The organism is Paenibacillus sp. 3LSP (assembly GCF_032465655.1).
GTDB lineage: Bacteria > Bacillota > Bacilli > Paenibacillales > Paenibacillaceae > Fontibacillus > Fontibacillus barengoltzii.
Genome location: NZ_JAWDJI010000098.1, coordinates 57672 through 113654, shown reverse-complemented (window position 1 = coordinate 113654; position 55983 = coordinate 57672). Strand labels below are relative to the sequence as shown.

Below are 55983 nucleotides of genomic sequence, written 5' to 3'. Positions count from 1 at the left end.
GGCACGTACGGCGCCGCGCCAAGCTCGGCCAAGCCGCAAGGCAGGCTTGGCCAACCTAACGCCGCCACCTATGGGGGTGGCGAGCGGCTGCAAGAGATGCCGGAAGCGTTGTACGGCTCGCCTGCGGCGGCGCCGGAGCTTCCGGCGTTTCCTGAGCTGTCCTTGATCGGACAGCATCATGGGACCTACCTGATCGCCCAGAACGATCAGGGACTTTACATCATTGACCAGCATGCCGCCCATGAACGCGTAAATTACGAGTACTATTACGAGAAGTTTGGGCGGCCGGCCGATGCTTCACAAGAGCTGCTTATTCCGATTACGTTGGAATTTACCCCATCGGACAGCGCGAAGCTGCAGGAGCGGCTGCACTGGTTCGAACAGGTGGGGGTTGTACTTGAGCATTTCGGAGGCGGTACCTTCCGCGTGGTGGCGCATCCGTACTGGTTCCCGCAAGGAGAAGAAGCAAGCATTATTGAAGAAATGGCCGAATGGGTGCTGAACGAACGGGCCATTGACCTGGCCAAGCTGCGTGAAGCTTCATCTACGATGGTCTCGTGTAAAGCTTCGATCAAGGCGAACCAGAAGCTGACGCCGGAAGAGGCAAACACGCTGCTTCGCCGACTGGCTGCCTGCAAACAGCCATATACCTGCCCGCACGGGCGGCCGATCATCGTTTCCTTCTCTACGTACGATTTGGAGAAGCTGTTCAAGCGGGTCATGTAACGAACGCAAACGGAGGAATTCATCATGTTAATTACCACAGGAGACCATGAATCACCCGCTGCCGTACGCCGCGCACAAGAACTGGCCCAGCTGGCCCGCGTTCCGTATATCCCGCGCAGCGGGACCTCACTGGCTCGGTTGGCCGAACGCCATGGCGACAGCGATATTCTGGTGGTCCTGGAGCAAGGCGCCCGTCTGCATCGAACTGGCCGAGAGACGATGACGTTTCACCCCAGCATGGCGTTTGTACGGGCCAAACGGCTGTTTAAAGGAGAAAACGATGCGATGCTGGATGCGGCCGGTGTGGTACCGGGCGATGTCATCATCGATGGTACGGCAGGACTTGGGGCAGATGCGATGATCTTTTCGATTGCCGCAGGGGCTGACGGTAAAGTGCTGGCCTTGGAGGATTCCTTGCCGCTTTGGGCCTTGCTGTACGAGGGGCTGAAGCACTACGTCTCCGGTCTGCCGGCTTTTGACGAAGCGTTGCGGCGGATCGAACCGATACATACGAACCACTTGGACGCGCTTCGGGCGATGCCCGACAAGAGCGCAGATATCGTCTACTTCGACCCGATGTTTCGCGATCCGATCACGGAATCGTCGTCCATTTCACCGCTGCGAGCGTTTGCGAATCCAAATCAACTTGATCCGGAGGCGGTGAAGGAGGCTTGCCGGGTTGCTCGAAAAGCGGTAGTGCTGAAAGAGAAGCGCGGGAGCAGCGAATTTGATCGACTGGGGTTTCAGGCGATCAACCGCTCCCACACCAAAATTGCCTATGGAGTGATTTCGCTTGACCCGAAACGATAAACCGAAACTGCTTGTGCTGCTCGGCCCAACGGCGGTCGGCAAAACGAAGCTTAGTATCGAGCTGGCGCGGGACCTGTCTTGCGAAATTATTTCCGGCGATTCCATGCAGGTCTACCGGGGAATGGACATCGGCACCGCTAAAATCACCAAGGAAGAAATGGGCGGCATTCCGCATCATCTCATCGATGTGCTGGATCCCGACGAACCGTTCTCCGTCGCATTATTTCAGGAGTGGTGCCGCAAGCTGATCCCAGAGATTACCGAACGCGGGCATTTGCCCTTTATCGTTGGCGGGACGGGGCTCTACATTGAATCGGTCTGTTATGAGTTTCAATTTACGGAAGCGGGGGCAGATGAAGAATTTCGTGCTCAGCAGCAAGCGTTCGCTGAAACTCACGGGGTCGAAGCGTTGCACGCCAAATTGGCGGAGGTCGATCCCAAATCTGCAGAACGTCTGCATCCGAATGATGTGCGTCGGGTGATCCGGGCGTTGGAGATTTTTCATATCACGGGGGAGACCTTATCGTCCCAGCTGGAGAAACAGCAGAAGCAATCCCCTTACGAGCTTTGCCTCATCGGTTTGACAATGGACCGCCAAATGCTTTATAACCGTATTGAACGGCGAATTGACGAGATGCTGCGGCTTGGCCTTGTGGATGAAGTTCGCGGACTCCTGCAGAAAGGATACAGCCGCGATTCCGTTTCGATGCAAGGTCTGGGGTATAAAGAAATTGTTGAACATCTGGTGGACGGCGTTCCGTTGGATGCTGCGGTCGAGAAGTTGAAACGGGATACGCGCCGCTTTGCCAAGAGACAGCTTTCCTGGTTCCGCCATATGAAGGATATCCAATGGATTGACGTCGGCGACGGCGAAAATTTTTCCGAGATTTTGGCGTCAGCGCATGCTATAATAGCAGGAAAGTTTCCCGCTGATCTTGAATATAATTCTAAACACTAATTGATTCCTATTGGGGGTACGGCTATGAATAAGACCATTAACATCCAGGATACATTTTTGAACCAATTACGGAAAGAGAGCATCCCGGTCACCGTATTTTTGACGAACGGCTTCCAGATCAGAGGGACGATTAAAGCATTTGACAACTTCACGATCGTCATTGACAGCGATGGCCGCCAGCAAATGGTGTACAAGCACGCGATCTCGACGTTCCAGCCGCAGCGGAATGTATCGCTCATGCAGGAATCGCAAAACGAGGATTAACTCAGGCTGAAACTTTTTGAACTTCAATACGTTAAGAGTATAGGATGAAGATGGAGCAACCTGAACCAAGGTTGTTCTTTTCTTTCCAGGCACTTTTAAGCCAGAAGCTTAGGGTCTGCCGAAATTGTTGTTCGGTCAGGTGATGTTCAAAAATCACTCGGATATCATCGATTCCGTCATCGAACGAACGCTTGAGCGGTGATATGATAGGTTCAAAGTGGAAGGGGCTGCACCTTACGCCACTGAACACTGCTCGTGGTTGGGAATTTCCATTCACGCACAGGATAGAGAGAACAAACCGCAAAGGCCGATCTTTGAACATCGACTTAAGTGAAATGGCAGGAAGGGAGTCAGAACAAACCATGTCTAGCCAAAGGCCATCAAGACTGCAACGAAGCGGTAAGCCGGACAAAAAGAACAAAGCGCCGAAAGCTCATAAAAAGAAAAGGCTGACGGCCAAACGCGTGTTGTGGACTTCATTTTTTACGATTGCTTTTGCGGTCTTCTGCGCAATTGCAGGCTATATGTACATTACGGTCAGCGGTGAGAAGATCCTGATGGAAAATGGGGACAAGCTGACGGTTTATGAAACAACGAAGGTGTATGACCGCAAAGGGGTACTGATGGGCGAATTGTCCATCGATAAGAGTGAACCCGTGGAATCGGACGAGATTCCGAAGCTGTTGAAGCAAGCGTTCGTGGCAACGGAAGACCGCCGTTTCTTCGATCATAAGGGTGTGGATTTATGGTCGATCGGCCGTGCGGCTGTGAAAGATATCGTCGCCCGCTCGTTGGTTGAAGGCGGCAGTACGATCACCCAGCAGTTAGCCAAGAACATTTTCCTAAGCTCGGACAAAACCTTCTTCCGGAAGGCAACGGAAATGTCGATTGCCTTGGCCTTGGAACGCCGCAGAACGAAGGATGAAATCCTAACCTTATATTTGAACCGAATCAACTTCGGGGGGACGGTCTATGGAATCAAGGCCGCCTCGATCCGGTATTTCGGCAAAAGCGATTTGAATGAACTTGACTTGTGGGAAATGGCTACACTAGCGGCGATGCCAAAGGGGCCGTCTCGATACAATCCGCTAAAAAACCCTGAGCTTTCTAAAGAACGCCGTGCCGTGGTACTCGAGCTGATGTATCAGGAAGGTTATATTACAGCGGAGCAACGGGATGAAGCGAAGGCGGTGGATTACAACTACGAGCCGCCGGCTACCAATCAAAGCTATCTCGCATTTAAAGACTATGTCGTGGAAGAAGCCGAGGAGAAATTTGGGCTAACCGAGGACGAGTTGAACCGCGGCGGATATAAGATCTACACGACGATGGATGCACAAGCGCAGAAAGCGTTGGAGAAAGCTTTCGCGAACGACGATTTTTTTGAGAAGAGCAAAGATGACCAGCCAGTTCAGGCATCGATGGTTATCATGAACCATCAAAATGGGAGTCTCGTCGCCTTGCTGGGCGGCCGGGATTATCAGCGCAAAGGGTTCAGCCGACTGGACAGTCGCCGTCAACCGGGCTCGGCGTTCAAGCCGATCGTATCGTACGCACCGGCTCTGGAATCCGGCAAATTTACGCCAAACTCGCAGATCAGCAATGAGAAGCAGTGTTTTGGCGATTATTGCCCAACGAACCTGCATGGGTATTCGAAGACGATTAATATGACGGACGCGTTGACGAAGTCCGAGAATATCCCAGCCGTCTGGTTGCTGAATGAAATTGGCGTAAGCACCGGGGTCAAATATGCCGAGGCGATGGGCATAAAAATGGACAAAAATGACCGCAACTTGGCCATCGCATTGGGCGGTTTAACCTACGGCACAAACACGTTGGAAATGGCCGGCGCTTACAGCGTTTTCGCTAATGGCGGCTTGTATAATCCGCCTTATTCGATCAAATCAATCGTTGACCATAATGGCGTGGAGAAATATAAATACAATGCGCCTAAGCCAAAACGGGTCATCAGTGAGCAAACGGCTTATTACATGACGACCATGATGCAAAACGTCGTTAATGACGGTACCGGGAAACGCGCGAAGTTAGACCGTCCGGTGGCCGGTAAGACTGGGACTACGCAGCACGGGATTCCTGGGCTGAAGAGCAGCAAAAACCGCGATGTCTGGTTTGTGGGCTATACCCCAGAATGGACCGGAGCAGTATGGATGGGATACGATAAGCCGGACAAAAATCATTTGCTGAACGGAAGCAGCGGCCAGACCGCAGCCTTGTTCGCCGCCGTTATGAAGGAGGCATTGAAGGGCGAGCCGGTGAAGCAGTTCCCGGTTCCGCAGAACTTGCAGCCGGATAAGCCTGATGAGCCGGAAATCGCCGCTCCAACTGGTTTAAATGCCGTCTATAATCCGGATACCGGTGCGGTATCCCTCAGCTGGACTGGCGTTGAAACTCCGGACACGGTATATCATATTTACCGCCGGGAGGCATCTGAAACGACCTTCACTCATATTTTGGATTCCGTGGCGACGGACGTTGAAGATATCAGCGTCACACCGGGTACTGGGTATGTGTATTACGTCACGGCGTATGATCCGGTGAATGCGGTAGAGAGCGAACCTTCGAACACTGCGCAAGTGCTGATCGACGGCGTGGAACCGCCAACCGACGACGAAACGCCTGTGGGTCCGGATCCGAATAATCCACTAGATCCCAATCTGCCTGATGGCGGAGGTGGAGATCAAGGGTTCCCGCCAAGCAACGGTCCAGGGAATGGTCCAGGGAATGGAAGTGGCCATCACAATGGCGGAAATGGCAATGGGAACGGAAATGGTGGTCCGAATGGGAACAACGGTAACGGCCAAGGCAACGGGGGAGACAACACCGGAAACCCAATGGATGATTTGCCTATGGATGATGATGACGGAGGTGTGATCGTTCCACCGGCCGATGGCGGGGACGGAACCGGCAACACGGATATTCCAGCAGGAACTACGGATGGAACCGTAGGGGCTGGTGGATAACGGCTAGTCATCCCATGTTTATGTTCAAGCCAAACAACCCTCAGCTCTCGCATAGGCGTGACTGGGGGTTGTTTTTTCTGTTAAATCAAGAAACACTTCTGCAAAACACGATTAGTCTACCTTGGATATACGTTGACAGGCGTTCTTTTCATGGGAAAATGGCTTTTGTGACTCTCTTTCAAATATGGTAAGCTGTTATTACATTGTGTTGAAAGGGATCTTATTTATGAAGCGAAAATTCGGAGACCGTGCGAATTGGCGCCGTGTGACTCATCGTCAATTCAAATCCAAGTATGTGGAGAGCGATGAGTTTACGGGATATGTCACGCTGTACAGTATTTTCGCCTTGCGTGATCCGTTATGGAAAACCTACGGGGGACATACTTTTCGGATCGCTGACAAGGGCTATACTTGGCTGCAGTACTATCCCAAAGGTGCCCATTTCGTTGTGACGGCGATGTTTGATGATCAAGGTGAGATCGTGGAGTGGTACATCGATGTTTGTAAGACCCAAGGCGTGACCGATCAGGGAGTGCCCTGGTTTGATGATTTGTACCTGGATATCGTCGTACTCAAAAATCGTGAAGTGTTTCTTTTGGATGAAGACGAGCTGGATGAAGCTTTAACGAAAGGACTTATATCGGTAAAAGACTATGATCTGGCAACGGAAACGGCTCAGCGATTACTTCATGACATTAAGGAGCGGCGTTTTCCCTATTTCCGCCTGTCTCTAGATCATTATCAGAGCGGATTTATGACTTCGGAACCGAATCAATCGGGGGGATAAACCATGCGTAATGCCAAACCTAACGAAATGATGCGGATGTCGCTGCGGCCCAACCAGCGCAAAGGGCGTGTGAGGAAACGGATCTTCCGCTGGGGGCTGGTCGTGATTTCGCTGGGGATCGGATGGATGTTGTACGTACTAGCTCAGATCGGCAGCATCGAGCGGAATCCGGCGGCGAATTCTGATTTATCCGAACCGGCAGAGGTGGGCATTGTCTTGGGAGCCGCGCTTTGGGGGGACGAGCCGAGTCCAGGTCTTCGGGAGCGGCTGGATCAAAGCCTGAGGGATTACAAGGCGGGCAAATTTCAATGGTTTCTGCTGACCGGTGGGTTGGATACGGCAACCTCCAACTATACCGAAGCAGAAGGGATGGCAAATTACTTGGAGCAGCAGGGAGTTCCGCGGGAGAAGATGCTGCTTGAGAACAAGGCGACCAGTACCTATGAGAATCTGAAATTTAGCCAGGAGATCCTAGAAGAACGGGGGTTTACATCCGTTCTGATCGTGACCCACACGTTTCATGGAAACCGTGCTTATGAAATCGCGCAAGCGCTAAATTACGAGCAACCTCGCCTGTCGCTGATTTCTTCTAAGGTGCTGAAGCCGCTTCCCAACACGTTCCGGGAGATTTTGGCGTATACGAAATGGAAGCTCGATCAAATAGGATTAGCCATCGGTCTGATCTCATGACAAAACTTCTAATAACGGACAGGGAGAGAGAATACATTTAGATGTGTGTTCCGTAGATTGGGATTTATTCTTCCTCTCAGCCCTACCCTTATAAAGAGGTGATTACCTATGTCCGGGCGTGTCATGGCCAGAAACGGCTCTTCCGATGAGAGACCGTCGCGTCAGATCAACGTGATTCTCCGCAATACCGAGCCGCCTGTCGTCTCGCAGGCCATTGCCGATAGCGAACCTCAGGTGTCAGCCAAAGGTTTGCCGCAGCAAGGGATATTTGCCGAAATCCAGAAGGAACTGGATCACCTGGTCGGTTTAGATCATATTAAAGAGCTCATGTACGAGATCTATGCGCTTCTGCAAATCGCCTCGATGCGTTCGGAAGCGGGATTGTTGTCGAGTTCCCAAGTATACCATATGGTGTTTAAAGGGAATCCGGGTACCGGAAAAACGACAGTAGCACGTATTGTCGCGAAAATGTTTCAACGGATGGGCGTGCTGAGTAAAGGGCATCTGATTGAAGTTGAGCGTGCCGATCTGGTCGGCGAATATATCGGCCATACGGCTCAGAAAACGCGCGACTTAGTCAAAAAAGCGCTGGGCGGCATTTTGTTCATCGATGAGGCGTACAGTTTGGCGCGCGGTGGAGAGAAGGACTTCGGCAAAGAAGCCATCGATACGTTGGTCAAAGCGATGGAGGATCATAAAAACCAATTTATCTTAATTCTTGCCGGATATTCCGATGAAATGGACTTTTTCCTGTCCACCAATCCGGGACTGCCGTCTCGATTCCCGATTCAGATGGATTTTCCGGATTATACAATCGACCAGCTGATTCAAATTGCCGAGGGGATGGCGAAAGAGCGGGATTATATTTTGATGCCGCAGGCGATACTCAAATTAAAGCAACATTTATTGCGTGAAAAATGTGAAAGTGATCAGGTGTTCAGCAATGCTCGTTATGTTCGCAACATCATTGAACGGTCTGTCCGGCAGCAGGCGGTGCGGTTGCTGAATCAATATGGCGGTGGTTCACCAGGTAAGCTGGAGCTGATGACTATTCGAACCGAAGACTTGAAGCTGGATGTGAAGAAAACTTAATGGAAGTATCGCTTGGGATCCCTTTGAAGGAGCAGTGATCATGTCGAAGATGCAATTGCATGAAACGACGACCCACCAACCAGATGTAGCTATCTTAGTTAGCTTGGTTACATCGGAGACGAAGCAAAATGGAATAAATTCGGACTACTCCCTGGCCGAACTGGTACAGCTGGCCGAAACAGCCGGGGTTGAGGTCGCAGGAACGGTCGTCCAACATCGGGAGAAGCCCGATCCCCGCTGGTTGATTGGGAAAGGGAAAGTGTTGGAGCTTCGTGACCTTATCACGCAGCATGGGGCGAATACGGCGATATTTGACCAAGAGCTGTCCGGAGCGCAGGTGCGCAATCTGGAAGGGATGCTGGACGTGAAGATTATCGACCGTACTCAGCTGATTTTGGATATTTTTGCGCAACGGGCAAAAACGCGGGAGGGGATCATTCAGGTCGAGTTAGCGCAGTTCACCTACCTGCTCCCGCGTTTGTCTGGGCATGGCAAGAATCTGTCCCGTCTCGGCGGCGGGATTGGTACGCGGGGCCCCGGGGAAAGCCAGCTGGAAACGGATCGCCGCCATATCCGCCGGCGGATCGGTGAATTAAAACGTCAGCTGGAGGAAGTCACAAGACATCGGCAACTGCATCGAGCGCGCCGGAAGGAGAGCGGTGTAGTGCAAATTGCCCTGGTAGGTTACACCAACGCGGGAAAGTCTACACTGCTTAAGGCGTTAACCTCAGCGGATGTCTTCGTGGAAAACCGGCTGTTCGCAACGCTGGATCCGACCACCCGGTTGTTCCCGTTGCCGGGTCGCAAAGAAGTGGTGCTGACCGATACGGTCGGATTTATTCAAAATCTGCCGCACGACCTAGTTGCTGCCTTTCGTGCCACTCTGGAAGAGGTGAACGAAGCGGACCTGATTCTCCACGTCGTGGATGCCTCATCCCCGATGCGTGAGGAGCAAATCGAGGTCGTGGATCGGATTTTAAATGATTTGGGAGCTGGGGGAAAGCCGCAAATCATGTTGTTTAATAAGAAAGATCTTTGTCCACCGGAGCAGCTGGAGATGCTGCCGGCGGGCGAGGGTTATTTAAAGATATCCGCGTTTGATGAACGCGACTTGGCTGCGGTTCGCGAAGCCGTACAGCGCAAGCTGTCCGGCGGCACCAAGTCGTATCGGATTCCTGCAGAACGCGGGGATCTCGCTTCTGTGTTATACCGAATTGGCGAAGTAGTGGACAAGCAGATCGACGACGAAGACCTCATTTACGAAATTGATGTGAATCAAGCCGATTTCGAGAAGTACGGTTATCGTTTAGCTCCTTTTCTCATTCCACAGCAAGAAGCCCCTGAGGATAACACGACAAACGATGGAATAGATTAAGGGAGAGATTACGTAACAATGGCAGTATTTTCGGAAGAAATCGTACATTGGCTGGAAGCCGCTGAACGTCAGGTGGAAAGCCGGTTCCGGGAGGTCGACCGGATCGTCGATCACAACCAATGGAAGGTTATCGAAGCTTTTCAACGTCATCAAGTCAGCGATTTTCACTTTGCCGGTTCCACCGGTTATGCTTATAATGATCGGGGTCGTGAAGTTTTGGACCTGGTTTATGCGGACGTTTTTGGAGCGGAGGCCGCACTGGTAAGGCCGCATTTCGCTTCCGGCACGCATACAATCGCTACAGCGTTGTTCGGGGTCTTGCGTCCCGGGGACGAACTGCTCTATATTACGGGGCGTCCATATGATACACTACATAAAGTGATTGGAACGCCGGGTGACGGCAGCGGCTCGTTGCAGGACTATGGTATCCGGTATCACGAAGCTGCATTGCTGGCTGACGGCACAGTCGACTGGGACACCGTGAAGACCAAAATTTCCAATAAGACCAAAGTCATTGGGATTCAGCGCTCGCGCGGCTACGATTGGAGGGATTCCTTTTCCGTTGAGCAGATCGGTGAGATGGTTGCCCAAGTGAAAGCAATCAAGCCGGATCTGATCGTCTTTGTAGACAACTGTTATGGTGAATTTACCGAGGAACAGGAACCAACACAGGTTGGTGTCGATTTGATGGCTGGTTCGCTGATTAAAAATCCGGGAGGCGGCTTGGCAGAAACCGGTGGATACATTTGCGGAAGGCAGGATCTGGTCACTCTCGCATCTTACCGGTTAACTGCACCGGGCATTGGCAGCGAGGTGGGAGCGATGCTGGGAACGACGCGAGGCATTTATCAAGGTTTGTTTCTGGCTCCAACGATCGTCGGACAAGCCGTTAAAGGCTCTATCCTGGCTGCAGCATTGTTTGAGCGGGCAGGATTCCGAAGCCGGCCGGCTTGGCAGGATCGGCGTACCGATCTCATCCAGGCGATTGCCTTTGACGCCCCAGAGCAATTAATAGCATTTGTTCAGGGGATTCAACGGGCAGCTGCTGTGGACGGCCACGTAGTGCCCGAACCTTGGGATATGCCGGGCTATGACCACCCGGTGATCATGGCGGCCGGGACATTTATCCAGGGAGGGAGCCTGGAATTGTCTGCCGATGCTCCGATCCGTGCGCCATATATCGCGTATATGCAAGGTGGTTTAACGTATTCCCATGTTAAATTTGGCCTGCTCACCGCACTTCAGACGATGAAAGACCGCAACTTGTTGTAAGTTATCCTAACATATCTATTGACATGTTAGGATAACTAACATATGATAAGGTCATGATAATCTAACTGGAAGGTTGATAGCGATGAGTGAGGAAATTCGCAGAAATATGGCCTTGTTTCCTATTGGTATCGTCATGAAACTTACGGATTTAACGGCAAGACAAATAAGATATTACGAGCAACATGAATTAATCGTACCCGCACGTACCTCGGGAAATCAGCGGATGTTTTCTCTGAATGACGTCGAGCGGTTACTGGAAATCAAGAGTCTCATCGACAAAGGTGTCAATATCGCGGGAATCAAGCAGGTTATGAATCCGATGTCTCGGGAGTCCCAGGATGCGACAGTCATCACGAAGGACACGGAAGAGAAGCGAAAGGAAATGACAGATTCCCAGATCTACCGGATGTTGAAGCAGCAACTGGTGTCAGGGAGCAAACCGGGACAAGTTTCTTTGCTCCAAGGTGAGTTGTCTCGGTTTTTCAAAAAATAATCTAAACGTTGGGAGAGGTTAGGGTGAGTAACAAGCAATACACCAAAGAAGATATTTTGCGAATTGCTAAGGAAGAAAATGTACGCTTTATCCGTTTGCAATTCACGGACTTGCTGGGAACGATCAAGAATGTAGAAATCCCAGTCAGCCAGTTGGAGAAAGCATTGGATAACAAAATGATGTTTGACGGCTCTTCCATTGAAGGGTATGTCCGCATCGAGGAATCCGATATGTATCTCTACCCGGATCTGGACACTTGGGTGATCTTCCCTTGGGTGACCGAGGATCGCGTTGCACGTTTGATTTGTGATGTATACATGCCTGACGGCACTCCGTTTGCCGGCGATCCACGCGCGATTCTGAAACGTGCGCTCAAGGAAGCTGAGGAAATGGGGTACACTTCAATGAACGTTGGTCCAGAACCGGAATTCTTCCTGTTCAAAACCGATGATAAAGGCAACCCTACAACCGAATTGAACGACCAAGGCGGATACTTCGACTTGGCTCCTACGGATTTGGGCGAGAACTGCCGCCGCGAAATCGTATTGACCCTGGAGGAAATGGGCTTTGAAATCGAAGCTTCTCACCACGAAGTGGCACCAGGTCAGCATGAAATCGACTTTAAATATGCTGATGCAATCAAAGCAGCTGACCAAATCCAAACGTTCAAGCTGGTCGTTAAGACGATTGCTCGTCAACATGGGCTCCATGCAACGTTTATGCCGAAGCCGCTGTTTGGCGTAAATGGCTCCGGGATGCACTGTCACCAATCGCTGTTCAAAGGCAATGTCAATGCTTTCTATGACGAAAGTGATGAATTGGGCTTGAGCAAAGAAGCACGTCATTATATGGCCGGTATTCTGAAGCATGCCCGCGCATTTGCAGCGATCACGAATCCAACCGTAAACTCCTACAAACGTCTCGTACCTGGGTATGAAGCTCCTTGCTATGTGGCTTGGTCTTCGAGCAACCGCAGCCCAATGATTCGGATTCCGGCTTCCCGTGGTCTCAGCACACGGATCGAAGTGCGTAACCCGGACCCAGCTGCTAACCCATACTTGGCTCTGGCTGTGATGTTGAAAGCCGGACTGGATGGAATTAAGAAAGAGCTTCCGTTGGTTGATCCGGTTGATCGCAACATCTATGTGATGTCTGAAGAAGAGCGGGTAGAGGAAGGCATCCCAAGTCTTCCATCCGACTTGAAGGAAGCGCTCGGCGAATTGCTCCGCAGCGAAATCATCAGCGAAGCGCTGGGAGATCACGCATTAACTCACTTCTACGAATTGAAAGAGATCGAATGGGATATTTTCCGGACCCAAGTTCACCAATGGGAACGCGATCAATATATGACGCTGTATTAATCAGGGTTCACAGCCAAGCCAGCTCCCGGCATTTCAAGCAGGGGCTGGCTTTTTCTTATGGTGAAGACGAATGAATTACAGCTTTTGGATTTCGAAACAATGCCATGATTTCACTCGAATTGGGACAACTTATAGATATAAGGAGGTTCATGCAGATGACAGTAACCGAACTAAAAAGATACCAACGTCGTCGCTATCGGTTAAAGCAGTGGTGGATCACAGAGCGTTCGGGGCTAGGGTGGGGTACGCGCGGGCGCCGGGAGAAGAACGGCTATAATCCCATGAGCTTCTTAGACCTCGAATGGGAGTAAGAGGGGAAGTCATCAAGTTCCCCATAAAGTAAACAGGACGAAGCGGAAGTCACTGCATCGCTTCGTCCTGTTCGGTTTCCTTATCTTATGTGGCCTACGAAAGGGAAGATTTCAAATTAGTGCAGGTCGCGGAACAAGCCGATGACCTTGCCCAAAATGGTTACATGCTTCAAACGAAGCGGTTCCATCGTTGAATTCTCCGGCTGTAGGCGAATATGGTCACTTTCTTTATAGAACGTCTTAACCGTTGCTTCGTCATCCTCCGTCATGGCCACAACGATATCTCCGTTGTTCGCCGTCTGCTGCTGGCGGACGATCACATAATCCCCGTTATGTATTCCAGCTTCGATCATGCTGTCGCCAACCACGGAAAGCATAAAGACATCCCCTTCCGCTGCGTAGTGCTCTGGCAACGGAAAATAATCTTCAATATTCTCTGTCGCTGTGATCGGCACGCCCGCGGTAACCTTCCCAACAATCGGAACGCGGGTCACGCTGTGTGCAAATAAATTGTAATTCTCCGATTCCTCTTGACCCAGCAATTCAATGGCGCGCGGTTTCGTTGGGTCGCGGCGGATAAATCCTTTCTTCTCCAGACGGTCTAAATGGCCGTGAACAGTAGAACTGGAAGCCAATCCGACGGCTTCACCGATCTCCCGGACCGAAGGAGGATATCCCTTAGCGCGTACTTCGTTGCGAATAAACTCAAGAATAGCCTGTTGCCGGCTCGATACCTTTGACATTTACGGATCAACCCCATTTAGTAACGTTTGGAAAAATTATAACATAGAACTTCCGTTCGTACAAACATTAGTTCTAAATAGTTTGGGAGAAGAGAACTACTTTAAAAAAAACAAGAACAACTGTTCGAAAAAACTATTGAATCAAACAAATGTTCGTGTTATATTGAATACATGTAAAACAGAACACTTGTTTGGAGTGATGGTGAAATGTTGAAATATAGTTCTTATCAAAGCATCTATGAACAACCTTCTTTTCGTCGTCCGGTGAAGAGAAGTCTACATATGAATGTCTTCCTTAAGAGTAGATTGTCCAAAATCGTCCTGCTTTTAATCATCCTCAGCATCACATGTACTGGAATGGTACAAGCCTTTGCTGCTTCCACAGACAACGCTGACGGAACGTATCGGCCGGAATATGTCGTGGTTATGCCAGGAGATACGTTGTGGGAAATTGCTGTAGCACATAAGCCACAAGGACTGGACACAAGGGTCTATGTTCAGAAGCTGATCCGGACTAACGGGTTGAGCAGCAGTGCGATTCAAGCTGGCGATACGTTGATGTTGCCCAGTAGATAATTCATACGTTAAAAAATAATTCACAGGTTTATCAATGTATTCGAACAGAGCTTGTCTTAAGGTATTACGGCAGGGGTTGCCGCGCCTTGACAAGCTCTTTTTCTCATGTCAAAGTAAGAATTAATGCCCTGTGAGACATCATGGGTAGCATAGTATATCAAAGAAGCAGGTGGATTTATGGATATTGATGCTTTGGTTAAGCGGATTAACGAGCTGGCTCGAAAAGCGAAACAAGAAGGGTTAACGCAAGACGAACTCTTGGAAAGAGCCCAGCTTCGGGAAACGTATCTGCAAAACGTTCGCAGAAATTTTCGGCAACAGCTCGAGTCGATCGAGATTGTAGATAAATAGGGAGGAACAGGTATGGGGTCGTTTGACCGAAAAGTAGAACGCAATCAACGAAGAATGTACAAGAAAGGCAAAGGTTCCAATGTCGGACAAGGGACGCGCAACCCTCGTACTTCACTTGGAGCAAATGGGGAAGGCGACGTATTTAAAGGGCGGAACTTCATTTTGCCTACCGCCTTGGTTCTGTTAGCGCTGCTGTATGCCGTGGTCGGGTTGATCGGGAATACCGAGGAAGTGAATTCGGTATTGTTCTGGGCAACGATCTTTTTGTATTTCGTGCTGGCTCTGGTGATTTTCCTGCGCAAGCCTTATTTGCGCGTGAATAAGAGCTCGTTGTACACTTCGAAGTTCAACCGCGATCGGATGTTGGATGCGGGTAACATCAGCAAGATCAAAGTGAGCCGGAGCAAAATCGTCATTGAACCGAAGACGCGGGAACCGAAGTGGGTGTTCTACCGCACCCGTAACCGGTTTGACACGGAAGCAATGGCTGCACGCCTGCAGTTGTATGCTGATACCCATCATGTGAAGCTGGTGAAGGAATAAACCTTATACAATACACTTGTGATAGGAATGGAGAGGTTGGGGCGAATGGCAATCAAGGCGGTATGTTTTGACCTGGATGACACGCTGCTCTGGGATGAGCGAAGCGTAAAGGAAGCTTTTGCTGCAACGTGTGAACGCGCTGCGGCGAAAATTGATGGATTAAACCCCGATCAATTGGAAGAAGCCGTACGCCGGGAAGCGCGGGGGTTGTATGAATCCTATGAAACGTATCCTTTCACAACGATGATTGGAATCAATCCGTTTGAAGGGTTATGGGCGACATTCTCTGCTGGAGAACAACCGGAATTCCGCCAGTTGGAGCAGTTAGCTCCAACCTATCGTAAGGAATCCTGGCGGCGCGGTCTGCTTGCGCTTGGCGTTGATGACGAGGAGCTGGCCGGCGAACTGGCGGAACAGTTTGGCCGCGAACGGCGTGCCCGTCCTCATGTATACGAGGAGACTTTTCAAGTGTTGAAGGAATTGCAAGGCAAGGTGAAACTGCTGTTACTTACGAACGGATGTCCAGCCTTACAGCAGGAGAAGCTGGATGGCGTGCCTGAGCTGGCGCCTTTTTTCGATGAGATTGTGATCTCCGGAAACTTCGGTAAGGGCAAACCCGATCCATCCATTTTCCGCCACGCCTTAGAACGGTTAGGGATCGAACCGAATGAAGGAATCATGGTTGGTGATAAGCTGACGACGGATATCAAAGGTGCGCTAAGTGTTGGTATGACCGCCGTTTGGATTAATCGAGACGGCAAAACACTTACCGGTGAGATCGTACCGGATTATGAGATCAAGCATTTGTCCGAACTTCATGACCTCTTAGCGAAGTTGGCATAACTCAAGTTGGCTTGTAGTGAATCAGAAGTAAGGTATTCTTAGGCGGTGGAAGGGGGAAATCTGAATGAGAATCAAGGGAAAAACGGGGCTGCTTGTTGCCATCGTTCTTGCGCTCATTGTTGTCGCTGGATGCAGCCGTAGTGAATCATCGTCTGCTTCAGCGGAAGAAGCGGCACTGCAGCCGATTCAAGTTGAGCTGGACGTAACACCAGCTGCAGCTAAGGCCGGTGAACCGGTGACGTTTACAGCCAAAGTAACCCACAACGGCGAGAACGTGGATGATGCGAAGGAAGTTATGTTCGAATTTTGGAATACAAATGACGATAACGCAAAGCACAATCAAGTCCAAGTGAAGAGTGCCGGCAACGGAACCTATGTGCTGGAGCATACTTTTAAGGAACCTGGAACCTATGAAGTGATTTCCCATGTTACGGCTCGCGATCAGCACTCCATGCCTTCGAAGCAATTCACGGTGGAATAAGCTGACAACTGAATCGGTGCTTTTGTTAAAGGAGCTGCTGTTCTCCATTTGGAGAAGGCGGCTTTTCTATTAAATTGATCCTCCTAATAAGGCGAATTTCCGAACTTTAAAAGAAAAGATTTGTAGCGTTGTTCGGATTTTAATTCAGGGATGACCGATAGGATAACAAGATCTTGAATGAAGTGTTTCACTTGGAGATTTCACGGAACTCTCTTTTCTTCAACGCTTTATTCTGTTAAACTATATTTTAACGTTTTACGGGAGGGACATGACATGAGTAAACCAAGCCTGCTCGACAGAATGAAAGAACGAATATTGATCCTCGATGGCGCCATGGGCACCATGATTCAGCAGGAAAACCTGACTCCAGCCGACTTCGGCGGTGAAGAGCTGGACGGCTGTAACGAAATGCTCGTGCTCACCCGTCCGGATGTGATCCGTGGCATCCACGAGAAGTATCTCGCGGCAGGTGCTGATTTGATAGAAACGAATACGTTCGGTGCGACATCTGTCGTGCTGGCTGAATATGATATTCCGCATAAGGCACGTGAAATCAACTTGGCTGCGGCCAAGCTGGCGATTGAAGCAGCGGAAAAATATAGTACTCCGGATCATCCACGCTACGTGGTAGGCATCCTGGGACCCACAACCAAGACCTTATCCGTTACTGGCGGTGTGACGTTCGATGAGTTGACGGCCAGCTATGCGGAACAAGCTACGGCGTTAATCGAAGCTGGTGTTGATGCGCTGATGCTGGAAACTTCACAGGATACACTGAACGTAAAAGCCGGGAGTATCGGAATTAAACGGGCTTTTACCGAGACTGGAACCACGTTGCCTCTGATGATCTCCGGCACCATCGAGCCGATGGGGACAACGCTGGCGGGTCAAAATATCGAAGCCTTCTATATCTCGCTTGAACATCTGAATCCGATCTCCATTGGACTTAACTGCGCAACGGGACCAGAGTTCATGCGTGACCATATCCGCACTTTGTCTGGACTAGCGAAAGCAGCGGTAAGCTGTCACCCTAATGCCGGTTTGCCGGACGAAAACGGCACTTACCATGAGTCCCCGGATTCGCTTGCCCAGAAGATGTCTGCTTTTGCCGAGCAAGGTTGGCTGAATATTGCCGGCGGGTGCTGCGGTACGACGCCTGCTCATATCGCTGCATTAGCGAACACGCTGAAGGATTACCGGCCGCGTGAGCTGAACGGCAGCCATTTGCCGGCACTTTCCGGTATTGAGCCGGTTTATATCGAATCAGCAAACCGACCTTACTTGGTCGGAGAGCGAACAAACGTTTTGGGATCACGCAAGTTTAAACGGCTGATCGTGGAGGGCAAATACGAAGAAGCATCGGAAATCGCTCGGGCGCAAGTGAAGAACGGAGCACAGGTTGTCGACGTGTGCGTCCAGGATCCGGACCGGGATGAAGCGGAGGATATCAAGAAGTTCCTGGAATTGGTGGTCAAGAAAGTCAAAGTCCCGCTTATGATTGACACGACCGATCCGAAGGTGCTGGATATTGCTCTACAATATTGTCAGGGCAAATCGATTATTAACTCGATTAACTTAGAGGACGGCGAAGAGAAGTTCGAGCGCGTCACGCCGTTGATTCATAAATACGGTGCGGCTGTGGTCGTAGGTACGATTGATGAACGCGGGCAAGCGATCACGCGGGAGGATAAGCTTGAGGTTGCTAAGCGTTCCTATGATCTGCTCGTAAACAAATATGGTCTGCAACCGGAAGATATCATCTTCGATCCGCTCGTATTCCCTGTAGGGACAGGGGATGAGCAGTACATTGGTTCGGCCAAGGAGACGATCGAAGGGATCCGCCTGATCAAAGAGGCATTACCAAAAGTTCATACGGTGTTGGGCATCAGTAACGTCTCGTTTGGTTTGCCTGAAGCCGGCCGCGAGGTTTTGAACTCTGTTTTCCTGTATGAATGCACCAAAGCAGGACTGGATTATGCGATCGTGAATACGGAGAAGCTGGAGCGCTATGCAAAAATTCCGGAAGAGGAGCGTCGTCTGGCGGAAGAACTGATCTATAATACGAATGATGAAACGCTGGCCGCCTTCGTAGCAGCTTTCCGGAACAAGAAGGTAGAGAAGGCCGTAACTACCACTCAGCTCACGCTGGAGGAACGGTTGGCTTCCTATGTTGTAGAAGGAACCAAGGAAGGGTTAATTCCTGATCTTGATGAGGCGCTTAAAAAGTATACCGCCCTGGAAATTATTAATGGCCCGCTGATGGCAGGGATGGAAGAGGTGGGTCGGTTATTTAATAACAATGAATTGATCGTTGCCGAGGTATTGCAAAGTGCCGAAGTAATGAAGGCATCGGTAGCGTACCTGGAACCGTTTATGGAGAAGAATGAAACCAGCGTAAAAGGGAAAATTCTGTTGGCAACGGTGAAGGGCGATGTTCATGATATCGGCAAAAACCTGGTTGAGATCATTCTGTCCAATAACGGTTACCAAATTGTGAATTTGGGCATAAAAGTACCACCGGAACGCATTATCGAAGCGTATCGGGAGGAGAAAGCGGATGCGATCGGACTCTCCGGTCTGCTGGTGAAATCGGCTCAGCAAATGGTCACAACGGCACAGGATTTGCGGAATGCCGGCATCGACGTCCCGATCCTTGTAGGCGGAGCGGCGCTCACCCGCAAATTTACCAAAACGCGGATTCGGCCAGAGTACGACGGCTTGGTCTTGTATGCCAAAGACGCAATGGATGGTCTCGATTTGGCCAACAAGCTGATGGATCCGGTCGCTCGGGAGCAAATTCGCCTGGAAGTAGAAGCGGAGAAAGAAGCGGATAGCGCTGTAGCCGTTGCTGAGCCGCTGCCGGAGCTTACACGAGTGGAGCGTTCCAAGATTTCTACCGATGCGCCGGTATTTACTCCACCGGATCTGGAGCGTCACGTCCTGCGTGATTATCCGATTGGTCACATTACGCCTTATATCAACATGCAGATGCTGTTAGGTCATCACCTAGGACTCCGCGGTTCTGTGGAGCAGCAGCTGGCGGCAGGTGAGACAAAGGCAGTTCAACTGAAGGAGACGGTGGATCAAATCCTGCTCGAAGCGGTCACAGACGGCATCATCCGCACGCAGGCGATGTATCGGTTCTTCCCGGCACAATCATCCGGTAACGATATTCTGATCTATGATCCGGCTGAACCTGGCAAGGTGCTCAAGCGATTCAGCTTCCCTCGCCAGAAGGTCGAGCCTTACCTGTGTTTGGCGGATTTCCTGAAGTCCGTGGACAGCGGGCAAATGGATTACGTTGGTTTCCTGGTTGTAACGGCAGGGCAAGGCGTTCGAGAATTGTCCGAGAAATGGAAGAATGAAGGCGAGTATCTGCGCTCCCATGTGCTGCAGGCGGTAGCGCTGGAGCTGGCTGAAGCGCTGGCGGAGCGGGTTCACCATATTATGCGGGATACTTGGGGCTTCCCGGATCCGGCGAATATGACGATGAAACAGCGGCATGGAGCGCGTTATCAAGGGATTCGCGTCTCGTTTGGTTATCCGGCCTGCCCGGACCTCGAAGATCAGCAGCTGCTGTTTGACTTGATGCATCCGGAAGACATTGGTGTCACGTTGACGGAGGGCTTCATGATGGAGCCGGAGGCATCCGTCTCAGCGATGGTCTTTGCACACCCTGAAGCGCAATATTTCAATGTGGACAAAGCCGGGAACTAAGCCCGTCATGCAACCTTTGCAAAACCCTCCGAGATTCGGAGGGTTTTGGCAATCTGTACGTGTATCGATGTATCATTCTAGCGTAAAGGACGAAATGGCATGGAACTTTACTTTTTAGGGACGAATGCAGGGGTACCGTCCTTGGAACGGAACGTGACTTCAGTGGCGTTGCGTCTGCTGGAGGAACGCCGTTCGCTCTGGCTGTTCGATTGCGGTGAAGGCACTCAGCATCAGATCCTGCGTTCACCGCTGAAATTAAGCAAGTTGGAATATATTTTCATCACCCATTTGCATGGTGATCATTTGTTTGGCTTGCCTGGGCTCATTTCGAGCCGTGCCTATCAGGGCGGGGATACACCTCTCGTCATATACGGTCCCAAAGGCCTGAAAAAATTCGTTGAAACGACGCTGTCGCTTAGCGAATCGCGGATTAACTATAAGCTCGAGCTGGTGGAGCACCAGGGCGGTGTCCTGTTCGAGGACGATTCGTTCCGGGTTGAAGCGGCGCTGCTAGAGCACCGGATTGACAGTTACGGGTATCGAGTAATCGAAAAAGATTTGCCTGGTAAGCTGGACTCCGCTGTGCTGGAGCGTTGCGGCATTCGTCCAGGCCCGCTTTACGGCAAGCTCAAACGCGGGGAAAGTGTGGTTGCGCCAAATGGCGAGACGGTCCATGCCAAGGATGTGCTGGGGATGCCGAAGGCTGGCCGGATTGTCACTATCCTAGGCGATACGCGGCCGTGTGATTCTGTGTTAACTTTGGCTCAAAACGCGGATATGTTGGTTCATGAGGCAACTTTCTTGCATGAACTAGCGAAGACGGCCCACGACTATCACCACAGTACGGCGAAGCAAGCGGCGACTGCTGCGAAGGAAGCCGGGGTGCAGCAGCTGCTGCTGACTCATTTTAGCTCGCGTTATAAATCAGACGATCAGTTGCAGCGATTAGAAGAAGAGGCGCGTTCCGTCTTTCCAAACTCGCACCTAGCCCGGGAACATGTCCTCTATCCAGTGGCACGCCGCTGCGGGCGGAAATAATTATTTTCCGGGAAAGCGCAGGAACTGACAGGGCATTTCAAAGTTTGTCAAGAGGAACAAGACCGATTTATGTCACTGTTCGCGATCGTTCGACGCCAAACGGCGGACTCAAACTTTGAAATGACATTTCCCCTAAATTGAACGGAAAAATTTGCCTGACCCCTAGGTTCCTAGGTACAATAAATAGAGACACGGTCGTATCGAAAGGATGAGGATTTTGCCAAAGGGTTGGAAGGCCTATCTCATTGATTTAGACGGCACGTTATATCATGGGCCTCAAATGATTCCCGGTGCGGACGAGCTGATCTCCGCCTTACGCGCGCAGCGAATCCCTTTTCTGTTCGTGACGAACAATTCTTCGCGGACACCGGAGGAGGTCGCTGCACATTTGAAAGCGATGGGCATATCGGCTCAGGCCGAAGAAGTCTGTACCTCGGCCGTAGCTGCAGCCAAGTATATTGCCGAAGAACAGCCTGGCTGTAAAGTCGCAGCCATTGGTGAGACTGGTCTGATAAAGGCGTTGGAGGATGCCGGATTACAAATAGTCTTGGAACATCCGGACGTAGTGGTGCAAGGCATCGACCGCCAATTTACATACGAAACATTAACCCGGGCTGCCCGTTGGATCCGAAGTGGGGCGCGTTATATCCTAACCAATCCAGACTTGCTGCTGCCCTCCCAAGACGGCTTAATGCCCGGAGCGGGAACGATTTCCGCCGCGATTCAAGCTGCGTCGGGCGTTAAGCCGACGGTGATTGGCAAGCCGGCTGCGCCGCTGATGGATTTTGCCATCGCTCAGCTGGGGCTGGAAGCTTCGGAAGTGGCGGTAATCGGCGATAATCTCAATACCGACATCGCTGCAGGGAAGCATGCCGGCTGCGGGACCATTCTAACCCTAACCGGCGTCACCACAGCGGATAACCTGCCGGATTATGTGAAATCTTCCGGTGTAGAGGCGGATGTAGTGTGCCGCGATCTTGCGGAAGTCCGTGAACGAATTTGCGGAAATCGTGGATGATCCTGTTTTATTTAATGAGATGAACTAATGATCGAACTTACGAACTTATACGGATGAAGGGAAAGATGTACCATGCCGGAATTGCCGGAGATGGAAAATTATCGAATCCAGCTGTCTCAGCATATTTTGGATCTCCCCATTACGGGAGTGAACATCGGCCGGGAGAAATCCGTGAATTTGCCGGTCGCAGACTTTACACGGGAACTGATGGGTAGACAGGTGATCTTCATTGAACGTCGAGGCAAGAACCTGTTGTTCCATCTGGATAATGGGCGAAGATTGATGCTCCACCTGATGCTGGGTGGGTTACTGTACCTCGGCTCCAAGGAGGATCGTCCCGACCGGAACACGCAGGTGGAAATCACCTTTGGTGAGAAGCTAGTCCTGTACTTCATCGGGTTGCGTCTCGGTCATTTGCACTTGCACAGTGCCAAGGAGGCTGAGGAGCTGCTTTCGCACTTAGGCCCGGAGCTGCTGGATCGGCGGATGAACGAAGAACGGTTTACCGCACTGCTGCGCAAGCGGCGGGGAAGTCTGAAGACGACCCTCGTCAACCAGGACGTCATAGCCGGCATTGGCAACTGTTACGCGGATGAAATTGCGTTTGCGGCCCAGTTGCTGCCGATGGCGAAGCTGCAAAATTTCAGCGATGAAGATTTTTCACGATTGTATCAAGCGGTTCGGGATGTGCTCATCGAGGCAACCGAGGCTGGTGGTTATATGGAGATGCCGTTAACCCGGGACGATCAGTTGACCGGTGGGGCCAACGAGATCTGCAGGGTGTACGACCGGGAGGGAGAGACCTGTCCCCGCTGCGGAGATACCATCGTCAAAGCGGAAATGAACGGGCGTAAAGTATTTTACAGCCCGGGCTGTCAGCATGACCGATAAGGTGAAGGTTGGGGGACACCTTAGCATTCGAAGCGGTTATCTTGGGGCTGCCAAAGCTGCGCTGCAGATGGGGGCCGGCGCTTTTCAGTATTTTCCAAAAAATCCACGGAGCCTTGCAGTCAAAAGCTTTGATCCGCGGGATGCGGAACAATGCCGAACATTTTGCGAACAACACGGCTTGGTCTCCATTGCGCATACCCCTTATCCCAGCAACCTCGCGATCAGCAAGGAGACTGACGGCGAAGCATATGGCCGAGTTGTACAGTCGTTGCGAAATGATATGGAAATCGCTGAAGCGTGCGGATCGATTGGGATTGTGGTACATTTTGGCACATTTAAGGCAGGAAACCCCTTACAAGGATACCAAAATATTATACAATGTATTAATGATGTGCTATCTGACTGGCAAGGTTCCGCGAAGCTGTTAATTGAGAACCAGGCCGGTGATCACGGCGACATGGGGATGACGATCGAGGAGTTGGTCCAAATCCGCAAATTGTGCCGGGATTCGGAGCACATCGGCTTTTGCCTCGACACCTGCCATGCTTTTGGGGCGGGGATGTGGCGGGGTGAAGGGGACGAGAGCTTTGCGGCCAAGGCCAAGGAGCTGAAGTTCTGGGACGGTCTCTGTGCCGTTCATCTTAACGATTCAAAATACCCGGTATTATCGCGAAAGGACCGTCATGCCCGTGTGGGGCAGGGCCATATCGGCGAAGCCGGCTTTCGCTGGCTTCTGCAGATCGACGAGATTCGGAGAGCCCCGCTTATCTTTGAGAGCGAAACCGGGGAAGACGGGACGTACAGAGAGGATATGGAGCGAGTGAGACGGTGGGCGGAGACCTAGAGAGAGAACCGGGCTCCGCTTGGAGTGAAATACCGCGGGAAAGGAAGAACACTATTGATTCATGTATATATGGACGATTTTCGCCGATGTCCGCAGGGATTTACGTTAGCGCGCACCGTCGAGGAGTGTCTAGAATTGCTTCGCTTGACGGAGGTAGACATCTTGTCGCTGGATTACGATATGGGGCCGGATGAACCTAACGGTACGGAATTGGCGGCTGCCATGGTGCGGGAACGGCTATTCCCTCGTGAAATTTATCTTCACACCTCCAGCATGTCCGGGAAAAAGAGTATGTACGAAATTTTCTATCAAGGCTTGCCGGAGCATGTGAAGCTGCATAATGGGCCGATTCCGTTCGAGCGGTTAGAGGAAATCGCCCGAAATTGCAAGGTGCCGCCGCAATCGAAATGGATATGCACAGCGAATCATGGCTTTGCTCCTTATGCCCAGGAGGAGCTGCGCCGCATGTTTGGCAGCGTCAAGAGCACGATGTTGGTTCCCGGTGAGGTTTTTGCCGCTTCGTTACAGGCGGTGCCGGAGGATGTGCAGCACCGGCTGCGTCAGGATCAGCCGATTTTTCTGCGGCATGTATTTCTGGTTGATTGGGAATGGTGTCCGGGGGAAACGGAAGAGGTCAATCCAGAGCAATGGCTGGAACCGCTGCGCAAATATCTGATGGCGGATTTCCGGCTTCCAGGCGCCAAGATTGCCGTGCAAGCGCGCAAATCAGACGACGGACTATGGCCGGGAACCGCGCCAGAGTTGAAGGACCGTCTCCAGGAATTACTGCAGGACGTGTGTGTAGGGGAATTCGTGGTAAGGAATGCAGATTGGATCATTTCAGTGTTTGCCGGGCAAGATCGGATATTTGCCGGTGTCGCGCATCCGCAGGATAACCTTTCCGACTGGAACGGCGGGGCAATCCGCTTCCGCAAGGAGGAGGGGCAAATCTCGCGGGCGAAGTTCAAGTTGTTGGAGGCGGAAGCTACGTTTGGAATTCCGTTTGAATCGTTCCGCGAAGCGCTGGATATTGGCGCGGCACCCGGGGGGTGGACCTCATTCCTGCTGGAACGCGGATTAAACGTAACGGCGGTGGATACGGCGAAGCTACATCCAGCATTGTTATCTTCGCCGAAACTGACGTTTTTGCAGCGTAATGCGAACAGGGTGAAATTTAAAGAAAATCAATTTGATCTGTTGGTTTGCGACATGAGCTGGAGTCCCAAATTGACGGCTAAGCTCGTGACCGAATTGCTCTACGCCTTGGTTCCGGGAGGGACTGCCATCGTGACAGTGAAGCTGCTGACGAAGAAACCGATGGCGTTAATTCAAGAGGTGATCACTCAATTTGAGGAAGCCCGCCTGCAAGTACAAAGAGCAAAGCAGCTGTTTCATAACCGGGATGAAATCACGCTGTACATGATTAAATATTAATGGCGTGAATGAAATAGCTTTAAAAAAAGCTTTACATTTTTCGCCATCCGTTCTATACTAATTCCAAAATTATACATTGAACTCGATTAGGGAAAGCATCCCCAGTCATTGATATCGGCCGTAGGGTCGGGAAATGACGGGAGGTGGCTTTCCCTTTTTTGCGTTCAAGAAAGGAGGAGGTATGACTAGGTTCGTGTCCAAGCTCGTTCCTGGTGACTTGCTGGCTGGGCGTTACCGGATCAAATATTTGATTGGTCAGGGAGGAATGAGCTGGGTGTATTTAGCCGAGGACATCAAGCTGCCGGGAAAGAACTGGGCTGTGAAAGAATGCTTGAACGTACCCGAAGCGCCGGTATCTGTCGCGAAAGAGGTCAAGCTGCTGATTACATTAAATCATCACCGTCTGCCACGGATCGTTGATTTTATTGACCCCGACCGGGACGGATATTCCTATATTGTGATGGATTATATCCAGGGTGTGCCATTGGATCAATTTATTCGGGCAAGAGAAGGGCGGTTACCGCTGGAGTTGATCCTTCGATTTGGTCTGCAAATCGCGGAAGGGCTGCATTATTTACATCGACATGAGCCTCCAGTGATCCACCGGGATGTGAAGCCTGCCAATCTGCTGGTTGATGATAAAGGCGAGCTGAGGTTCGTCGATTTTGGAATCGCCAGAATCTTTTCGGTGGGGAAATCGGAAGATACGGTGCAGCTTGGCACGGTTGGATTTGCGGCACCAGAGCAATATGACAATCGCCAAAGCGACGCGCGTACGGATCTGTATTCTTTAGGCGCAGTCCTGCTCTATATGGGAACGGGGGGCAGATATACGGTGTGGACATCCGAAGCGGCGGTGGCCTTACGGGAACATGGTTGTGAACAGCTTCGTCCAATCGTGTCCAAACTGCTGCAGGTTCGCCCGGAGGAGCGGTTTGTTTCGGCTGAGGCGGTAAGTGAGGCCTTGACCTTATTGTTGAGGGGGTTATCAGATGCCAGTTTGGCGGCCTCAGGTTCGAATGCCCGAATAGCTGACATGGTTGCGTACAACGGTCGCCCGGCATTGGTCAGTGTTATGGCTGCCTCAGCCGGGGCGGGTGCAACCCATACTGCCATTGCGCTGGCCCACACAATGGCACGGAGCATGAAGAAGGTTGCGGTCGTGGAGATGAACCCCAAATCAACGGCTTTTGTTAGGTTAGTTCAGCTGTTGGAGGGTGATGAATATGCAGCTGAACTGAACAATAGAGGGCGTTTTCGGGTAGGTCAAGTGGTTTATGCCAAGCTGACGTCCCGAGCAGATTTTCTCGCGATGTTGTCGGAAGGTTTCGGATGCGTCATCTGTGACTTGGGGACGTGCCGCAGCAAGGAGCTGATGGAGGAATTCCACCGTGCCGACTTATCTATCGTCGTTGGTGCAGGAGCAGAATGGAGGGCCGGAGAGATCGATCGCTTCGTCGAAACCTTCGGCGTCAAAGGTCAGATCCCTGTAACTTGGAGGATCTGTATCCCGTTTGCTTCGCCTGCCCGTTTACGGCGAATTCGCAGGGAGCTTCATTATAAGGGCGTATATGCTCTTCCTCCCGATTCGAATCCGTTTGATCCCGGACCGTCAACTGCGGCTGCATTGCAGGAGGTTTGTGAGCATCTGCTCTTGAAGAGCAAACGACCAGGACTCAGGTTACGGATGAAAGTCAAACCATAGAAAGGAAGTGCTACTGACGAATGCCTAGATTAAGGCAAAAAACGAAGCAAATGCTGTTATCCGGATTGGTTGGTGTTGTTACAGCAAGCGTGGTGTTTGCGGGGTATACCTTCGTGCGGGAAAGACAGGTTCATGCTGAGAGGAAAACCCTGGTTCAGGATTATGAAACTAAGTTGGCCAGTTTGCGTGAGCAGGCTCAACAGCGGATGGTTCAGGGATGGGTACCTACACGAGATATTCCTGCTGGCAACCTCATTGCAGCAAGCGACTTAAAACGGGTGGAGCTTCCTGCCAATAGCGTGCCAGCGGACCTCTTTACATCGCAGGAAGCCGTTGCCGGGAAATATGCCAAGGTTGCGCTGCGTTCCATGACGCCCCTGACGGAGACGCTCGTCTATGAAGAGGCTCCGGTTCCGGACGATTTACGTTGGCGGGAAATGGCGTTTGTACAGCTTCCACAAGTATTGAAGGCGAACGATGTTATTGATATTCGCATTCAATTTCCAACGGGCCACGATTATATTTTGCTGTCCAAGAAGAAAGTCGCGAATCTGAGCTCTGATACGATCACGGTGACGCTGGATGAAGCCGAAATTCTCTCGTTATCCAGCGCGATCGTAGACGCTTATTTACATAAGGCTTCGATATATGCGCTCGCCTATGTCGAGCCCAATTTGCAGAGCAAGCCGGTCCCGACATATCCAGTAAACGAAGGCGTGATGGAGCTGATTCGCAAAGATCCGAATATCGTGGAGAAAGCGGAACGTGCGCTTAAACTCAGCAATATGGCCCGAAGCGGCTTGGAACGGGATCTCTCCGCTATGTCGCCGCAGCGTGCCAGCGAATTTGCTCGTCAGACCACTGTTTCGCGTTCACAAACAGAGGTTCGGGGCTCGGATCAACCTGCTGGTAACATCGTTTCGGATGGAAGATCAGGTGACCGAGACCAATTTGAGCTCGATCCAGCAAGTTGAGAGGAGGAAAGGATTTGGCATGAAAAGATGGATGTTCGTAGGCAAGAGCGACAAAAGAGACTTGTTACTTTATTTTAGCAGCGTTTTGGCGGCATCCGGCTCCAAAGTATTGCTCACAGATGGCACAGAAAACAGTAAATACCGTTATTCGATTGGGGATGGAGATTCCTATCTTCCTTTAACGGAGTTTTGTGGTTTTGATGTTGCTACCGGGACGTCGGGCTTCATGAGCGCTGTATCTATGGAATTAAGCAATGAAGACCCGTCCACCGATTACGACTACATATTAGAAGATATCGACACGCCTAATGGTCTCACTCCTGAACGGTTGATGTCCGCAGATGAAATTGTTTGGGTCACCACGTTCGATCGTTACGAGGTTGAGGTAAGTGCCGGGTGGTTCCGCAGCTTGTGTCAACATTGGCCGGAGCTGCGGGGGCTGGTTGTTCGGCCGGTCTTTATCCGTACGGTCGACAGCGGGGTGAACAGTCGATATATTCTGGGTCTGTTAGAAGACCTTCCGCTGGAATGGCACTCCGAAGCGATTTGTATCCCTTGGGATGAATCAAATTGGGCTGTTCACTTGGAAAATGAACATTTGCAGCAGCTACGCCTTCGGAGCTTCTCCCGTTCCTATAAAAGGGCGGTGCGCCAACTGCTTCGTGAGCTGGCAGGCTGGGATTATTCGATCGCTAAACGTGCTGTGCGTCAAGCGGAAAGGAGACAAGCATGAGCCGCTTTGTGTTTTGGGATGGCGGACTAGGCCGCGCCGCCGAAGCTGCTGTGTCTACCGCTGTTACGTTAGGGCTGCGACATCCACAACGTCTGCTCCTGCTTAATGATGCGCCCGCTGGACGCGGCTTAGAGGAAGGCATCGGACAAATCGTCCGTTTGCATAGCGATACCTTCGGGGAGGGAGGGGTTCCAGAGCATGGCCTGGATGCACTGCTGCGCTTGCAGTCCAGCGGGCGGTTAACGGCGAGCAATTTTAGCGATTATACCGTCCCGTTGTTGCGTGGACGGCTTGACCTGGTGTGCGGAACGCGGATAAGCAACTCGGCGAGGATGGAGCCGGATAACGAGGTTATCCCTGAAATACTGGCGATTGCAGAACAATCGTACGATCGCCTAATCCTTCTCGAGCAAAAGCTACGGTTAAGCGAGGCGCTGCAGAAGCTACGCGAAAGAGATGTTCTCGTCGCGGTATTGCCGCATCGACTAGGAACCTTGGATGGTTGGTTGGCGGATGCGGCTCCTTATCTAGGTGAATCGAACAAAAAATTGCTTTTTGTCATTTCACCCTATGATCCGCGGTCCCGCTGGGGGCTAAATAATCTGAAGCGGCGTTATTCCGGCGTGCAACGCTTGATCGGGATACCATATCATACCGGGTTCGCGGATGCTTGGAATGCCCGGAACATCCTAGCATATTTTCGCCAATCTCCGATTTGGTCGAAACGTAAGGGGGAGCGTGAGCTTCTTATGAAAGGATACGCCGAGCTCGGAGACATGCTGATGGAAATGGCCGCCGAAACGGGTGTATCCATTTCACCGAAGGAAAGGGGGGCATAGAGTGTGAGCGGGCTGATGAACGGGATAATTATTTCGCTTCTTATCCTGGCGGTTCTGATCTTATTGTGGCGCAAGGTTAAAATGACGAGACCCGGTAGAGTGGAACGTCCTACTGGACAGGATCGCTTTGAATGGTCAGTGATTGTAACCTACGTCAAAGAACGATTGCATGACCTTAGCCGTACGAGCGGAGCGGATTGGGGCCTAAACGAGGAAGCATGGAACCGTAAAGCGAAGGCGCGTGCAGAACTGCGCCAAGCGCTTCGGGGCTGTGCGTATGGGGATCCAAAGGACAAGCAATACATTAAGTCATTTATTCGGGACTTGCTCACGGGCGATTACGGAATTAACGAGCACAATATCGATCGGATTCTACCTTTTCATCGCCAAGAGCTGTTAACCGCCCAGGACCGCTTCGATCTCGTGTTATACCTCTATAAACAGCGGTATGGCGCCGACGGTTTAGCGCAGATGATCGAAGACTATGCGCTGGATGAAGCGAAACTGCCAAAAACGTCGGATGGTTCCCCGGTATACGAAATTACGGGCGAGGACATCGACCGTATCTTTTTCTTAGAGTTTCGGCCTCTGGCGTTCCAAGAGAAGTTGGATCTTGTCGTGCAGCGTGTTTTCCAAATGTATAAGGGCTTCTCGGTCGTGGACGAGCTGAGGGAGATGCGGATCGACGGGTTGAGCGGCGGAGTAAGCGGGATTCCAAGTGGATATGGAGCCATTGAGCCTGCCTCTGGCATTGGTCATAGATATGAGGGGAGCGAGTTATTTCCTGTAGATGAGGATGGGCAGCAACTGACCCGTTCATGGGAGAGCGTCTGGATTTTCTATCGAGGGAAGAGTATCCGCCTGTCATTTCTATCCTTTGGCAGTGAAGCGGAGTTAAAGCGTGTTTGTCAGAACATCTATAAATTCAATCTGCCAGGCCAACTATCTGAGGTTAACGGATATAAGGTGAACGAGATGCAGGACGGTTCGCGGATTGTTGTTGTTCGGCCGCCATTTGCAGAGTCATGGGCTTTTTTCGTGCGGAAATTCGATATGATGGGTACCTCGTTGGAGCACTTGATCCAGGGAGAGAACGCCGAGCTGCCGATCGGACTGCTGAAATATTTCATGAAGGGCAGCCGGATTACTTCGATTACGGGTTCGCAGGGATCGGGTAAAACAACCTTATTGATGGCCATGGTCAAGTATATCTATGCCGCATATACGTTGCGTGTCCAGGAAATGTCCTTTGAACTGCATTTACGCCGCTTGTACAGTGGCCGTAACATTTTAAGCTTTCGGGAGACGGACTACGTGAGTGGGCAAGCCGCTTTGGATCTTCAGAAAAAGACGGACGGCACCGTCCACATATTAGGGGAGATCGCTACGGACGAGGTTGCTGCATGGATGGTACAGATGGCACAGGTAGCCAGCTTGTTCACAATTTTTACGCACCATGCCAAGACGTTTCGCGATCTTATAGAGTCGTTACGCAATTCGCTGCTCAAAACCGGCGTATTCCGTGACGAACGAGTCGCTGAACTGCAGGTGGCAACCGTGATTGACTTTGACGTTCACCTGCGCCGCGATATGACGGGGCGGCGTTATATCGAGCGGATCACAGAATGCTGCCGCCGGGAGCCAAGGTATGGGCCTGAACAGGAAGATCAGGATTCCTACCCAGCGGCTGGAGGTCCATCAACTTCAGTACATCATGCCCACTATCAAGAACGGGTGATCATGGAATACCGAAATGGCCGTTATGTTGCCGTGCAACCGATTTCTCGTCAGACCCAAGAAGCTATGATGCGGGAAATGTTGCCGGAGGACGTCGCCGAATTTGAACGTTTTGTTAGCTCGTATTGGGGGGAGAAGGTTGGAGCTTAAGTCAATCCTTCTGATCGTTTTAGCAGCATCAGCCCTAGGTGGCATCGGCTTGTATGCTGCAGGGCAATGGCTTGGAAGACAGACAAACCCTCTATGGGTAGACGCCGGGAGTACGGCCGAAGCTTCTACTAAGCAAACACTGAGCAGGATACGGCAATGGTGGTCTGCGTTCCTGCTGAAGTCGTATGCCGCTTGGATGAAGGTGCCTGCGCTAAGGTTTTATGTGGGGAAAATCCGCATGCGGCTCGCACTAAGTTATCCCCAGGATGAGTTGAAGCTAAGATGTCAAACGATGAAGCTTGTTTATGGGATCACAGGGGCATTTGGTAGTTCGATTGCGATCTTAACTGCGATGCATCCCGATGTGTTGTTTGTTTTGTCACTGCTGATCACGGCTGTCGTCTTGCAAGACTTGCTCCTTGATGGTTATGTCAATCGATTACAAGTCAAGTTGCTGGAACAGCTGCTTGATTTCTTCGCTGCCGTTCGACATGCCTTTCATCGACATGGCATGGTATCTGATGCAATTGAGGAAGCTGGCGAAGCGGCGGGACGTGAAATTGGGGTTCATGCCCACTGGATTAGCGAGGCCTTAGTCGATGCTGACCCGGACATCGCCTTGGAGAAATATTACGAGAAAGCTCCCAGTCGCTATTTAAAAGCTTTTGCCGGCATTTCCCGGCTGGTATCGGAGTACGGTGATCGAAAACGCACCGAAGGTTCGATGTACCTGCGCAGCATCAGCCGCCTGACCGGAGAAGTTCAGTTGGAGCTTATCCGCAGAAGACGGTTGGATTATTTACTGAAAGGGCTGCATGTCATCGCTTTAGTACCGGTCTTTTTTACGAAGCCGGTAGAGATGTGGGCCAGAGGGCACTTCCCGTTAATGGATGGGTTCTATTTAAGCAAAGCAGGGATGGTGATCAAAGCGGGTCTATTTCTGACCATCCTGCTCTGTTATGTGTTGCTGCAGAAGCTGAAGAATGAAGAAGAAACCGCTTATCGAGCCAAACATGCGAAACTATCGTGGGAAGCCAAGGTCTATACGCACCCAATCCTTGGCCGCTTTTGCCGCAAGTTCGTTCCGACGTCTGAATCCATAGCCTATCATCGTATTTCACAGCTGCTCAAGGAGACAAATCATCAGCTTCGGATCGAAGCGTTTCAGGTTAGACGAATCAGCATTTTGTTGCTAAGCTTCATCCTTGCTCTCGGGGGATTTCTTATGCTTCATCAGTTAACGAAGCAAAGGATTTTAACGGAGCCTCCAGCCGTATCTACCTTTTTTGGCGCTTTGCCAGAGGACACGGTTGATGCCGGACGACAGGAGGCTGTAAGAGATGCTGTGGTGATGCGTCACTTAGGCATGTCACCCAAAGCCAGTTATGATGAAGTCTTCCGCTCTGTTTCCAAAGTGCTGGAGGATGCAGGGGAAGGGAAAGCCCATGAAGCGATAGCAGAAGCAACTCACAGAATCCTAGACAAATTACAGCGCTGGAATGAGGAATATCTCAAATGGTGGGAGTTTGGATTGGCTTTGCTAGCCGGATGTGCCGGATACTACCTGCCGCTATGGATGCTTTACTTCCAGCGTTGGATGCGATTGATGGACATGCGGCATGAGGTATATCAGTTTCTGACGATGATCGCAATCCTGCGGGAACTGGAGCGGATTTCCGTGGAAGAAATTTTGGAATGGCTGACCTCTTATGCGGTGATCTTCCGGGAGCCTTTGCAAAAATGCCTTTTAAACTACAGCTTCAGCCCTGAGGAAGCGCTGTTGGAGCTGAAGAAAGAGGTCGTTCTGGAGGAATTCCAACGGTTGGCGGACAAGCTCTTGCTCGCATCGGAGAAGCTGTTAGTTGCCGATGCCTTTGACGATCTTGATAGCGATATGTCCTATCAATTTGAGCGGAGACGGTTGGATTACGAGAAATCGCTGGATATCAAAGCGAATTGGGGTCGCATCATCGGTTTTACACCGATGTATGGGCTGGTCTTCGCCTATTTAGTCATTCCGCTCATTTGGATGAGCTTTGAACAAATGAACTTCTATTTTGAACAACTCCAAAAACTATAAAGGATTTAAGGAGGCATTTATCCATGAACAACGCATCATCCGCACTGAAGGTTGCGGCCGGAATCTTTTTGACCATCGCTTTGATTACGATCGTAGTTATTCTTTTTGTTTCTGCCCAGGAAGCGACCAAAACGGCGCAAAACAGCTTTTCCGACATCCAGACCGAATTGTCCCAAGCCGCTTTTACCGTATATGACGATACGACGGTTAGCGGTTCGCAGGTCACTAATGCCTTACGGAAGTTTAAAGATCGCGATCAATTTGGCATTCTGGTGAAAACCGGGAAGAACAGAGGCGGAGAATGGTATGGAGATATCCTGAACGTCAATGACCCTGAGTCCTCAGAATTTTACGGTGCGGTGATCAATCACAGCAATGTGCCAATTAGCAATGCCTGGGACGAACGGCTTAATGAATATGTCAATCCAAGCGGCAAGTTCAAGGCGAAGGTAGTTAAGGACAGCTCGAATGTGGTTCGGGGATTGATATTTACGCAAACCACACTCCTCCCGTAGAGGCGTAGGCTGGGGGCATCATTTAAGGTGATTAATCATGTGAAAAGTCTGGTATGGTTGCTTTTCTCCGTCAGCTCTTTTCTTGCAGCTACGATTTATATGCTGGACATCGGAACGAATCAAAACGCGTTCTACGACGCGCTCGCGGTTCAGTTGCACGGCGTTAGACGCAGCGTCTACGCGCATGAAGGAAAAGTGCTCACAAGCGAAGAGGAGGAGAGACCCCTCTATGAAGATCCTCAGGGAGAAACAATCGGCGGATATACCGGGAATGATCTGCTTCATCGGATTCCGGATTGGATCGAGCTCGGAGTAGAGATTGAGGTTGATGGGGAAGTGCTGAACAACGTCTCGCTTGGTCCCATGGAGGACATGTTGGAGGTAAGTCGCAAACGCGCTTTGCAAGTATTGAATTTACGAGCGAAATACAGCGTGGAGAATAGGTATGATTCTTCAGGGAAAGTGACCCGGGCGATCATTCATAGAAAGTAGGTTGCAGTAAATGGTGAATGCCTTGTCCAAAATAACGGCCGCACTCCTTGCCGTACTGCTCCTGTTTCTGTTTCCAGCGTTACAGACTGCTCAACGTCACGAAGATCTTCGATATTTGTCGGCGTACCATACGTTGGTTCAGTTTGCTGATGCCGTGCGAAACAAAGGGTTCGTCACGCCGGACATGTATGAGGATTTTGTTCATGAATTGGAGCGTTCAGGAGGAGGTTATGAGGTTGAGCTGGAGCATCGCCATAAGATCTATCATCCGGAATATGGCGATCCGGCTGACCCAGGAACGTTTTTAGGTGATTTCAGCGTTGTATACGATGCGTACTATACTTCCGATATTTTGAAGGCCCTTTTTCCATCTGAGACAGGGCAGGAAGGTGTTCCATACAAGCTCGAGGCAGGGGATTTCTTCACTGTGACAGCCTATGATCGCTCTCGGAGCCTGCTGGATATTCTATCGGAGTTCCTATATAACGATACAGGGAAGCAGGGAACGTCTTTGCTCACCTACGGAGGTATGGTGCTCAATGAAGATTACTGACTGGGCCGTGATCTTTGTCATTATTATTGCTCCTGTTGTTTGGCTGGGCGGGCTGCGAGCGGAAAATTTATGGGAGGTCAATCGGCTTGAAACCCGCTATACTTCCGCCTTACGCACGGCGGTTCATGATGCAGCGGCTTCGCTAAATCGGAACGAGCTGCAGCAATTCGAGAGCGGATACGGATCCTCCAAATGGATGCGGGCGGATAAAGAACAAGCCCTTGCCGCACTGCTTCGGAGCTTGTCTTTGAATTTCGGCGTTGCCGACGATCTGACGGGTCAGCAAATCCTCTTAGGTTATATCCCCGCGATCGTTGTCATGGATTATGACGGATATTTTCTGTATACAGCGGACTTGGATTTGAGCAGTGATACGTGGACTTATCGATGGCAGGATAAACAGCCCTATACCTATTTAGACGCTAGCGGGAACAGCATTGCATTTACGCTAGACAGGCAGGTGACGGCTTACGATGCCGCGACAAACCGGTGGGTCAGCGGATTGCAAAACGAGATCAAATCCGAGGTTTCCATCCCGCTGCTGCAAAATGAGGCTCTTTTTGATGCTGTTCGGCGTGCAACGATCGTTCGGCGGATAGAAGAGGATCTCGCTCAGGCGATTCGCCTTCATAATCAGATTGCGGCAAAGCTGGGGGTAGATTATACGTTTACGCTACCGGTGATCCCCCAGGAGGAGTGGAACAATACGTTAGATGATGTCGGCATGCTGGTGTTTCTACAAGGCATTCCCGTAGGTGATCACTACTATAACAACTACGCCTTCGGCGGGGGAAGATTAGATTTGGCCCCGGCGGTCATTGGAGCCGTTGATCCTAACACGGGAATAAAATATTACTTTCGGGAGAGCTGTGATCGCGCTAATGCGTATAGTTATCGCGAAGAGGAGATCTTCCCGAATGAACGTGCGGCGGCCGAAAAGGGGTATTTTCCGCTGGATTGTAGAGAATCCGCACCTTAAGCGTGAGGGAAACTCCTTTGAATTCTTGCCCTATCTGTACTATGCTTGAATCAATCCATCGAAGCGGTTGTTTTACCGGAATTCGATAAGAAGACAAGCTTTGGCGAGGGGAGTACGGAAATTGGAGAGAACACATGCGCAACAGCAACAGCAGCATGAACATCAGATGCCGGATCGTTATTCTCGGCAACGATTGTTTGCACCGATCGGGCATGCAGGTCAAGACAAGCTAGGACAAGCAAAGGTACTTGTCGTTGGTGCTGGGGCGCTTGGCACAGGGATCGCTGAAACACTCGTTCGCGCAGGTGTCGGTCATCTAGTCATCGCGGATCGGGATTATGTGGAGTGGAGCAATCTGCAGCGACAGCAGCTCTTTTCTGAAGCGGATGCAGCGGGACGAGTACCAAAAGCGATCGCGGCCAAGCAACGGTTAAATGCTATCAATAGTCAGGTGCAAATTGATGCCCATGTCATGGATGTTGATCCAGAAGAATTGGAACACCTCATTCAGGGCGTTGACCTCATCATGGATGCTACAGATAATTTCGATACGAGATTAATGATTAACGACATCTCGCAAAAATATCGCATCCCCTGGATCTACGGCGGATGCGTGGGCAGTTACGGGATCACATATACGATATTGCCCGGCAAGACGCCTTGCTTAAACTGCTTGCTAGGAACTGTGCCGTTGGGCGGGGATACTTGTGACACGGTAGGGGTGATCCCGCCTGCCGTTCAACCAGTCGTAGCCCACCAAACAACGGAAGCGTTAAAGCTGCTCACCGGGAATATCGAGGCATTGCGAGGCACACTGCTGACCTTTGATCTGTGGCGAAACGAGCAAACCTCCATCAAAGTGGGGACGGCCAAACGGGAGGATTGCCTTTCTTGCGGAAGCAAAGCCTCTTACCCATATCTGTCTGCGGCCGGCAATCGGAAAACAGAGGTGCTTTGCGGCAGGGATACCGTGCAGATTCGTCCGGCAACCAAGCGGAAGCTAGAACTCCGTGAGATGGCGGTGAGACTGGAACGATTGCAGGAGGGGAAAGTGGAGGTTAATCCGTTTCTGCTCTCTTTTACAATAGGGGAGAAGCGGTTGGTTCTGTTTGCGGACGGGAGAGCGTTAATCCACGGCACGCAAGATCCCTCTGAAGCCAAAACGATCTATGATCGCTATATAGGTTAAGGACCAACATGGATCCTTTCGGGGGAACCGAATGGTTTCCCGGCGGAATGACCATCTTAATAATGGATTGGCAGATGCAGGTAAGGTGGTCGCGCGATGAAAGGTTACATTTTGCTTGTTTTAGAGGATCCGACTCATGGAGAACGCATCCATGCTGGATTAGTGGAAGCCGGCTATCGAGTTAATTGGAAGCAAAGCGGCTCCGGCGTGCTTCGGATCATCGAAGAAGAGATTCCGGATCTGCTGATGCTTGGGGCGGATTTGCCTGATGACGCTTCCGAAGTGCTTCTAGAGGAAATTGGGCGGTTCGCTCCGTTTCCGCTGATCCTTCTGCTGAAGGAGTGGGACACCGAGGACGTTGTCGCCGGCTTTGCTCGGGGAGCCAACGATGTCGTTTCAATCACAATCCCGATGGCTGAGCTGTATGCACGGGTGGGTCATTTGATCGCGCTGTTCAAACGGTTAGGGGATGGTTCCTTAACTGAATTATCTTTTGAGGATTTACGAGTTGAGCTGCGCAGCCGCAAAGCGTGGAGGAACGGGGAATCCATTCGTTTAACACCGAAGGAATTCGATCTGCTGCTCTTTTTAATGAAGCGAGCGGGGAAGGTGTGCGGACGGGATTTGATCCTGCAGCAGGTTTGGGGGTATGATTTTTCAACCGGGACCAACGTGGTGGATGTCTATATCCGGCATTTACGCAAAAAAATCGATAAAGGCCATTCACGAAAGCTGATCCACACCATTCGCGGCACCGGGTACATGTTTGGTTAAACGTAAAACGGACGGGGTGTTCATCTTATGGCAATGGGAAAAGTCGTTGCGATCAATAGATCTATGCAACGACTTCTTCATTTACAAGTTAGGCTTGTCCGACTAGAGGACGCGACGAGCCTTCAGATATGTTTTTTTCCAGTTACCAGAGTTCAAATTCGAAATCGTTACCCCTGGCTTCCCGAAGGTATGAATAATTTTTCCGTTGCCCATATAGATCGCTACATGAGTTACGTTCTTCCCGTTTGCCCGGCTGCCGCTGGAGAAGAAGACCAGATCGCCCGCTTTCAGATTGGATTTCGATACTGCTGAGCCAACTTTAGCTTGAGCAGCGGAAGTACGCGGCAGAGTAACGCCATATTTCTTCATAACATACTTCGTAAAGGAAGAGCAGTCGAATACCTTAGTCGTCGAAGTCGATGCTCCGAATTTATAAGGAGTGCCTATAAACTTCTTCGCGTAGTTTACAACCTGCGTGCCTTTGGATACAGCAGTGCTTGTTGCCGATTGGGCTTGTACTGGTTCAGCCCCGCCTGCAAGCAGCGTACCGAAACCAAGGGCGGACACCAGTCCGACCGTCAATACTTTTTGGAATAGATTGCGTTTCATCATGTTGTAATACCTCCAAGTTCTGATTTGACCGGTTCGTTAGTTGGAGTATAACAGATTTGTAATCTCCTATATTTTGGTATATTTCCCTAAAAACCTTGGGCCGCAACGGTTTGGAGGCGATTATTAAAATAACATTAAAGTTTACATTTTTTTAAGATATAGCGTTTTTTCATCCTCCTTTATCAATGAAAATCCATGAAAAAAACCCTTGAAAAATCAAGGGTTCTGCTTTTCTTTCATCTTTTCATTCCGGGGTCACATAAAGGTTACAAAAATGATACATATTAAAATCAAATCAAATACCTAGTCACGGCTTTGGATAATAAGCAACCAGCCTTCGTTCACATACACCGTTCCGACGGGAGCCGCTAACTGATTGCTCACCGCCAGAGATTGACCTATGCGGAGCGTTGCATCATCTAATGGGTACATGAATCCTTTTAATGTAATGCCGGTTACGACAGGGGTCAGCGGAAGAAGAGAAACATATGTATATCCGCGATCCTCAACTTGGCAGACCGATCCGCACAATGTAATGTAATTATGTTCATCCCATATAGAGCAGGTAATGCCTTGCTCCGCTGCGCGCAGTAACATATGTATATTGGCCAACGAATGATCCAAGCGAGTTCCGATTACTCCGGTTAATACGATTTCTGCCGGGTTACGCTGAACGGCTAGGTCAAAGGCCAGCTCCGTATCCGTCAGATCTTTATCAATCGGATCGCAAATGACCAGCTCTTTGCTGTGTCTGCGAATCCGATCCAGTTCTTCCTCGTTCACGGAATCGAAATCGCCCACCGCCAGATGAGGGGTTATCCCGTGCTCTACCAGAAATAAAGCCCCGCGGTCAGCGCCGATCACCCAATCATCCGAACGAACCTCACGAAGCATTCCCGGATTTAATCGTCCGCCTGCAAAAATGAGCACCCGGTTCACAGTCATTTCGATTTTCTTCCTTTCCCGAACAATATCTTCTACTTTCGTTAGTATAATTCAGATTTTAGGGTTGCACAATTTCCACTTGTGGGCCTACAATGAGGATTGATAAATAAAAAGCTGACAACGAAAGGCAGAGAAGGACGGAAGAGATGCACATCTTTGAGATTTTTAGCATCATCGGGACAGTCGCGTTTGCGATGTCCGGCGCGTTCGTAGCGATGGAAGAGGAGTACGATATCCTCGGTGTGCTGGTGTTGGGCCTAGTTACGGCGTTTGGCGGCGGGATCGTCCGCAATGTCTTGATCGGTGTCCCAGTAACGACGTTATGGGGACAAGGGGATTTGATTATGTTGGCCGTAATGTCCGTGTTGGTCGCCTTCGTGCTGCCGATGCCATGGGTTCGTCGTTGGAAACGGACAGAGGTTCTGTTCGACGCGATTGGTTTGTCGGCTTTTGCAATTCAAGGGGCGTTGTATGCCACGGACATGAAGCATCCGATGAGTGCGGTGCTTGTGGCGGCGGTGCTGACTGGCATCGGGGGCGGAATTATTCGCGATTTGCTGGCCGGGCGTAAACCGCTGGTACTGCGCGACGAGATCTATGCGGTTTGGGCGATGCTGGCTGGACTGGCAGTAGGTATGGGGTGGTTCGTTTCAACATGGGAATTGATTTTGTTGTTTGCGGCAGTTGTCTTTTTCCGGATGTTATCCGTCCATTATAAATGGAAACTGCCCAGACGGTCACTGACAACAGGGGATATCTATATTGGAACGGAAGCGAAGCCGAAGACGAAATCCAGTTCAGAGCGGGCTATCGTGCAGGATCAGACTCCTTAACGCGCGTAGGAGACTATGGTGGAAAGACATCAAGAGAGGCTGTCCGAAGTAGATGAGGGTTCTACCTTGGACAGCCTCCCATTTTACTGGATATGAAAGCGTTATTTTAAGAAGTGGACTAGCGCATCGGGGAGCTCTTGCTGCCAAAATCCCCACAAATGTCTCCCGTCCTTCTCCATATAGGTGACTCTGGCTCCGCGCTCTTCGAGCAAGGCTTTGGCTTTGCGATTTAACTCAACAAAATTATAGGTGCCTGTATCCGTTGTATAATGATCTTCCTGTAATCCCACGATCATAAAGAGCGACAAATAGGAGAGATCGGTCTCTTGAGCGAGGAGGTTAAGGGACGGTTCATAGTAGGCACCGGACAAGCTGATGATTTTGGAAAACAGTTTTGGATTTTTCATAGCCAGGTGGAGGGAGACGGTTGCTCCTAAAGAGTCACCAGCCAGCACCCTTTCCTCGGGTTCACGGCGAACCGGATAATTGCGCTCGATGAAGGGAATAATTTCTTCCGTGAAACAGCGGGTATAGGCCTCAAACCGGTTTCCGAATGGGGCATATTCCTCTGTGCGCACGACGGTATTCACCTCAACGCCAACGATGATGAACGGTTCAATCCCTTCATCTAAAATCAGGCGATTGGCATGTGTCGCAATCCGTCCGAAATTGAAGAACTCCTCGCCGTCCTGACAGTAAACGACAGGATAACTGAGGATTTCGTTATACCCAGGAGGCAGATACACACGCAGATAACGTTTCTCACCTAAGAATTGACTTTGGATTTCCTCTTTGACGACGGTTCGTTTTAAATATTTCGAATCTGTCATTGTTCTACACACTCCGTTGTATCGATTTTTGCTTTTGTGAGTTGAATCAAGTAACATTTACCATGAAGCAGGACAACAATAGGTTACCACAAAATGGATCTGTGTTATACTATTTTCTCTAAACTGTTACATACACAAAGATAAAAATATAACACAACAATCCTTAATTCCTTTGACTTCTAGAATGAAACAGGAGTATAATAATTCTATAACAGAGGAACAAGTTAATCAAATTTTCAGTCGAGGTGAAAAAAATGAGCAAGATTCCTTATGAAGTATACACGGAAGAAGTAGAAGCTTTGTCCGTGCTCTCGCCAGACGGTGAAATCGTTAACAAAGATAAAGTACCGGCTCTGTCCGACGACGAATTGAAAGAATTGATGTATCGCATGGTATTTACCCGTACTTGGGACGAACGTGCGATCAACTTGGGCCGCCAAGGCCGCCTCGGATTTTATGCTCCAGTTTCCGGGCAAGAAGCGACAATGGTAGGTAGTGAATTTGCGCTGGATAAACAGGACTTCATTTGCCCGGGTTACCGCGATATGCCGCAGCTCGTATGGCATGGACTTCCGCTTTATCAAGCTTTCTTGTATTCCCGCGGCCATCAACATGGCGGACAAATTCCAGAAGGCGTTAACGTACTTATGCCGCAAATCATCATCGGCGCACAAGTATTGCATGCGATGGGGATCGCCATGGGCTACAAGCTCAAAAAACAAAAACAAGTCGTTATCACTTACACCGGTGACGGCGGTTCTTCTGAAGGCGACTTCTACGAAGCGCTGAACTATGCTGGCGTATTTAAACTGCCGGTTATTTTCTTCGTGCAGAACAATGGTTATGCCATCACGACACCGTTCTCCAAGCAAACTGCGGCTTTGTCGATCGCGCACAAAGCAGTGGCTGCCGGGATCCGCGGCGTGAAAATCGACGGGATGGACGTATTTGCCGTTATCACCGCGGTGCGTGAAGCTGCTGAACGTGCTCGCAACGGCGAAGGTGCTACTTTGATTGAAGCCGTAACTTATCGTTTCCGTCCGCACTCCTTGTCTGACGACACTTCGAAATACCGGACGAAGGAAGAAGAAGGTCAATGGAGCGAGAAAGACCCGATCGCTCGTTTGGCCAAATACTTGGAGAAGAAAGGTCTTTGGACTGAAGAAGATACTGCTCGCGTGAAGGAAGAAGCGAAAGCAAAAGTAAACGAGCAAATTAAGAAAGCAGAACAAACGGAAAAAATGACAATTCCAGGCCTGATCGACAGCATGTTTGAAGTAACGCCTAAACACCTGGAAGAGCAAAAGGCCGATTTTCAATAAACGTACGTGTGTAAATTAGTCTGATCGTTCTATAGAGGAGGATACAAGCAATGGCACAAATGAATATGAAAGAAGCGATTCGCGACGCCTTGCGCGTCGAACTGCAACGCGATCCAAATGTTCTGATTTTCGGCGAAGACGTAGGTAATGTCGGCGGGGTGTTCCGTGTAACGGAAGGTCTGCAAAAAGAATTTGGGGAAGAGCGCGTCATGGATACGCCGCTCGCGGAATCCGCTATCGGCGGTTTGGCGGTAGGTTTGGGGATCCAAGGCTTCCGTCCAATCGCGGAAATTCAGTTTGTTGGCTTTATTTTTGAAGCATTGGACCAAATTCTCGTACAAGCGGCTCGGATGCGTTACCGTTCCGGCGGACGTTATCACTCTCCGATCGTGTTCCGTACTCCGTTTGGCGGCGGCGTAAAAGCGGCTGAACTGCATACTGATGCTTTGGAAGGCCTGATTGCCCAAACTCCGGGGATCAAGCTGGTTGTTCCTTCGAACCCTTATGACGCAAAAGGTCTGTTGATCTCTGCGATCCGTGATAACGACCCTGTATTCTTCATGGAACACTTGAACTTGTATCATGCGTTCCGCGAAGAAGTACCGGAAGGTGAATATACCGTTGAACTGGGCAAAGCGAAAGTCGTTCGTGAAGGCACTGATGTAACGATTCTTGCTTATGGTCTCATGGTTCATACCGCTATGAAAGCAGCAGAAGAACTGGAAAAAACCAAAGGCATTAAAGCTGAAGTTATCGACCTGCGCACCCTGGTGCCGCTGGACATCGATACAATCGTTGCCTCTGTGAAGAAGACGAACCGCGCTATCATCGTTCAAGAAGCGCAAAAATCGGCTGGTATTGCTGCGGAAGTCATCGCGCAAATTAACGAAAAGGCGATTCTGCACCTTGAAGCTCCTGTACTGCGTGTCGCTCCTCCGGATACGGTTTATCCGTTCGCGCAAATCGAAGATCAATGGCTGCCGTCTCCGGCTCGCGTGATCGATGGCGTTAACAAAGTGCTGGAATTCTAAAACGAAGAACAAAATAGGAGGTCTTTCCTGTGGCGAAGTTTGAATATCGGTTCCCTGAACTGGGCGAAGGCTTGCATGAAGGTGAAATCATCAAAATGCACATCAAGCCAGGGGACAAAGTAACGGATGAAGATATCATCATGGAGGTACAAAACGATAAAGCGATCGTTGAAGTGCCTTGTCCTGTGAATGGTGTAGTACAAGAAGTGTTTGGTAAAGACGGTGCCGTATTCCGTGTAGGTGAAGTGGTTGCCGTTATCGAAGCTGAAGGCGACATTCCTGAACAAGAAGGGGCTCCAGCTCCAGCAGCTGAAGCAAGCGCACCGGCTGCCGCTGCAGCTCCGGCTCCGCAAGCAGCTGCTTCGTCTAACAAATTCGAATACCGCTTCCCTGAGCTTGGCGAAGGTTTGCATGAAGGCGAAATTATCAAAATGCATATTAAACCGGGCGACAAGGTAACGGATGAAGATATCATTATGGAGGTTCAAAACGACAAAGCGGTCGTTGAAGTTCCATGTCCGGTTAACGGTACGGTTCTGGAAGTGTTCGGTAAAGACGGTGCGGTGTTCCGCGTAGGCGAAGTTGTGGCTGTCATCGATGCTGAAGGCGATCTGCCTGAACAAGCTGCAGCTCCTGCACAAGGGCATGATGCTCCTGCTGCTGCAGCAAGTGCACCAGCCGCAGCCGCTGCTCCTGCAGCTCCAAACCGCGAAATCCTCGCTACGCCTGGCGTTCGTAAATATGCTCGTGAGCAAGGCGTTGATCTGTCGCTGGTACCAGGGACAGGCAAAGCCGGTAAAATCACGAAAGAAGACGTTGATAACTTCAAGAAAGGTGGAGCTGCTGCTGCTCCGGCTCAGGCTGCTGCACCTGCACCAGCCGCTGCTCCAGCCCAAGCTGCAAAAGCACCTGCTGCACCAACAGCGATCGCAACAGAGGGCGAAGAAGAACGCGTTCCGTTCAAAGGTATCCGCAAAGCAATTTCCAACGCGATGGTGAAATCGGCTTACACAGCTCCGCATGTCACCATTATGGATGAAGTAGATGTAACGGAACTGGTTGCTTTCCGTACTCGCATGAAACCAATCGCTGAGAAGAAAGGCATTAAAGTTACGTATCTGCCGTTCATCGTTAAAGCGCTGGTGGCCGCTTCTCGTCAATTCCCGGCTCTGAACGCTTCGATCGATGAAGCGAACAACGAGATCGTTTATAAGAAATACTACAATATCGGTATCGCAACTGACACCGATAACGGCTTGATTGTTCCGGTGATCAAGGATGCGGATCGGAAGAGCATCTGGATGATCGCTGAAGCGATCAAAGACCTGGCATCCCGTGGTCGTGAAGGTAAACTGGCACCTCACGAAATGAAGGGAAGCACGATTTCGATCACAAACATCGGTTCTGCTGGCGGTATGTTCTTTACTCCGATTATTAACTACCCTGAAGTCGCGATCTTGGGTACGGGTCGTATCAGCGAAAAACCGGTAGTTAAGAACGGTGAAGTCGTTGCAGCACCAGTTATGGCCTTGTCGCTTAGCTTCGACCACCGTCTGATCGACGGTGCGACAGCACAGAACTTTATGAACTATATCAAACAGCTGCTCGCTAACCCAGAGCTGCTCGTTATGGAGGTGTAATCGTCAATGGTAGTAGGAGACGCTTCTATTGATATTGATACATTAGTTGTTGGGGCAGGTCCCGGCGGATATGTGGCGGCCATTCGTGCCGCCCAACTCGGGCAAAAAGTGCTCATCGTCGACAAAGCAGAGCTTGGCGGCGTTTGCTTGAACCGCGGTTGTATCCCATCCAAAGCGCTGATTGCAGCAGCTCATCAATTTGAATCTGCTCAGCATGCGGAAGTATTTGGGGTTAAGGCGGAGAAAGTCACCGTTGACTTCAAGAAAACTCAAGAATTCAAAAGCGGTGTCGTGAAGAAAATGACCCAAGGCGTTACCGGTCTGCTGAAAGGCAACAAGATCGAAGTTTTCAACGGTGAAGTTATGTTCATCAATGAAAGCGAAGCTCGTTGCTTCAACGATCATGAATCGCCGCGTTATCGCTTCAAACATTGCATTTTGGCAACCGGCTCCCGTCCAATTGAGCTGAAACCTTTCCCGTTTGGTGGACGCATCCTGTCCTCGACGGAAGCGTTGGAACTGCAAGAAGTACCAAGCAGCCTCATCGTGATCGGCGGCGGTTATATCGGTGCCGAACTCGGTCAAATGTACTCTAAATTCGGCACGAAAGTGACGATTATCGAAGGTATGGATACCGTACTGCCTGGCTTTGATAAAGACATGACTCGCCTGGTTGCCAAGAACATGGCGAAAACCGGCATCGAAATCGTGACGAATGCGAAAGCTGAAAGTGCAGAACAAACGGATAAGAACGTAACGGTGAAATATTCTGTAAACGGTGAAACCAAAGAAGTAACTGCTGATTACCTGTTGGTAACAGTAGGTCGTCGTCCGAACACTGACGGCGATTTGGGTCTGGATCTGGCTGGCGTTGAGTTGACTGACCGCGGTTTGGTGAAAGTTGACCATCAAGGCCGCACCAGCAACCCGAAAATTTTCGCGATTGGCGATATCGTAGCGGGCCCAGCGCTTGCGCACAAAGCTTCCTATGAAGGGAAAGTTGCTGCCGAAGCAATCGCAGGACTTCCTTCCGTGGTGGACTACAAAGCGATCCCAGCGGTCGTATTTACCGATCCAGAATGTGCCAGCGTAGGGCTGACGGAGTCGGAAGCGAAAGAGAAGGGCTACAAAGTCAAAGCCGGCAAGTTCCCGTTTGCGGGCAACGGTCGCGCAACTTCTCTGAATCAGCCTGACGGCTTCATCAAGATCGTCGCTAACGCGGATAACCATGTTGTACTCGGCGCGCAAGTCGTAGGGATCGAAGCATCCAACCTGATCGCTGAGCTGGGTCTCGCGGTTGAAATGGGTGCAACGCTCGAAGATATCTCGCTGACCATCCACGCTCACCCAACCTTGGGCGAAATCGTAATGGAAACTGCAGAGCTGGTCGAAGGTCATCCAATCCACGTCATCTCTCGCTAAGTTTAGCGTACGTCTCTCCCACTTCTTCTAGAAGTGGTTCATCTCCTAATATTTTGGGCAAGACCGAGGTTACGGTCTTGCCTTTTTTTATTTGCTTTATTTCACTCCAAGCCGCATCCGATAGCCAAACAGAATCCGTCGACGTTCTCCGCCAAATCCTTGTTTCACTTGCTTGCGAAAATGCTCGGCAGCGGTTAGAATCTCGTCTGAGCCTAATTTCAAGGCAGTTTGTACTCCACCTTGACTAAGGGCCAAGTTCGCATACCGATCTGCATCACAGTCCTCCCAATGGTGGAAGACGATCTCACGGGAATATCGGAACAGGCCGCTCTTGCGGATTTGCTGCAAATGCTGGTCCTTTGGCCATTTATAAGCTTCTTTCCCGGTCTCACTTAGTTCGCTGGCTCGTTGGTCAGCTAGCTTGGTGAGCTCTTCGTAAGCTTGCTCTAGCTCGGGCGAAACAACCGGTGGCCAATCGCAATCGTATGCAGCAAAAATGCCTCCAGGACACAATACCCGAGCGAACTCCTGCAGTGTGGGTTGCGGGTCCATCCAGTGAAAGGATTGTGAGCACGTAACCAGATCAACGGAGGAGGCTTCCAATGGCAGTTCATAGGACAAGCCTTTCACAAATTGAAGCTGCTGTGGCTTGCCGACTTCCTGCCAACGGTTGATCGCTACGGCACGCATATCATCGTTGGGTTCAATCCCTACGATTTGCTTCGCACGCTCCAACCAAATAAAAGAGGAGAGACCGGTACCGCAGCCAACATCTGCAACGACCTCGGGGCGGCGTCCTAAATACATCGTGAGGATGTCAATCAAATCAACTGGAGCTTTGGGGCGGTTTTGGTCATACAAATCACTGAACCCAGTGAAACGTTCAATATTGTTTTGGCGGATTTGTTCGCTCATCGGGCAACTCTCCTTTTATTCGCAAGACGAAAGTTATTCCCAAATTATACCGCAAAAAAGGTTCTTGGTCGCGTAGACCAAGAACCCTTGTTACGTTTAAATCAATAAATTAATGCCCGATTGATCAGCCTTCCCTAAATAATAGCCAACGCCGCCGATTTTGACCCCGTCGATCAACTCTTCCTGGCGGATGCCCATCAAGTCCATGGACATCTGGCAGGCTACGATTTCAACCCCTTGCTCCATGGCAGTGGTCATCAATTCCTCCAGGGACGAGACGTTATTCTGTTTCATCACGCCACGAATCATCTTCGCCCCGAATCCAAGCATATTCATCCGGGAAAGCGACAATTTGCGGCTGCCGCGTGGCATCATCATGCCGAACATGCGGCCGATGAAGGTTTTGGCGACGGGAACCTTTTCCGATTTGCGCAGAATGTTCAGACCCCAGAAGGTAAAGAACAACGTAACCTTCTTGCCGCTGGCCGCTGCGCCATTGGCGATAATAAACGAAGCGATCGCCTTATCTAAATCGCCGCTGAACACAATCATCGTTGTGCCTTCCGGTGAGGACGCCAGTTGCGTGGTTACTGTAGTGTCAGACTGAGCTGGGCTTTCCTTCCGCAAGTAGGCTTCGATGATCCCATCTGCACGCTTGGTGACCTGGAGCACCTGATGTTTGGACATGGTCGCCCAGGCCTGCACATCCTCATAGAAACCAGGATCCGATGCGGTGACGTGCAGAGTTTGTCCGGATTCCAAACGGTCCATTGCTTGTTTCACTTGAATCAACGGGCCTGGACAGCATAATCCACAAGCGTCTAGCTCTGCATCAGCCTGCAGCGGGGCTGGTGCTTCGTTTGGTGCAGCCGAATGACGTTCAGTCTGCGGTACAGCCGGATCTGCCTTTGCTGCGGCAACCTCCATTTTTGCCGCAGGATCTGTGGGAAGTTTCTGTGAACTTGCCCGGCCAGGCTGGTAATTCGCCATTTGATACAGCTTGTAACCGCCGGTGAGGTTGCGAACCCTGAAACCTTTTTGCTGCAGAATCCGAGAGGCGGTGTACCCGCGCAGCCCCACTTGGCAGTAGACCCAAATCTCCTTGTTGGCATCCAGCTCATTTAAGCGATCGCGTAATTCATCGACCGGGATGAGCAAGGAGCCGGGGATATGACCGTTGGCATGCTCCATTGCCGAACGAACGTCCACCAACATGGTGGTCTGTTCATCCCGAGTCGCCAAATCCTGAGGAACATACACGCGCACTCTTCCGCTCAAGATATTCTCCGCGGTATACGCTGCCATGTTGACCGGATCCTTCGCTGACGAGTAGGGAGGGGCATAGGCCAGCTCCAGCTCGGCCAGATCCGCTACCGTCCCGCGGAAACGAATCGCCGTGGCGATATCATCAATCCGTTTATCTACCCCGTGATAACCAACAGCTTGCGCACCAAGCAGCATTCCATCAGGCTGAAACAGCAGCTTGATCGAGAGCGGGGTAGCGCCGGGATAATAAGAAGCATGGGAGCTGGGATGAACGACAGTGACATGGTAAGGGATGCCCATCCGTTGCAGTGTTTTCTCATTGTTCCCGGTCGCTGCTCCGGTGAGGCCAAATACTTTAATGATGGACGTGCCTTGCGAGCCTTTGTAGGTGGTCCCTAGACCACAGACATTGTCCGCGGCGATCCGTCCTTGCTTGTTCGCAGGTCCAGCGAGAGGGATCGCTGTTTTCGAGCCATTGACGAAATCAACGACTTCAACTGCATCCCCAACGGCATAAATGTCAGGAATGCTCGTCTCCAGTTTATCGTTTACGAGAATATGTCCTCGTGGGCCAAACTCGATACCGGTATCCTTCAGAAAAGCCGTATCCGGCTGTACGCCAATCGCCAATAACACGAAATCAGCAGAAACTTCGCGGCCGTCCGAAGTCTGAACCGTAATGCGGTTTCCTTGTTCAATAAACGAGGTGACGGTCTGCGACATCAGCAGCTTTACGCCGTGATCCTCCAGTTCTTTGGCCAGGACACCCGCCATTTCGGGATCAAACGGCGCAAGAATTTGCGGGCCGCCTTCAATTAACGTAACATCAAGCCCGATTTCTCTTAAGTTCTCGGCCATTTCCACACCGATAAACCCGCCGCCGATGACGATGGCCGAAGCCGCGTTCTCCTCAGCAACCCTTTGTTTGAGGCGGTCGGTGTCCGGAATATTCCGCAGCGTATGAATTCGATTGCTCTCGATGCCGGGAAGATTCGGGCGGATGGGTTTCGCGCCGGGTGATAATATCAAGGCATCGTAGCTTTCTCGGTACTCACCGCGTTCTTTGTTGCGGACCAGCACTGTTTTGGTCGTTGGATCGATTCCGATCACTTCGCTTTCCGTACGAACATCGATGTTGAAACGGCGATGCATCGCTTCCGGTGTTTGCACCAACAGCTTCGAGCGTTCCTTGATGGAATCACCGATGTAGTAGGGGAGCCCGCAGTTCGCGAACGAAATATAAGGATCCCGTTCAAACATAATGATATGCGCTTCTTCATCCAGACGGCGAAGTCTTGCAGCCGCAGAGGCGCCGCCGGCAACGCCTCCCACAATGATTACCTTTTTGCTCATCTTATTATTGTTCCTCCTCGAATAAATGGCGAACCAATTTGATGACTCTCTCATTCGCCAGATGATAGTTAACTTCCAATCCGCTGCGTTCGGCTTCAACGATGCCTAAGCTGCGCAGTTTTTGCAGGTGTTGGGATACGGTCGATTGCGGCAGATCCAAACACTCTTGCATGTACGTCACATTGCAATGCTGCTTCTCCAGCAAGCCGCGGACGATACATAACCGAACCGGATGCGCCAAGGCTTTCAGCATTTCTGCTGTTTCCTGATAGGCTTTGAAATGGTTATCCATGCAGGTGCACCTCACTATAATCGTATCAATCGCTATATTGTAATATTACGATATAGCGATATAATTTGCAACTAAGTACTACTTGCGTTAGATACAGTTATTAGTAAGGTCCATTTAGTGAGGTCCATGACCAGACAAGATCAGAATGGGGAAGGTCAGGGCCAAGGTGAGGTCGTACTGGACTATCCTGTAGATGCCGAGGATACAAACAGGGCCTGGAGGGTAGATACCAGGAGGAGGTGATCCCAGAGATATTATCCTTTCTGATTGCGGCTCAAACGACCGGTAAGGGGAGAGGAATCGGGGTGAACCTGTCGGCACCCTATTGGCGAATGAAGATTGTCTAGAGCACCGACAGGAGAAATGAAGGAAAATTGAATTCCTTCTATTTTGGCAGTTTTGCAGATGCGTTCGTGATGATCCGGGAGATTTGCTTCTCCCAATCGTAGACTTTCGCTAAAGAAGTGTGAATGGCTTTCGTTTGATCATATACGGTCTTCAACTCCAATGCAGCGACAATGGCGTCACCGCGCTTGACACTGGCTTTATACCGCTTGTCAGCCGCCGAAAGGTGTTTTCGCGCGGCGGCGACGGATTTGTTTTCGGCGGTGATCTGCTTTTTTAACGTTTGCACGGGAGTGAGCGCATCTTTCACGACTTTGACTTTGGCGGTTTTCGCTTTCTTAGCAGCGGCTAACGCATCCTTTTTCGCTTTAATTTCTGCCGAAGCAGCAGTTGCCGCAGGCTTCAACTTGTTGCGCTTCAATTCCAATAAATCAGCGGTTTTCTTATCCTTGCGTTTCTTGGCTGCTGTCACTTGCTTGCCCAATGATTTGTATTCCTCTAGCAAGGAGGCATGCTTCCGCTGCAATGACTCGGATTCCTGTGTCAGGCGAGTGATGGTAGCTTGATCAATGACTTTGAGCTTCGCATTGATGGCAGCCAAAGCGTCGTTATTCTTCTTGCGCAGTGCTGAAATTTCGAGGCTCTCCTGTTTAACCAACGTTTGTACCGCGGTTAACCCATCATACATCGCGTCTATTCCACTCAAGGCAGCATCCCAAGAGCTTGCAGCATACGTCGGTCGATATCCGCCTAACATTAGTGAAATCGTGATGACCGTCAGCAACAGCAGTTTGATCGAACTTCTCCACTTCATAACCGTCAACTCCATCCTATATGAATTTGCCATTCTCATAGAAACGCAAAAAAAGCACCTGCAAGAAAGGCGATATCGCCAGACTTGCGAGGTGCTTCACTCGCTTGATTCTATATGATTTTGGCATATTTAACTATAAACTACCAGCTCCCAAAAGTCAATCCTCTTTACGAACTTACGTTCTGTAGAGTAGGGTCTGAGGTATTGGCACAAGCGGAATTGGCATACTATGGTTAAACTTTAAAGAGGGTGAACAACATGCGATTCAAGTTCTTGTGGAGCGGGCGAATCTGTTTCTGGCTTCTGATCTTTGTCATATGTCTATTGCTGGGTGGTTGCCGTTCAACCTCGAATCCCAAAGAAGCGGATCTACTGCATATCCAATCAACAAACAACACTTTCAACGGAAAAAAGAAGGTTATTTTTGTCCTGGTTGACTCCCTTATGGACCAATTGATTCAACGCGGAATTGAGCATAATGAGCTCCCTGCCTTTCAATATCTCATTCAGCATGGCCAATATTATCCTGATATGATCAGCTCTTTTCCGACCATGTCCATCTCGATTGACAGCACGCTGCTTACCGGGCGTTACCCGGATGCTCATCATGTGCCGGGCTTAACCTGGTATCCGCATCAGGGACAGAAAGTGATAGGTTATGGCTCAGCTCCCGTTGAAATTTTGCGCCGCGGGACGAAGTCCGTTTTGACACATGCGTTAAAAGATTTAAACAATCAGCACTTAAACCCCGATGTGCCAACTATATATGAGGATTTGAAGCAGTTGGGCTTCACCTCCGGATCGGTGAATGGATTGGTTTACCGAGGGATGACCTCACACCAAATCGACTTGCCGCAACCGTTACGCGAGCTTGTTCCGCTGGACTTGCCTTTTCAAGTGAAAGGGCCGGATTTTCTGGCTTTCGGGGCATTGTCAAACCCGCTTGACGGGGTGACGAATTTGCCTGACGGGCCTGCGGACCGGATGGGCTTTAATGATCGATATGCGATTGGAGTGGCAAAATACTTGATCCAAACCGGTCAAATGCCCGATTTTTTGCTGATTTATTTGCCGGACCTGGATGGAAAGTTGCACAAACGCGGCCTTACCGATCGTGAAGGCATCAAGGAGACGGATCGTCGACTAAAAGAGCTGCTGGATGCTTATGAATCTCGAGCACATGCGTTACACGATACGATTCTGATCGTTGCGGGAGATAGTGGAATGAGCCAAGTATTGCCCAAAGAACAACAGCCTGTAATTGATTTACCCAAGCTGTTACAGCGGTTTCACGTGTTACCGACTGGCCAAACCATGAACTCATCCACCGAAATTGCCCTCGCTGTTAACGACACGATGGCCTACGTCTACAGTTTGAAACCGGAGAATTCGCTGAAGGAGATCGCCGATGTATTGAGGAACGACCCACGAATCGACCTCATTACCTGGCAAGAAGATGGCTGGATCCATTGTGTAAAAGCGGGGGATCCGACATCGATGAGATTCAAAGCAGGCGGGGATTGGATCGATCCTTATCATCAATCCTGGACCGTTCAAGGGACGGAGCAGATACTTGATTTGAAGCGAGAGAGCACAAGCAGACGCAACAAATCACGCCATATTACGTATGGAAAATATCCTGATCCGCTGCGTCGCCTTCAAGGCGCTTTACAATCCCACGAAGGGCGATTTCTTATCGTCACCGCCAAACCGGGGTATGAGCTCGCGGAAGCTGGAGCCCCCACACATTCCGGTGGCGGAGCGCATGGGGGGCTGGATGCGTCCGCATCGCTGGTGCCTCTGATCATCTACGGGACGGAGAAGCGGCCGGAATTTTTACGAATCGTCGATTTGAAGGCTTACTTACTCGATTTGTTAAAGTCGGAAAGTCGCAAATAAATCTGATATAATAGGATGGATTAGTAGACCAATGTGACGGGGTGTTAGAACCATGAGAAAATATTTGGATTTGCTGGAGGATGTTCTGGAGAACGGAACGCCCAAAGAAGATCGGACGGGTGTAGGGACACGCTCGGTCTTCGGGCGGCAGCTGCGGTTTGACTTAAACGAAGGCTTCCCGTTGGTAACGACCAAACGGATTCATTTGAAATCAGTAATTCACGAATTGCTGTGGTTCTTGCGCGGCGATACGAATATTGCTTATCTTAAGGAACATGGCGTTCGGATTTGGGACGAGTGGGCGGATGAGAATGGCGATCTCGGCCCGGTATACGGGTCGCAATGGCGTTCTTGGGAAGCACCGGACGGCCGAAAAATCGATCAAATCGCAAACGTGGTGGAAGCGATTAAGAAAAATCCGGATTCTCGCCGCCATTTAGTAAGTGCTTGGAACGTAGCTGAAGTCGATCAAATGAAGCTGCCGCCATGCCATTTTGTTTTTCAATTTTATGTGGCCAACGGCAAGCTGTCCTGTATGTTGACGATGCGCTCGGTGGACACTTTCCTTGGCCTGCCGTTTAATATCGCAAGCTACGCGCTGCTGACCCACATGATCGCCCAGCAATGTGACCTGGAGGTTGGCGAATTCATCTGGTCCGGCGGAGACGTGCATATTTACAACAACCATATCGAGCAGGTAAAAACCCAATTGGAACGCGAGCCTTACCCATTGCCGAAGCTGGTGATCAAACGGAAACCGGAATCAATCTTCGACTATAAGTACGAGGATTTTGAATTCATCGATTATAAGTATCATCCGACGATCAAAGCAACGGTTGCTGTGTAACATTGACGGAGGACGGAGGGATCGATCGGAATGATCACGCTTATTTGGGCGATGTCCAGAAATGGGGTTATTGGCCGGGATAATCAGCTGCCCTGGAGGCTGCCGGCGGACTTAAAGTTTTTTAAAGCGAATACAACTGGGAAAACGATCGTAATGGGACGCAAGACTTGGGAATCCATGGGCAGTAAGCCGCTCCCAAACCGGCATAGTGTCGTGATGACAGGGGATCCTTCTTTCACAGCGGAAGGCGCGGATATCGTCCACTCCGTGGAGGAAGCGTTAACCTACACGGATCGGGGAGAGCTGATGGTCATCGGTGGAGCGGGGGTGTTCCAGCACTTCCTGCCCCTCGCGGACCGGCTGATCGTGACCCGAATCGATGAGGATATCGAAGGGGATGTGTTTTTCCCTGACTTTTCATGGGAAGATTTTGAATTAGTCCATGAGGAACAGGGAGTAAGGGACGAGAAGAATCCCTATGATTACCGTTTTCTTACTTACGAACGCCGCAAATGATGTGATAATAAGTACAAATTATCGTATCATTAATCCATTAATAACATTTCCCCCGAATGCTAACATCAAGATACATTGATGACGGCGTATGAAAAGTTTTCGATTGCCCGGATCGGGCGACTCGCGACTTTTTGTATCATGTGACATGATAACGGATGGGGGAACTTGTGATGTCTACACCAACAGGATTTATGGAGTTCAAACGCGAACTTCCCGGGGACCGGAGCCCGTCCGAACGGGTGAAGGACTGGGAAGAATTTCATAAGCATATGTCCGAGGAGGATTTGCGCATTCAAGGCGCACGCTGCATGGATTGCGGCACGCCTTATTGCCACACGGGCATTGATATGGCCGGCGGGACAGCAGGCTGCCCAGTACACAACTTGATTCCGGAGTGGAATAATCTGGTATACCGTAACCTCTGGAAGGAAGCGCTGGACCGTTTGCACAAAACCAACAACTTCCCGGAATTTACGGGGCGAGTTTGTCCGGCCCCTTGTGAAGGCTCTTGTACCGTAGGTCTGATCGGAGAGCCGGTCACGATCAAGACGATTGAACAGGCCATTATCGATAAAGGTTTCGAAGAAGGCTGGGTTGTTCCTGAACCTCCGGAGAAGCGGACAGGCCGTAGAGTGGCCATTGTTGGCTCCGGACCTGCAGGTCTTGCTTGCGCTGCCCAATTAAACAAAGCGGGCCATGAAGTAACGGTCTATGAACGTGCAGACCGAATCGGCGGTCTTCTGGTATACGGGATTCCAACGATGAAGCTGGACAAAGCAGTT

Annotated in this window: 53 protein-coding genes (1 of these 53 cut by a window edge); 45 read left to right on the top strand and 8 right to left on the bottom strand. The window is 50.6% G+C overall.

Annotated elements, in window-relative coordinates:
- The 13 genes from RW092_RS08140 to RW092_RS08080 all read left to right on the top strand — a co-directional run.
- Window positions 1–726: DNA mismatch repair MutL family protein (locus RW092_RS08140; RefSeq protein ID WP_486187850.1), on the top strand; the 726-nt coding region annotated here is incomplete at its 5' end.
- A gap of 24 nt (window positions 727–750) precedes the next feature.
- Window positions 751–1536 (top strand): class I SAM-dependent methyltransferase, encoded by a 786-nt coding sequence (locus RW092_RS08135; protein WP_028537550.1) that lies wholly within the window; start codon window positions 751–753, stop codon window positions 1534–1536.
- Window positions 1520–2494, top strand: coding sequence for a tRNA (adenosine(37)-N6)-dimethylallyltransferase MiaA (miaA, locus tag RW092_RS08130; protein WP_009226591.1), 975 nt, complete (start codon window positions 1520–1522; stop codon window positions 2492–2494). The genes RW092_RS08135 and miaA overlap by 17 nt, the downstream gene beginning before the upstream one ends.
- 24 nt (window positions 2495–2518) lie before the next feature.
- On the top strand, window positions 2519–2758 hold the full coding sequence (hfq, locus tag RW092_RS08125) for an RNA chaperone Hfq (protein WP_016312028.1): 240 nt from the start codon (window positions 2519–2521) through the stop codon (window positions 2756–2758).
- 362 nt (window positions 2759–3120) lie between these two features.
- Window positions 3121–5739 carry a transglycosylase domain-containing protein gene (locus RW092_RS08120; RefSeq protein ID WP_316009955.1) on the top strand — a complete coding sequence of 873 codons (2619 nt, stop codon included), beginning with the start codon at window positions 3121–3123 and terminating at the stop codon, window positions 5737–5739.
- A gap of 226 nt (window positions 5740–5965) precedes the next feature.
- Window positions 5966–6526 carry a ribonuclease FAU-1 family protein gene (locus RW092_RS08115; RefSeq protein ID WP_036699214.1) on the top strand — a complete coding sequence of 187 codons (561 nt, stop codon included), beginning with the start codon at window positions 5966–5968 and terminating at the stop codon, window positions 6524–6526.
- 3 nt (window positions 6527–6529) lie between these two features.
- Window positions 6530–7216 carry a YdcF family protein gene (locus RW092_RS08110; protein WP_016312031.1) on the top strand — a complete coding sequence of 229 codons (687 nt, stop codon included), beginning with the start codon at window positions 6530–6532 and terminating at the stop codon, window positions 7214–7216.
- A gap of 108 nt (window positions 7217–7324) precedes the next feature.
- Window positions 7325–8308, top strand: coding sequence for a stage V sporulation protein K (gene spoVK, locus RW092_RS08105; RefSeq protein ID WP_028537553.1), 984 nt, complete (start codon window positions 7325–7327; stop codon window positions 8306–8308).
- Window positions 8309–8357: 49 nt separating this feature from the next.
- Window positions 8358–9683, top strand: a complete 1326-nt coding sequence (gene hflX, locus RW092_RS08100) for a GTPase HflX (protein ID WP_410055522.1) — start codon at window positions 8358–8360, stop codon at window positions 9681–9683.
- A gap of 18 nt (window positions 9684–9701) precedes the next feature.
- Window positions 9702–10955 carry a methionine gamma-lyase family protein gene (locus tag RW092_RS08095; RefSeq protein WP_028537554.1) on the top strand — a complete coding sequence of 418 codons (1254 nt, stop codon included), beginning with the start codon at window positions 9702–9704 and terminating at the stop codon, window positions 10953–10955.
- Window positions 10956–11037: 82 nt separating this feature from the next.
- The gene (locus RW092_RS08090; RefSeq protein WP_009226599.1) at window positions 11038–11448 is read left to right on the top strand and encodes a MerR family transcriptional regulator; all 411 of its coding nucleotides are present in this window, start codon (window positions 11038–11040) and stop codon (window positions 11446–11448) included.
- A 23-nt stretch (window positions 11449–11471) separates the two neighbouring features.
- Window positions 11472–12809, top strand: a complete 1338-nt coding sequence (gene glnA / locus RW092_RS08085; protein ID WP_016312035.1) for a type I glutamate--ammonia ligase — start codon at window positions 11472–11474, stop codon at window positions 12807–12809.
- A gap of 155 nt (window positions 12810–12964) precedes the next feature.
- A complete protein-coding gene (locus tag RW092_RS08080) occupies window positions 12965–13120 on the top strand; it encodes a hypothetical protein (RefSeq protein ID WP_016312036.1) in 156 nt (51 codons plus the stop codon).
- 116 nt (window positions 13121–13236) lie between these two features.
- Here the strand turns inward: RW092_RS08080 and lexA are convergent, their stop codons facing one another.
- Window positions 13237–13863: a transcriptional repressor LexA gene (gene lexA, locus RW092_RS08075; RefSeq protein WP_016312037.1), complete on the bottom strand. Its 627-nt coding sequence runs from the start codon at window positions 13861–13863 to the stop codon at window positions 13237–13239.
- A gap of 357 nt (window positions 13864–14220) precedes the next feature.
- Here lexA and RW092_RS08070 point away from each other — a divergent pair, with 357 nt between their 5' ends.
- From RW092_RS08070 to RW092_RS07960, 23 genes are all read left to right on the top strand, one after another.
- The gene (locus tag RW092_RS08070; RefSeq protein WP_244268277.1) at window positions 14221–14439 is read left to right on the top strand and encodes a LysM peptidoglycan-binding domain-containing protein; all 219 of its coding nucleotides are present in this window, start codon (window positions 14221–14223) and stop codon (window positions 14437–14439) included.
- Between the two features lie 177 nt (window positions 14440–14616).
- The gene (locus tag RW092_RS08065; protein WP_016312039.1) at window positions 14617–14790 is read left to right on the top strand and encodes a DUF896 domain-containing protein; all 174 of its coding nucleotides are present in this window, start codon (window positions 14617–14619) and stop codon (window positions 14788–14790) included.
- A gap of 12 nt (window positions 14791–14802) precedes the next feature.
- Window positions 14803–15333, top strand: a complete 531-nt coding sequence (locus RW092_RS08060; protein WP_316009953.1) for a hypothetical protein — start codon at window positions 14803–14805, stop codon at window positions 15331–15333.
- A gap of 45 nt (window positions 15334–15378) precedes the next feature.
- The gene (locus RW092_RS08055; protein WP_316009952.1) at window positions 15379–16176 is read left to right on the top strand and encodes an HAD family hydrolase; all 798 of its coding nucleotides are present in this window, start codon (window positions 15379–15381) and stop codon (window positions 16174–16176) included.
- A gap of 64 nt (window positions 16177–16240) precedes the next feature.
- Complete coding sequence (locus tag RW092_RS08050; RefSeq protein ID WP_127575119.1) at window positions 16241–16657, top strand: FixH family protein; 417 nt, start codon at window positions 16241–16243, stop codon at window positions 16655–16657.
- A 273-nt stretch (window positions 16658–16930) separates the two neighbouring features.
- A complete protein-coding gene (gene metH, locus RW092_RS08045) occupies window positions 16931–20374 on the top strand; it encodes a methionine synthase (RefSeq protein ID WP_016312043.1) in 3444 nt (1147 codons plus the stop codon).
- A gap of 99 nt (window positions 20375–20473) precedes the next feature.
- A complete protein-coding gene (gene rnz, locus RW092_RS08040) occupies window positions 20474–21412 on the top strand; it encodes a ribonuclease Z (protein ID WP_016312044.1) in 939 nt (312 codons plus the stop codon).
- Window positions 21413–21629: 217 nt separating this feature from the next.
- A complete protein-coding gene (locus RW092_RS08035) occupies window positions 21630–22430 on the top strand; it encodes a TIGR01457 family HAD-type hydrolase (RefSeq protein WP_316009951.1) in 801 nt (266 codons plus the stop codon).
- 72 nt (window positions 22431–22502) lie between these two features.
- Complete coding sequence (locus RW092_RS08030; RefSeq protein ID WP_028537559.1) at window positions 22503–23321, top strand: Fpg/Nei family DNA glycosylase; 819 nt, start codon at window positions 22503–22505, stop codon at window positions 23319–23321.
- On the top strand, window positions 23311–24165 hold the full coding sequence (locus tag RW092_RS08025) for a deoxyribonuclease IV (protein ID WP_316009950.1): 855 nt from the start codon (window positions 23311–23313) through the stop codon (window positions 24163–24165). Before RW092_RS08030 ends, RW092_RS08025 begins: the two co-directional genes overlap by 11 nt.
- Window positions 24166–24219: 54 nt before the next feature.
- A complete protein-coding gene (locus RW092_RS08020; RefSeq protein WP_316009949.1) occupies window positions 24220–25599 on the top strand; it encodes a cyclic-phosphate processing receiver domain-containing protein in 1380 nt (459 codons plus the stop codon).
- Window positions 25600–25780: 181 nt separating this feature from the next.
- A complete protein-coding gene (locus RW092_RS08015) occupies window positions 25781–27304 on the top strand; it encodes a serine/threonine protein kinase (RefSeq protein ID WP_085278583.1) in 1524 nt (507 codons plus the stop codon).
- A 20-nt stretch (window positions 27305–27324) separates the two neighbouring features.
- Window positions 27325–28278, top strand: a complete 954-nt coding sequence (locus RW092_RS08010; protein WP_316009948.1) for an SAF domain-containing protein — start codon at window positions 27325–27327, stop codon at window positions 28276–28278.
- 19 nt (window positions 28279–28297) lie between these two features.
- Complete coding sequence (locus RW092_RS08005; RefSeq protein WP_085168944.1) at window positions 28298–29011, top strand: hypothetical protein; 714 nt, start codon at window positions 28298–28300, stop codon at window positions 29009–29011.
- A complete protein-coding gene (locus RW092_RS08000; protein ID WP_085168942.1) occupies window positions 29008–29850 on the top strand; it encodes a hypothetical protein in 843 nt (280 codons plus the stop codon). Before RW092_RS08005 ends, RW092_RS08000 begins: the two co-directional genes overlap by 4 nt.
- 15 nt (window positions 29851–29865) lie before the next feature.
- On the top strand, window positions 29866–31737 hold the full coding sequence (locus RW092_RS07995) for a P-loop NTPase family protein (protein WP_036624797.1): 1872 nt from the start codon (window positions 29866–29868) through the stop codon (window positions 31735–31737).
- Window positions 31727–33817 carry a hypothetical protein gene (locus RW092_RS07990; protein ID WP_316009947.1) on the top strand — a complete coding sequence of 697 codons (2091 nt, stop codon included), beginning with the start codon at window positions 31727–31729 and terminating at the stop codon, window positions 33815–33817. Before RW092_RS07995 ends, RW092_RS07990 begins: the two co-directional genes overlap by 11 nt.
- A 23-nt stretch (window positions 33818–33840) precedes the next feature.
- Window positions 33841–34332 carry a hypothetical protein gene (locus RW092_RS07985; RefSeq protein ID WP_016312055.1) on the top strand — a complete coding sequence of 164 codons (492 nt, stop codon included), beginning with the start codon at window positions 33841–33843 and terminating at the stop codon, window positions 34330–34332.
- 39 nt (window positions 34333–34371) lie between these two features.
- Window positions 34372–34824: a hypothetical protein gene (locus RW092_RS07980; protein ID WP_127575125.1), complete on the top strand. Its 453-nt coding sequence runs from the start codon at window positions 34372–34374 to the stop codon at window positions 34822–34824.
- A 13-nt stretch (window positions 34825–34837) separates the two neighbouring features.
- Window positions 34838–35377 carry a hypothetical protein gene (locus RW092_RS07975; protein WP_232228267.1) on the top strand — a complete coding sequence of 180 codons (540 nt, stop codon included), beginning with the start codon at window positions 34838–34840 and terminating at the stop codon, window positions 35375–35377.
- Window positions 35364–36356, top strand: a complete 993-nt coding sequence (locus RW092_RS07970; protein ID WP_316009946.1) for a hypothetical protein — start codon at window positions 35364–35366, stop codon at window positions 36354–36356. Before RW092_RS07975 ends, RW092_RS07970 begins: the two co-directional genes overlap by 14 nt.
- A gap of 166 nt (window positions 36357–36522) precedes the next feature.
- Entirely contained in the window at window positions 36523–37545 is a 1023-nt protein-coding gene (locus RW092_RS07965; protein WP_316009957.1) for a thiazole biosynthesis adenylyltransferase ThiF, read from the top strand.
- Window positions 37546–37641: 96 nt separating this feature from the next.
- Entirely contained in the window at window positions 37642–38319 is a 678-nt protein-coding gene (locus RW092_RS07960) for a winged helix-turn-helix domain-containing protein (protein WP_028537571.1), read from the top strand.
- A gap of 102 nt (window positions 38320–38421) precedes the next feature.
- On the opposite strand, the gene RW092_RS07955 is transcribed toward RW092_RS07960, so the two are convergent.
- Together RW092_RS07955 and RW092_RS07950 are read right to left on the bottom strand one after the other, a co-directional pair.
- A complete protein-coding gene (locus tag RW092_RS07955) occupies window positions 38422–38931 on the bottom strand; it encodes a C40 family peptidase (protein WP_316009945.1) in 510 nt (169 codons plus the stop codon).
- A gap of 303 nt (window positions 38932–39234) precedes the next feature.
- Complete coding sequence (locus tag RW092_RS07950) at window positions 39235–39876, bottom strand: thiamine diphosphokinase (RefSeq protein ID WP_016312062.1); 642 nt, start codon at window positions 39874–39876, stop codon at window positions 39235–39237.
- A 146-nt stretch (window positions 39877–40022) separates the two neighbouring features.
- Here RW092_RS07950 and RW092_RS07945 point away from each other — a divergent pair, with 146 nt between their 5' ends.
- A complete protein-coding gene (locus RW092_RS07945) occupies window positions 40023–40709 on the top strand; it encodes a trimeric intracellular cation channel family protein (RefSeq protein ID WP_009226188.1) in 687 nt (228 codons plus the stop codon).
- A gap of 101 nt (window positions 40710–40810) precedes the next feature.
- On the opposite strand, the gene RW092_RS07940 is transcribed toward RW092_RS07945, so the two are convergent.
- Window positions 40811–41539 carry an alpha/beta hydrolase gene (locus RW092_RS07940; RefSeq protein ID WP_316009944.1) on the bottom strand — a complete coding sequence of 243 codons (729 nt, stop codon included), beginning with the start codon at window positions 41537–41539 and terminating at the stop codon, window positions 40811–40813.
- Between the two features lie 254 nt (window positions 41540–41793).
- On the opposite strand from RW092_RS07940, the gene pdhA reads away from it, so the two are divergent.
- From pdhA to lpdA, 4 genes are read left to right on the top strand one after another with little or no spacing between them, the layout of a single operon-like run.
- Window positions 41794–42861 (top strand): pyruvate dehydrogenase (acetyl-transferring) E1 component subunit alpha, encoded by a 1068-nt coding sequence (pdhA, locus tag RW092_RS07935; protein WP_316009943.1) that lies wholly within the window; start codon window positions 41794–41796, stop codon window positions 42859–42861.
- A gap of 50 nt (window positions 42862–42911) precedes the next feature.
- Window positions 42912–43892 (top strand): alpha-ketoacid dehydrogenase subunit beta, encoded by a 981-nt coding sequence (locus RW092_RS07930; RefSeq protein WP_316009942.1) that lies wholly within the window; start codon window positions 42912–42914, stop codon window positions 43890–43892.
- A gap of 29 nt (window positions 43893–43921) precedes the next feature.
- Window positions 43922–45532, top strand: coding sequence for a 2-oxo acid dehydrogenase subunit E2 (locus RW092_RS07925; RefSeq protein ID WP_316009941.1), 1611 nt, complete (start codon window positions 43922–43924; stop codon window positions 45530–45532).
- A gap of 6 nt (window positions 45533–45538) precedes the next feature.
- Window positions 45539–46954, top strand: a complete 1416-nt coding sequence (gene lpdA / locus RW092_RS07920) for a dihydrolipoyl dehydrogenase (RefSeq protein WP_016312067.1) — start codon at window positions 45539–45541, stop codon at window positions 46952–46954.
- A gap of 96 nt (window positions 46955–47050) precedes the next feature.
- Here lpdA and RW092_RS07915 read toward each other — a convergent pair whose 3' ends face one another.
- The 4 genes from RW092_RS07915 to RW092_RS07900 form a co-directional block, all read right to left on the bottom strand.
- Entirely contained in the window at window positions 47051–47869 is an 819-nt protein-coding gene (locus RW092_RS07915; RefSeq protein WP_016312068.1) for a methyltransferase domain-containing protein, read from the bottom strand.
- A gap of 96 nt (window positions 47870–47965) precedes the next feature.
- On the bottom strand, window positions 47966–50488 hold the full coding sequence (locus tag RW092_RS07910) for an FAD-dependent oxidoreductase (protein ID WP_316009940.1): 2523 nt from the start codon (window positions 50486–50488) through the stop codon (window positions 47966–47968).
- Between the two features lie 4 nt (window positions 50489–50492).
- A complete protein-coding gene (locus RW092_RS07905) occupies window positions 50493–50780 on the bottom strand; it encodes an ArsR/SmtB family transcription factor (RefSeq protein ID WP_028537576.1) in 288 nt (95 codons plus the stop codon).
- Window positions 50781–51165: 385 nt separating this feature from the next.
- Window positions 51166–51939, bottom strand: a complete 774-nt coding sequence (locus RW092_RS07900) for a hypothetical protein (RefSeq protein ID WP_016312071.1) — start codon at window positions 51937–51939, stop codon at window positions 51166–51168.
- Window positions 51940–52383: 444 nt separating this feature from the next.
- On the opposite strand from RW092_RS07900, the gene RW092_RS07895 reads away from it, so the two are divergent.
- The 4 genes from RW092_RS07895 to RW092_RS07880 form a co-directional block, all read left to right on the top strand.
- Window positions 52384–53838, top strand: coding sequence for an alkaline phosphatase family protein (locus tag RW092_RS07895; RefSeq protein WP_316009939.1), 1455 nt, complete (start codon window positions 52384–52386; stop codon window positions 53836–53838).
- 52 nt (window positions 53839–53890) lie between these two features.
- The gene (gene thyA, locus RW092_RS07890; protein ID WP_028537579.1) at window positions 53891–54685 is read left to right on the top strand and encodes a thymidylate synthase; all 795 of its coding nucleotides are present in this window, start codon (window positions 53891–53893) and stop codon (window positions 54683–54685) included.
- Window positions 54686–54715: 30 nt separating this feature from the next.
- Window positions 54716–55201: a dihydrofolate reductase gene (locus RW092_RS07885; protein WP_036699200.1), complete on the top strand. Its 486-nt coding sequence runs from the start codon at window positions 54716–54718 to the stop codon at window positions 55199–55201.
- A 170-nt stretch (window positions 55202–55371) separates the two neighbouring features.
- Window positions 55372–55983, top strand: partial view of a glutamate synthase subunit beta gene (locus RW092_RS07880; RefSeq protein WP_028537581.1) — the 5' portion only. The gene runs 876 nt beyond the window's last position; only the first 612 of its 1488 coding nucleotides appear in the window; its start codon is at window positions 55372–55374; the stop codon falls past the right edge of the window.

Coding starts and splice junctions, on each gene's coding strand:
- RW092_RS07915 (WP_016312068.1), bottom strand. CDS start 47,869: ATGAGCGAACAAATCCGCCAAAACAATATTGAACGTTTCACTGGGTTC.
- RW092_RS08070 (WP_244268277.1), top strand. CDS start 14,221: ATGGTACAAGCCTTTGCTGCTTCCACAGACAACGCTGACGGAACGTAT.
- RW092_RS08005 (WP_085168944.1), top strand. CDS start 28,298: ATGAAAAGATGGATGTTCGTAGGCAAGAGCGACAAAAGAGACTTGTTA.
- lpdA (WP_016312067.1), top strand. CDS start 45,539: ATGGTAGTAGGAGACGCTTCTATTGATATTGATACATTAGTTGTTGGG.
- RW092_RS07900 (WP_016312071.1), bottom strand. CDS start 51,939: ATGAAGTGGAGAAGTTCGATCAAACTGCTGTTGCTGACGGTCATCACG.
- RW092_RS07970 (WP_316009946.1), top strand. CDS start 35,364: ATGAAGATTACTGACTGGGCCGTGATCTTTGTCATTATTATTGCTCCT.
- lexA (WP_016312037.1), bottom strand. CDS start 13,863: ATGTCAAAGGTATCGAGCCGGCAACAGGCTATTCTTGAGTTTATTCGC.
- RW092_RS07930 (WP_316009942.1), top strand. CDS start 42,912: ATGGCACAAATGAATATGAAAGAAGCGATTCGCGACGCCTTGCGCGTC.
- RW092_RS07965 (WP_316009957.1), top strand. CDS start 36,523: ATGCCGGATCGTTATTCTCGGCAACGATTGTTTGCACCGATCGGGCAT.
- RW092_RS07985 (WP_016312055.1), top strand. CDS start 33,841: ATGAACAACGCATCATCCGCACTGAAGGTTGCGGCCGGAATCTTTTTG.
- RW092_RS08080 (WP_016312036.1), top strand. CDS start 12,965: ATGACAGTAACCGAACTAAAAAGATACCAACGTCGTCGCTATCGGTTA.
- RW092_RS08135 (WP_028537550.1), top strand. CDS start 751: ATGTTAATTACCACAGGAGACCATGAATCACCCGCTGCCGTACGCCGC.
- metH (WP_016312043.1), top strand. CDS start 16,931: ATGAGTAAACCAAGCCTGCTCGACAGAATGAAAGAACGAATATTGATC.
- RW092_RS08065 (WP_016312039.1), top strand. CDS start 14,617: ATGGATATTGATGCTTTGGTTAAGCGGATTAACGAGCTGGCTCGAAAA.
- RW092_RS07905 (WP_028537576.1), bottom strand. CDS start 50,780: ATGGATAACCATTTCAAAGCCTATCAGGAAACAGCAGAAATGCTGAAA.
- RW092_RS07995 (WP_036624797.1), top strand. CDS start 29,866: ATGAACGGGATAATTATTTCGCTTCTTATCCTGGCGGTTCTGATCTTA.
- RW092_RS07950 (WP_016312062.1), bottom strand. CDS start 39,876: ATGACTGTGAACCGGGTGCTCATTTTTGCAGGCGGACGATTAAATCCG.
- RW092_RS08000 (WP_085168942.1), top strand. CDS start 29,008: ATGAGCCGCTTTGTGTTTTGGGATGGCGGACTAGGCCGCGCCGCCGAA.
- thyA (WP_028537579.1), top strand. CDS start 53,891: ATGAGAAAATATTTGGATTTGCTGGAGGATGTTCTGGAGAACGGAACG.
- rnz (WP_016312044.1), top strand. CDS start 20,474: ATGGAACTTTACTTTTTAGGGACGAATGCAGGGGTACCGTCCTTGGAA.
- RW092_RS07960 (WP_028537571.1), top strand. CDS start 37,642: ATGAAAGGTTACATTTTGCTTGTTTTAGAGGATCCGACTCATGGAGAA.
- RW092_RS08055 (WP_316009952.1), top strand. CDS start 15,379: ATGGCAATCAAGGCGGTATGTTTTGACCTGGATGACACGCTGCTCTGG.
- RW092_RS08115 (WP_036699214.1), top strand. CDS start 5,966: ATGAAGCGAAAATTCGGAGACCGTGCGAATTGGCGCCGTGTGACTCAT.
- RW092_RS07940 (WP_316009944.1), bottom strand. CDS start 41,539: ATGACAGATTCGAAATATTTAAAACGAACCGTCGTCAAAGAGGAAATC.
- hflX (WP_410055522.1), top strand. CDS start 8,358: ATGCAATTGCATGAAACGACGACCCACCAACCAGATGTAGCTATCTTA.
- RW092_RS08015 (WP_085278583.1), top strand. CDS start 25,781: ATGACTAGGTTCGTGTCCAAGCTCGTTCCTGGTGACTTGCTGGCTGGG.
- spoVK (WP_028537553.1), top strand. CDS start 7,325: ATGTCCGGGCGTGTCATGGCCAGAAACGGCTCTTCCGATGAGAGACCG.
- RW092_RS08050 (WP_127575119.1), top strand. CDS start 16,241: ATGAGAATCAAGGGAAAAACGGGGCTGCTTGTTGCCATCGTTCTTGCG.
- RW092_RS08030 (WP_028537559.1), top strand. CDS start 22,503: ATGCCGGAATTGCCGGAGATGGAAAATTATCGAATCCAGCTGTCTCAG.
- RW092_RS07955 (WP_316009945.1), bottom strand. CDS start 38,931: ATGATGAAACGCAATCTATTCCAAAAAGTATTGACGGTCGGACTGGTG.
- RW092_RS07885 (WP_036699200.1), top strand. CDS start 54,716: ATGATCACGCTTATTTGGGCGATGTCCAGAAATGGGGTTATTGGCCGG.
- RW092_RS08010 (WP_316009948.1), top strand. CDS start 27,325: ATGCCTAGATTAAGGCAAAAAACGAAGCAAATGCTGTTATCCGGATTG.
- RW092_RS08025 (WP_316009950.1), top strand. CDS start 23,311: ATGACCGATAAGGTGAAGGTTGGGGGACACCTTAGCATTCGAAGCGGT.
- hfq (WP_016312028.1), top strand. CDS start 2,519: ATGAATAAGACCATTAACATCCAGGATACATTTTTGAACCAATTACGG.
- RW092_RS08110 (WP_016312031.1), top strand. CDS start 6,530: ATGCGTAATGCCAAACCTAACGAAATGATGCGGATGTCGCTGCGGCCC.
- RW092_RS08095 (WP_028537554.1), top strand. CDS start 9,702: ATGGCAGTATTTTCGGAAGAAATCGTACATTGGCTGGAAGCCGCTGAA.
- pdhA (WP_316009943.1), top strand. CDS start 41,794: ATGAGCAAGATTCCTTATGAAGTATACACGGAAGAAGTAGAAGCTTTG.
- RW092_RS08120 (WP_316009955.1), top strand. CDS start 3,121: ATGTCTAGCCAAAGGCCATCAAGACTGCAACGAAGCGGTAAGCCGGAC.
- RW092_RS08090 (WP_009226599.1), top strand. CDS start 11,038: ATGAGTGAGGAAATTCGCAGAAATATGGCCTTGTTTCCTATTGGTATC.
- RW092_RS07945 (WP_009226188.1), top strand. CDS start 40,023: ATGCACATCTTTGAGATTTTTAGCATCATCGGGACAGTCGCGTTTGCG.
- RW092_RS07895 (WP_316009939.1), top strand. CDS start 52,384: ATGGACCAATTGATTCAACGCGGAATTGAGCATAATGAGCTCCCTGCC.
- RW092_RS07910 (WP_316009940.1), bottom strand. CDS start 50,488: ATGAGCAAAAAGGTAATCATTGTGGGAGGCGTTGCCGGCGGCGCCTCT.
- RW092_RS08060 (WP_316009953.1), top strand. CDS start 14,803: ATGGGGTCGTTTGACCGAAAAGTAGAACGCAATCAACGAAGAATGTAC.